We start from the raw sequence: 55,666 nt of genomic DNA on the forward strand, positions 1-55,666 counted from the left end.
CGACGCCGGCTTCGCGCATCGCGGCATCGATGAGATGGTCGAGCATGTCGACATGGGCGCGCGCGGCGATCTCGGGAACCACACCGCCATAGATTGCGTGTTCATCGGTCTGCGAGCGCACGACGTTGGAGAGGATCGTCCCCTTGCCGTCCGAATCACGCGCGACCACGGCCGCGGCGGTTTCGTCGCAGGTGGTTTCGATGCCGAGCACGAGCGTTTGCGAGTCGTTACCCAATCTCAACCCTTTGGTCATTATGTGTGCGGGAAACCGCCTAACACCACGAGGTCGCCAGGTGCAATCACCACGCCGTTGCAGCCCGGCCGATCCGTATTCGACGGGAGCATAGCACATGGCTGTGCTGGTGACCCGTCCCGCTCCCGACAATCAACGCACCGCCGCGGCCTTGCGTGCGCGCGGCTTCGAGGTGCTGCTGGCGCCGATGCTGCGATTCGAGCCGGTCGCGCTGCCGGCCGACGCGGGCCGCGACGTGGCGGGGGTCATCGTGACATCGTCGAACGCGCTGCGCGCGGTCGCGCCGCAATTGCAGAGCTCCGCGCTGTTGCGCCTGCCCCTGTTCGCGGTCGGCGACCAGACCGCCGCGGCGGCGCGCGACGCGGGTTTCACGAACGTGATCTCCGCCGCCGGTGATGCCACGGCGCTGCGCGAGGTGATCGCCAGCAGCCGCCTGGTCAAGGCCAAGGCCAACGTGAAGTCCACCCTGCTCTATCTCGCCGGCGCCGACATCTCGCGCGATCTCGCCGCCGAGCTGGCCGAGCGCGGCTTCGAGGTGATCACGCAGACCGTCTACCGCATGGCACCGGTCGCGGCGCTGCCGCGCGAGGTCTGCGACGCCTTCGCGGCCAACGCGATTCAGGCCGTGCTGCATTATTCGCGGCGAAGTGCCGCGGCGTTCGTGGCGGCGATCCGGGCTGAGGGCGTCGAAATCTCGGCGCTGGCGGTGCCGCATGGCTGCCTGTCGGCCAATATCGCCGAGGTGCTGCGTGATGCCGGGGCGACCCAGGTCACAATCCCAGCGCATCCGGATGAAAACGACATGCTGGAAGGGCTGACCCGTGCGCTGCAGTCGTGAATGGCGTAAGAGGGCCTGCCCAGTCTTGCTTCAGCCAGGGAACCTCCATCATGGTCGATGAACCCGACACCGCTGCACCGGCCTCCGATCCCGGGCGGCCGAAACGGCCGCCGCCGACCATCGATCTCGAGGCGACCTCGCGGGAGGAGCGCCCCGCGGCCAGCGAGAGCGCAGCGGAACATCGGCCGGCGGCGTCGCCGTGGTCGGCGCCGGCCGAGGCCGTCGCCGAGGGATCATCGGGCGCGGCGAGCCAGTCGCATCCGCATGGCGAGCCGGAGACCGAAACCGAGACTGCCGCGCCGGAGGAGACCGTCGCCGCGGCCGAGCCGCCGCGCGCCGACCTGCCGCCGCCTGCGCCACCGCGCCCGGTGTCGCCGTGGATCATCGCGCCGTTCTCCGGCGCGGCGGCCGCAGCCCTGGTCATCGGCGTCGGCTGGATGCTGGGCTGGCCGGCGGTGCAGCCGCCCTCGCCCACCACGCCGCTGTCGACCGCTGTCGACGAGCTCACCACGCGGGTCGCCGGGCTGGAGCAGCGCATCGGCAAGCCGGATACGGCCGTGACCGGCCGCATCGACGCGATCGACAAGGCGATCGCGGGCGTGCGGAGCGACGTCGCCGCATTGCGCAGTCAGAACGACAAGACGGTCGCGGCGCTGAACGACGTCAAGGCGCAGCCGCGCGATGGCGGCGCGTCCGTGCCCGCACCTGCCCCGGTCGATCTGTCCGGCCTCACCGCGCGCATCGACGCGCTGGAGCGCGCCAGCAAGTCCCAGAGCGCGGCGCTGGCCCAGGAGAGCCGCAAGCTGTCCGAGGCAGCCGAGGCGGCCAAGACCACCGACGACGCGCCGCTGCGCCGTGTGATCGCCGCCACCCTGCTCGACGTCGCCGTGCGCCACGGCGATCCCTATGGCCCGGCGCTGTCGACCGCGAAATCGCTGGCGGGAGACGCGGCGGCGCTGCAGCCGCTCGAGACCTTCGCCAAGAGCGGCGTGCCGAGCCAGGCCGCGCTCAGCCGCGAACTGCTCACCATCGTGCCGAAGCTGACGCCGCCCGCGGCGGACGGTACCACCGGAACCTCGATCCTCAGCAAGCTCTCCGCCGGCGCGCAAAGCCTGGTCAAGGTCGAGCGCACCGATGGCGCCGGCACCGATCGCGGCGCTGTCGTCGCGCGGATCACCGCGGCTGCCCTGCGCAACGACGTCGCCGAGGCGCGGCGCGAGCTGAAGGGATTGTCGGCCGAGGATCGCGCGCCGGCCAATGACTGGCTCGCCAAGGCCGATGCGCGCGACGCCGCGCTATCGACCGCCCGCAAATTCGCCGACGACGCGATGACCGCGCTCGCCAAACCCGCGCAATAGGACGCGCAAGGACGCACATGTTCCGGATCGTCATCTTCCTCATCCTGGTCGGGCTCGCGGCGGCGGGCTCGGCCTGGGTCGCCGAGCAGACCGGCGACGTCGTCTTGAACTGGGGCCCCTGGCGGGTCGCGATGACCCTGCCGGTGTTCGTGCTGGCGCTGGGCCTGACCATCGCGGCCTGCGTGCTGGTATGGAACCTGATCAGCGCGCTGCTGCGGGCGCCCGGCCGGATCCGTCACGCGCACCGCAACCGCCGCCATCAGCGCGGCCGCCACGCCATCACCCACGGCCTGCTCGCGATTGGCCATGGCGATTCGACGGCGGCGCGGCAGCATGCCGACATCGCCAAGCGGCTCGCCGGCGACGATCCGCTGACGCTGCTGCTGCATGCGCAGGCGGCGCAGCTCGAAGGCGACCGCGACGGCGCGCAGCGCGCCTTCCGCGCGATGGCCGAGCGCCACGACACCCGCCTGCTAGGCCTGCGCGGCCTGTTCATCGAGGCGCAGCGCGCCGACGACGCCTATTCGGCGGTCATGATCGCCGACGAGGCGCTGCGGCTGGCGCCGAACGCGACCTGGGCCTCGCATGCCGTGCTCGGCTTCCGCTGCGCGCAGGGCGACTGGGACGGCGCGCTGGCAATCCTCGACAGCAACTACACCGCCGGGATGATCGACAAGCCGAGCTATCGCCGCCAGCGCGGCGTGCTGCTGACGGCGCGCGCGCTCGCGCTGGAGACCGAGAACCGCGACGTGTCGCGATCGAGCGCGATGGAGGCGGTGAAGCTGGCGCCGACGCTGGTGCCGGCCGCGGTGCTGGCGGCGAAGTTCGAGAGCGAGGCGCACCAGGTGCGGCGCGCGATGAAGATCATCGAGGCCGCCTGGGCGTCCTGCCCGCATCCGGACCTCGCCGATGCCTATGCCCATGTCAGGCTCGGCGATTCCGCCCGGCAGCGGCTGACGCGGGTGGAGAATCTCGCCGCCCGCACGCCCGGCCACATCGAGGGCGCGCTCGCCGTGGCCCGCGCGGCGATCGACGCCTCCGAGTTCGGCCGCGCCCGCGAGGCGCTGGCGCCGTTCACCGAGGACCCGACCCAGCGCGTCGCCATGCTGATGGCCGAGCTGGAGCGCACCGAGAGCGGCGATGCCGGCAAGGCGCGCGAATGGACCCTGCGCGCGGTGCGCGCCCGCCACGACCCGGCCTGGACCGCGGACGGCTATGTCAGCGAGCGCTGGCAGCCGATCTCGCCGGTCACCGGCCGGATCGACGCGTTCCAATGGCAGACGCCGGTCGCGAACCTGCCGTCGGAGCGCAACAGCGTGATCGAGAGCTCGGCCTTCGCCGAAGCCGTGCTGGCGCCGCCGGCCCGGCCGGTCATCGCCGAGACCCCGGCCGAGCCGCCGCGCGACATCCCCGCCGCGGCGGTGATCGCTCTGGCCGTGCAGGACAATGTCCCGCCGCGGCCGGCCGAGACGGCGGTTGCCGAGACCGCAGTGGACAAGCCTGTCGACGAATCTCTGGACAACGCCCTGGAGAAGCCTGTCGAGAAGCCGGTGGACAACCCTGTTGAAAAGGCTGGGGATGGCCCGTTGATCGAGGCGACGGCCGTCACAGCCGTCGCGGCCGAGCCGGCGCCGCCGTTGCAGGCCGCGGCCCCCGCCGAGACGGACGCGACGGAGCCGGCCGAGGACAGCGAGGCTGCGGAAGCGCCGGCGAAACCGGCGGAGACGGCCGCGACCGCGCCGACGCCGCTGTTCCGGACCCGCAACGACCTTGCCAAGCCGCCGGAGACACCGATCCAGGCGATCGTGCCGATCATGCGGCCGCCGGATGATCCGGGGGTCGAGGATGACGACCAGCCGCGCGACGAGTTCGCCGAGCAGATCGCGCCCAAGGTCCAGGCCGGCGGCTGGCGAGGCTTCTGGTCACGCTTCGGCAGCTAGCCGCGCGGAACTGGCGCGCACGCGGCGCCACGGCCGCCATGAAATCGTCCGGGGCAGCGCCGCCGCCTCCGACTTGTCCTTGCCAACGGGCCACCGGCCCGATATCAGGGGCGCATTCGCGTGGTCCGGTCGTGCCGGACACGCGCCGCTATGGTTCGCCGCAATAGCTCAGCTGGTAGAGCACGTCATTCGTAATGACGGGGTCGGGGGTTCGAGTCCCTCTTGCGGCACCACGTGCGGTACAAATCGTAACAAATAGCCGCGATCAGAAACAGGTACCCCTCAAAAGCGCCTTGTCCGCTGTATGTCTGCATAGGCATCGCAGGCGTGCGATTCGCGTTCGGCGACCTTCTGTACGCACCGCATGAGGAGACCTCGACAGCAGGTCTTGGAGGACTTCACTTCATTGTCTCAGCAGTTGACCGAACTCGCGCGGCTGGTCGAGATCGCCGAACGACCGAGCCGCGACCTGGACCGCTTGATCTGGCAGACCGTCGACCCTGCATCCGCGTCGATCCCCGGTGGCGTGCCGCCGTTCTTTACCGACGATCCTCACGCCTCGAAGCTGCTGCTGCCGGATTCGGCGCTCATGGCCACGTCGAAGCGTGATGGCTCCGGCTTCCTGTCGACCGTCATCATGCAGACAGGCAATGGCCAAGCGACAATCGAGGCGCATCACCGCCATCGTTTTCTCGCCGCCTGCCTTGCGGCGCTGCGCGCCAGGGCAGCCTCGCTGGAGGATCGTGAGCCAGCAGCCGACCCCCATCCGAAACCCCTGATCCGGCGGTGATCTCGGCCCGGTGACCGCCATCGCGCCGCACGTGGCGCAGCTTTCTTGTTTCCAAACCTTTCTGCCGGCATTCCCCGGTTAAGAATTGCTTAACCCAAATCGCGCCATCGTCGGGCGCGAGCCGCGGGGACATTTCCCGCACAGGCGGCGTGTCGGACCCTCGTTTTTCGTGGCGCAGCCGCAAGTAGCCCGAAGGGCGAAGCGTGCCCGGCGTAGCCTCTTGGCGAAGCCGGGCGTTTGAGCCCCCCAAGTCTCACTTGAGTCCGGCTCTCTCTGATCCGATCAACGCTGTCAAACAGCCCGCCGCTCGTCACGGTCTTGCTGACGCCCATGCCGCCGCGATCCCGCGGGTTGATAACCCCGAGCTCTGCTGCAGTTTGGCGTCCTCGTCGATTGAGAGGGCGCAGGGAAGGCCGAGTGCCGACTGGCACCCGCGGCCCCCGTGCGAAGGAAAATGCACGGGGCAGGAACCACAGGCTCAGCCGGAAACAACCCGGCCTTCCCTGCGCAATGGTTTGAACGGCTGCTCCGTGCTCTCCCAGGGGACCGGGCTTGCTTGCCCCCGTCGTCGACATCGTCGCCGACCAAGACACCAGCGTCGGGGTGTCGGGACCACACGGCTTGACCGTCCGCGACACGACGTTCGTCCGCACCTGCATGAGATGCTGCGTCGCCCCGCGGCCACCGCTCCCCGCCGCAACGTCCCGTGACGATCGCGATACGCCCCTCTCAGTGCGGGCGGGATGGCTGGATCAAACCACTGATTTGGGGATCCTGTCAACAAAATTTCTGGTATTCGGAATTCGTGACCTGCACGGTTCACTTGCCCTTCACACCGTCAGTCGTCCCGCCATTAGCTCGACGTGGAGGCTGATCTGGCTGGCGGGCAGGACGGCAAGAAACGTGCAGCGTCACCGTAACCCGACGATTTCGGGTACATTATCGCCGCCCCGCTCACGCGTTTGCTCGCACGGGAAAGTCTGACATCTGGGAACGGCGTTTCGGTATGATCCCGGTCGAGGCTAGCCACCCGTGGAAGGGCGGTTCGTAGGGAGAAGGGGACCATGGATGTTCGAGGGCATGGTGCCCAAACGAGCGGCCTGGCTGCGCAGAATTTTGATTCGTATGTGTGTCAATGGCTAACTGCACTCAATCCAGGAGAAATCCACCAGCCGGTTCAACGTGGTTAGCAGGACCATTTTGCGCTTGCGGCCAACGGAACGGCGAGGGACAAACCTAAATCCCCCCGAGAATCAGCTCTCAAGATTTCAAATGGAGAGCTGTGCCTATGTGTTCACATTCGCTCGAACCGCGGTCCACGCTTAAGAGCGCGGAGGTCTTGATCCTGCCTGGACCTGGCAGTCATCAAACGCTGTCAATCAAAGACGGCGGGCAAATCTGTCCGTGCTTTCCGCTTGCACGCCAAGCAAATCATTTGGCACAAGGGAATCGCCCCCGAGAGGCCAGCTCCAAGAAATATGGAGAGCTGCGCCATGAGTGATCCCGAGCTGAATGTTAAGTTCTGGCCACCCAGCGTCACGGCCAAAGGGGCGAAGGCCATCGAGGCCATCCGCCGTCCCCTCGCATTTGCAGTCTACGCTCGGCCCGTGGTGGCGTTAATTCTCGGGCTGGCCGTCGTGTTAGGCGGGTACGAGATGTCACCATGGCGCTTGCTGAGGTTCTGGTAGGGCGCGTGATAGAGCGGCGACCGGGATGGTGTCAAAGCGGGCGACCTTGCCGAAGCGAGTATTGGAGCGCTTCACTTGAAGGGTGCTGAGCCTTTCATTTTGGCATATCGATCGGACAATGTTTTAAAGATTGCATGAAAGCGTTTCATGCTGTCCGGTGTCAAAACCTTTGCTGGTTCTGATCCAACCAACGACATGAATTCTCGGGCAGGGCGCGTTTTGAAGAACTCTAACCCTACTGCGGCAAATGCCTCCTCGTACCGCTTGACGATACGAGGAATTTTGGCGTTCAGCGCGAGCTTCTTCCCCTTTAATTCCGTCTTGTAAGTGTCTGCTACCAGCTTTTCATAAACAGCCGGTTCTATAAGATCCTCAATATCAGCCTCGGAGGGTTTTGGATCGAACCCCTCCGTTACAAAGAGCACGGCTGTCTCTCTGAGCAGCTTGTTTTTGACGATATCCTTCTGGGTCTCACGGCCGGAGCGATCATCGTCCAGAAGGACAAGAACGTTCAATTCTTCTGACGCCAGCAGAGCGGCCATATAGGAGACTTTCCCAGCACCGCCGGCAGGGGTGATGGTCAGTTCCTCGGGCAGCGCAGGGACGCCCATCGCGGAGCAGTGGTCATTGACGGAAGAGAGTATCCAAAAGTCGGTCACGCCCTCTACGATAAGGTTTGAGTGACCTACGAAAAGTGTTTGAGATAACTGGTAACCTAGAGCCGCTTGTAAGGGGAACAGCGTTTTGGCGTCGCCTGTCGGAACGTTGGTGACCTTAGTTCCGGTCTTTTCGTCGATGTTGACCGTCCTCACAATCTCAATGGCGTCCGGTGGGACCATGAAGGGAGAGTGGGTGGTGTAGATGATCTGGTTTTTGTAGTCCTCACGGAAGTGCTTCAGGAGATGTTCCTGGGATTTTGCGTGCAGGTATAACCCCGGCTCGTCGAGGAGTAGAATGGCTCCTTCGGCATTACCGCCCTGAGTATCGGCTGAAAACGTGATGTAGAAGGCGAAGAACCACCTAAACCCGCGGCTTCGCTCATCTAGATTCACTTCGACGGGATATTGGGCGTTCGGGTCTGAAACCAAAACTGTAACGTGGGGCCCGTCGATATCGATCCGGACCATAAGTTGCCGGTCTTTCCAGAGTCGGCGAATTTCACCGGTCACAAGTGAACTAGCGCGGTTAAGGAGTTGTCCTCTTAATTCGTGGTCGGCGCGTTTTTCGTACAGCTCATTCGGTTTGAACCCCGCGACCTTGGCGAGTTTCTCGAAGTTGTTTTCACTTTCCTTTGTGGACGGATTGTTTCCGCGGGCCTCGACGAAAGCCTGTAAGTCTTGATGTCCAGACAATTCGGGAAAGTCCGCGATGTAGATGAATTGGGGCAGCCAATCCAAAACAAGCTTTCGCGCCTGCTGCCACTTCCCGTCATAACCAGTGATTTCCGCAGCGTGATCCTCGACCTGGGTCAGTAGTCCGTCCTGGGCGTCATCGAGCATAATACCAGCCGCCCCGAGGGTTTTCCTCACAGCGGTCGCCGCTGGGGCAACTGCCGCTGCCCAAGCTTTTGCTTCCGCTGTTGTGTTGGCGGTTTCGAGCGCTGTCCACGCGTTGATACAATGGGTCCTAGGCTCACCCTCAACAGCAAGCCATCTCGGCTCAAGAACCGGCTTCAGGCGTTTCAGGGCGCTCGCGGCTTTCTTGGGGTCGAGGTCTGGCGGCTTCGTCTGCAAATCGGTCCAGAGTTGAGCACCGTATGGGCGGCCCACGGCAACCCTCTTTAGCGGGCCCAGAAGCGGGGTGATCTGCTCAGTTTCTTCCGGCGTGAGTTCCCACCACGTCCACACAACGGGAGTATCGTCCTTGCAGTCTTCTAACCTACGACTCCGTGGAAAGTCCTTTACGGGGTTCAGAGGCTTCATTTTTCCGGGCGGATTAAGCGACGCGAGCGCCAGCAGCAGGTTGGATTTGCCGCTCTCGTTCCGACCTACCAAAGCCGTAAGATCACTAACGTTGATCCAGCCGCTGTCTTCAATTGATCGAAAATTCTGGACCCAAAAACTGCTTAGCTTCATGAAATCCCCCAACAATTCGGCGCAAGGATAGACGTTCACAACTCCCGGAGGAAGTTGGAAAGCGAGAAAACTGGTGGTTCTGAGGAAAAGGCTCAGACGGGTTAGGGGGTTTGTTCTTGATGCTTGACTGCGCCATGGACCGGGCAATGTAGCTACGGCACTCGGCTCAGGCCGAACGCCACATTGCCGTAGGTATGCGGATTATTGCCGACCAGCAGGAGCACATCGCGCGCTTTCGCCGAAGATGCCACGACGTAGCCTTGGCTCAGCAACTTCTTGATACGTTCGATCTAACCCAAAACCATCACCTGGCTCACGGGGCGAATATCCTCGCAAAGTTGGACGCCTGAAAGAAAAAGCCTAGTTACGGGCCTTGTCTTGGCGCTCTAGGGGGGGGACAAAGCGCTGAACCTCTCTACTGTGCAGTGGGCGCTCCTCGGCGCCCCCCCCCCCCCTCGCTCCGTTCACCAGTTAAGAATTGCTTAACCCAAATCGCGCCATCGTCGGGCGCGAGCCGCGGGGAAAGTTCCCGCTCAGGCGGCGTTTCGGACCCGTGTTTTTACGTTCGATATCCGCAATGCCGGCTGCGCTCGGCGTACGTCAACGGCCAGGCCGCAGACGATCAGTAGCAAAGGTCATGGTCGAAACGGAATGCGCGCGGCGTGCGAGGCCTACGCGCGAGACGATTTGACCGGGTAGGCGGCGATGCCCGGCTCCGACGGCCGGCAGGCCGGATCGACGCAACGAGACACAAGGCGACCCGCGACATGAGCACGACAGCCACTGCCCTCGACAATCACAGCCAGTACCAGTCCATCGTCGGCCAGATCCGGACGCTCGCCTACAAATATATCGAGGACAAGGACTACGTCAGCGCGCAGCTCGCCTTCCAGAAGCTGCTTGAGCTCGACCCCAAGGACATCAACGCCCGCTTCATCTATGCCCAGCTGATCGACGACGGCTCGCACAAGAAGCGCGCCGAGGCGCGCGACATGATGCTCGCGATCCTCGACGAGAACCCGCAGATCTTCGAGCAGGCCACCGAGGGCAATCTGCACCTGATCCGCAGCGCCGCCGTGCGCTGCAGCCATGTCGGTCCGTTCAGCCGCTCGATGGAGCTGTTCCGCAAGCTCGCGCCCGCCTCCAACGAGGCGGCGGACTATTTCTCGCTCAGCGAGATCCTGACCCAGGGCAACGAATTCGAGGAAGCGGTCACCGCGCTGGAGAAGGCGATCAAGCTCAACCCCGCCTATGACACGCCGGCCAATCGCGAGACGCTGGAGCTCGCGCGCTCCAATGCCAAGAAGGGCAAGACCAAGGAGGTCAAGGCCCGCGCCAAGGTCGGGCGCTATCCGGAGACGAAGGACTTCCTCGGCGATCTGCAAACGCTGATCACCAACCACATTGCCGTGAATCTCGCGGCAGCGCCAAAGTTTCTCGACAAGAGCACGCGCTTCTTCACCATGGGCTCGTGCTTCGCGCGCAACCTCTCCAAGAGCCTCAATGACAGCGGCTACAACAGCCATCACATGGAGATCTCGGAGTACATCAACACGACCTTCGCCAACCGCGTGTTCGTCGACTGGCTGCGCGGCGCCAAGATCGATCCGGAGATTCGCGAGCGCATCGTCGAGCTGCTGCCGCCGGGATCGAGCCAGGAGAACACGCTCGCCGTCATCAAGCAGGCCGACGTCTTCATCCTGACGCTCGGCGTCGCCGCCGCGTTCTTCGACCGCGAGACCGGCGCCTTCGTGCTCCCCAGGCCGAGCGCGCTCAACTCACGGGCGCTGGCCGAGAAGTACAAGTTCCGCACCGCCAGCGTGCAGGAGAATGTCGACAATGTGCGCTATCTGATCGACTTCGTCAGGAGCGTGCGGCCCGGCATCAAGGTGATCGTCACGGTGTCGCCGGTGCCGCTGCTCACCTCGTTCGAGTATGAATCGGTGGTGCAGGCCGACTGCCTGTCGAAGAGCACGATGCGGCTGGTCGCCCACGAGATCGTCAACAATTCGGAGCTCGAGGACATCTGGTACTGGCCGTCCTTCGAGGTGTTCCGCTGGGGCGGCTCGAATGCCTCCAGCTTCTTCGCCGCCGATGACGGCGCCGCCTGGCACGTGTCGGAAGACAAGGTGTCGGCAACCGTGCGGGCCTTCGTGCAGACCTTCTCGCCGGCCTGAGCACGGTCAGGGAGAGCAATTCAGATCGGCTGCCTCAGGGCAGCCGTTTTTTCCAGAGACGGAAGATCAGGAAGCTGGCCTGGGCATAGCCCGGCGGCGAACTGTCGGGCCCGAACGGGGTCCGCGAATACAGCGAGCTGGAGACCATGAAGCCCCCCACATAGGGCTCCGGCAATCCCGTCAGCACCAGGAAGCAGCGGTGCGTGAGCAGGCCATCCTCGGGCTGGTTGCCGCGGACCAGACGGCAGTCGCCAAGCCCGGTGAAGGGGATGCCGTTGAGCTGGCCTTCGGTGTAGGTGCCGAGCACGGTCGGATCCATCGCCTGGCCAATACACACCCGCATGTCGCCGATGCTCTTGTCGTTGCTGCCGGTCATCCGGCCATCGCTCGCCTGCACGTTCACGCTGTGAATGGACAATTGGTCCTCGAGCGCCGGAGCAAAACCGGTCTTGGTCGGCGCGCAGAAATCCGACGGCACCACCCGCCCACGGCGCACGGAGCGCGCGATGTAGATTTCCTCGACGTCATTCTCGCCCGCCTGGGCGAGGCTGGGATGCTGGACGGCGAGCAGCATGGCGGCCGTTATGAGCAGTGCTGAGATCATTCGGCGCATGCGCCAGCCCTTCCCCCGAATCGACCACTTTCCCTATCGGATTCGGCGAACCTTCTGAACAGCACCAACGAACAGTACATATGCATACGATCATACCTCAACCTTGGGTCGTTCCACGAGGATGGAACACCTCCGCATGGCGGTATTTTGGTAACAAACGCCGATGGTCTGGGATTGCAGTGCGAGCGCCCGCACATGCTGCAATCAACGATGGTCGGATGATCGTCGGGCGCGTCCCTGAGCTCCTCATCGCCCTGAACTGAAGTCGCGGTCATCGACAAAAGGTTCTGAGAAAAGCGGTGTGCCGATCCGCGAGGGCGTGTGGAGCGCCCGCGTGCGATCTGGAATTGTCCCGCCCAGTGTGACAAGCATCACATCGGGGGATCGCCGGGACGTCTAAACCTCCTCGCAGCCAACAAGGGGAGCTTTCACGATGCGCAAGATGATCCTGACCGGTGCCATGGTCCTGATGTCCGCCACCGCCGCCATGGCCGAGGGCACCCGCAGCCTGTCGCTGTCGTCCAGCGACGCCGCCCCGACGCCGCGACCCAGCTATGTGCAGCAGGCCGGCCAAGTCACCGTGACACCCGCACCGGTCCCGGCCGTCGCGACCGTCCCGGCGCAGCCCGCCACCCAAGCGACGGCCGCTGCTGCACCCGCGGCAGCGCCCGCGCCGGCCGCTCCAGCGACCACCGCCGCGACACCGCAGCCGGCGACGGCCACAGCGACCGCGCCTGCGGCGTCGACCAGCTCGGTGCAGAAGCCGCAGAAGTCCCAGCGCTCCGCCCGCAGCAGCAAGCCGCGGACCAGGAGCTGGACGGAGGCCCGCATCGTCCGCGAGTTGCACCGCCACGGCATCTATTGGTGAGCGGACAGCCGAGACCTTCGTTCGGCGTCGAGCCCGGTTGACAGCCGTTCAACCTGAGCTAGCTTTCGGCCCATATTACCGCCATATGGGGAAACATGATGTTCCGAACGGCCCTGCTTGCCACTGCACTTCTTGCGGCGACGACAATTGGCGCCGCCGCCCAGACTGTTGCGCTGACCTTCAACATCCCGGGCCAGCCGCCGGTGAGCCATCCAGCCAAATGGCGGCCCGGCATCACGGTCGAGCAGGCCATGCAGGGCGCCGGGATCAAGTACGTCACCGCCTGGTATCCCGGCCTCGGAAATGCACTCGTGATTGCCGAGGGCACGCCCCTGGTGACCAATGGTGGTCTGGGATCACCGTTCTGGTGGCTGTGCGTCGATGGCAAAGCGCCGAAGCGCGGCGGCAAGGATGTCGGCATGTCCCAGGCGTTGATTCCCTCGGCGCGCTCGACTGTGACCTGGTCCTGGACGATCGAACCGACCTGCAAATAGCCGGCCCGGTTCGCGGCGGCATCGACGGCATCCGCTGCAGGTCGCCAGGCCGATAGAAGGGGCGGCGTGATTTGCAGGCAAACACGCGTGCAACGAAAAAGGCCGGGCAATCGCCCGGCCTTCGCCGTCACTCACTGGCAGCGGGGCATCACTGCTGGACGGTCTGGATCACGCTGGAGATCGGGCGCGCATTGGTCATGGTGGTCGGCAGCTTCGGATCCTGGCCGACCATGGCGTCATATTCCGGCAGCGTGTCGAGCGTGCCCTTCGGCTTCATCGCGACGACCTTGTAGCCGCCGGCCTTGAGCCGCCGCAGCAGGGTCGGCAGCGCCAGCGCCGTGTTCTTCTGGAAGTCGTGCATCAGGATGATGCCCTTGCCCTTCTTGTCGAGCCCGGTCATCACCGTGTTCACGACCTGGTCGGCATCCTTGGAGCGGAAGTCGAAGCTGTCGACGTCGCAGGAGAACATCGCGACGTTGCGGGTGCCGAGATAGGCCACGGCGGACGGACGGTGCTGCAGCTGCGGGAAGCGGAAGAACGGCGCGGGATTGGTGCCGCCAAGCGCGAACTTCACGGCGCTGATGCCCTTCTCCAACTCGTCCTTCGCGGTCTGATCGGTCATCTTCTTGCCGTTGAGATTGACGTGCGACCAGGTGTGCACGCCGACGACGTGACCGGCCGCCTGCACCTGGCGCAGGATCTCCGGATGATAGGTCGCGTGCTTGCCGATGGTGAAGAAGATGCCGGTGGTGCATTCGTCGGCCAGCGCCTTCAGCACGGCCGGCGTGTTGACGGGCCACGGGCCGTCGTCGAAGGTCAGCACAACCTCGCGGTCGGCGAGGAAGTCGAACTGCTTGAAGTGGTCGAGGCCGAAGCCCGGACCGCCTGTCGTGTCGACCACGACGGTGCGGGAGACGCCGAGCGCATCCGGATTGGCGCAGGTCGATTTCGGCAAGCTGGGCGCCGGCGGCGGCGTTGCGGGTCGGGCCGGCACGGTGCCGGTGAACTCGACGTCGGCCTTGGCGGCGAGCCTGGTCGATGATGGGGAGGACGCCGGCTCGGCCGGCTTGATCGATGCGCTCTGCGCGGCGGCTTTCGCGGCGCTCGGCTTCGACACATAGTACCACACACCGGTGATCGCCAACGCCGCGACGACGGTGGCCAGCAGCAAGCCTAACGCATTACGCATGGTTACTCTTCCCGAAAACGCGAGACAGACGGTGGCGGACAAGAACACCGTCCAACCACCTCGATTAGCTTCCATTAGTGCCAACGAAACCTTAACGCGGTGCCAACACGGCCAGGATCGGCCAAGATTTCCAGCAGGATGCCGCCGTGGAATCGGGTGTTCGACGCAGTGACATGTCGCCACGCCCTGCCGAAATGGCCGGGCCGGGTTGCGCAGGCCGATCTGGCGTGACCCGCATCACGGTTGCTAACGCGGCATCCGGCCATGATGAGCGCATCGAAACACGGGGCCCGCAATGACGCGGAGCCAATGGGAGCCAGCCATGACGAAGTCCTTCACTTTGCTGCGCAAGGCCGTTCTGGCCGCCGTCAGCGTCGCCGCCGTCGCAACCTTCACCACCACCGAAAGCTTCGCCTTCAGCGCCGAGGCGCAGCAGATGTGCACCGGCGACGCCTTCCGCCTGTGCAGCAGCGAAATCCCCAACATCCCGGCAGTCACCGCCTGCATGATCAAGAACCGCTCCTCGCTCAGCTCCGGCTGCCGCACCGTGCTCGACAAGGAAGTCTTAAAGCAGCGCAGCGGCAAGATCGCCGAGGTCAGCGACAGCCAGTGATCACGGGCTCTGGCTCCCCTTGCGCGCCCCGGCTGCGGTCGAGGCGCTTGCGAGGCCCGGTTGCGGCCACTAAAAGCGCCGCCGAACCTTCAATGCCGGGAGCGAGGCGTCAGTCATGAACAAAGTCTTGGTGGTCATCCCCTTTCTCCTGCTCGCATCGGCGGCCTCCGCCCAGCAGCAGCCCGGCCAGGATGCCTGCGCCCGCGACGTCTCGCGGCATTGCCGGGCGGTGATGAACAATGGCGACCAGGCCGTGCTCGCCTGCCTCAAGGAGCACCGCGCCAAGCTGTCGAAGGCCTGCGACAAGGTGCTGACCGATCACGGGCAGTGAGTCCTGATTTGGCGTAATCGTTTCGTTCGTCGAGCGGATGGCCGACGTTTTTTTGTCGTCTCCGGAGGCTCGTCATTCCGGGGCAAGGCCGCAGGCCTTGAACCCGGAATCCCGAGATTGTCTTGCACCCTGCTCCTCAGCTTGAGATTCCGGGTTCAATCGTCACCGCGCAGCCGCGCGTTGACGATTGCCCCGGAATGACGCGGAAGCGGTTTGCTTGAGCGAATGAGCCGCTTAAGGCCCGCTCCGCGCTGCGCTCGCCACCGCAGGCGCAGTCTCGGGCGTGCGGTCGATGTCGTCCTTGACGCGCACCGAACCGAACGGCCGCTCCAGCATGCGGCGGATGCGCACCGGGTCTGCCCCGATGTGAAAGTCGATGGCGCGCTTGTGCAGCTCGCGCTCGGCGCGGGTCGAGCGGTTGCGCTGGCGCAGATAGTCGATCCAGGTCGGGCAGTGATAGCGCTCGGTCCAGAGTTCGGGATCGGCGATGTCGCGCGCGATCGACCAGCCATAGGCGCCGTTGCGCTGACGGCTGAGCTGCACGTCCTGCATCAGATCGTGGAAGGCGCGGGCATTGTCCTCGGCGACGCGGTACTCGATCTCGACCACCAGCGGCCCTGAGCGCGGCGTCAGTTCGAGCTGCACCTCGGGATCGGCCAAGGTCTCGCCGTCCTCGTTGCGGGCGCCGATCGGCGGCATCCGCAGCCACAGGCCGAGCAGCGGTGAGGCGATCATCAATCCGCCGGACACCAGCAGCGCGACCTCGACGCCAGCGGCGTCGGTGAGGCGGCCCCACCCCCAGCTGCCGATGGCGATGCCGCCAGAGATCGCCGCCTGGAACGCGGCCAGCGCGCGGCCCGCGACCCAGCGCGGCGCCGACAGCTGCACGCCGATGTTGAACAGCGCGACCGCGAGCATCCACACCGCGCCGGCGACGACGAGCGCTGCGGCCGTGAGCACCGGCTCGGTGCTGAGCGCCACGGCCGCCGTGGTCGCTCCCAAGGTGAGCGCGCACACGCGGATCGCCGCCTCGCCCGACAGCCGCTTCCTGACCTCGCCGATATTGAGCGCGCCGATGACGGCGCCCATGCCGAACGCGCCGAGCATGATGCCGTAGGTCTGCGCACCGCCATGCAGCAGGTCGCGCGCGACCAGCGGCATCAGCGCCGAGATCGAGCCGCCGATGATGCCGGTCACTAGGGTGCGGATCAGCACGATGCGGATCGATGGCGAGTGGATGATGTAGCGAACGCCGGAGACGATGGCGCGGTTGAGCGGCTCGCGCGGCAGTCGGCTCGGCTCGACCACGCGGCGCCACATGAACAGGGCCACCAGCAATGGCAGGTACAGTAGCGCATTGGCCGCGAACGCGGCCACCGCCCCCGCAGCCGCGACCACGACGCCGCCGATCGCCGGGCCAAAGCTGCGCGCGATGTTGTAGCTGATGCCGTTGAGCGCCACGGCCGCCGGCAAGGTTTCCGGCGGCACCTGCTCGCTGACCGAGGATTGCCAGGCCGGCCCCATCAGCGCCATGCCGCTGCCGATCACGAAGCACAGCACGAGCAGGCGCTCGGGCGTGACCATGCCGAGCCAGGCCAGCACGGTCAGAGTCGTCGCGCCGCCGAGGGCCACGAGCAGGGACGCCAGCGCGACGATGCGGCGGTCGTACATGTCGGCGACCGCACCGGCCGGCATCGAAATGAACATGACGGGCAGCATCAGCGCGGTCTGCACCAGCGCCACTTTGTCGGCCGACGACGTCATCTGCGTCATCGCCCAGGCGGCGCCGACGGCCTGGATCAGCAGTCCCAGATTCGACAGCAGGCTCGCCAGCCAGATCCGGCGGAACACCGTGTGCTTCAGCGGTGCGGCGATGCTCTCCGCGGCGAACAGCTCGCGTTTCTGCGGCGCATTCATGCCGGTCCGTCCAGGTCGCCAGATCGCAGGGCAGAAGATCGCATTGAACTATCGCTTGATTCCAGCCGGACGAATGTGATGCCTGCGAAGGTCAGCCGCGTCCAGTGCGCAGACGATCGCATCATGGATCGCGGCCAACCAACACAAGATGAATGAGACAAGGGGAGACCGCCCATGAAACTGACGCGCCGCAACATTCTGCAGGGCATGGGAACCCTGCCCCTGCTCGCCAGCGGCCTGCCGCTCTCCGTCGCCGCACAGACGACGACCGCGCCATCGACCGGCGACATTCCTCCGATCCTGTTCGTCCACGGCAACGGCGATCATGCCGCGCTGTGGCTCACGACCTTGTGGCGGATGGAGTCCAACGGCGTGCCGCGGTCGCGGCTTGCCGCCCTCAACTTCACCGATCCGCTGGCCCGCAACGACGACGCGGTGGCGCAGCCGAACCGGTCGTCCACCGAGGACCAGCGCCGCGAACTGGCCGAGGCCATCAAGGCGCTGAAGGAGCGCACGGGCGCACCGCGCGTCGCGCTGGTGGGCAGCTCGCGCGGCGGCTACGCGATCCGCAACGTCATCAAGACTGGTGGCGGCGCCGACGTCAGCCACGCCGTGCTGTGCGGCACGCCCAATCATGGCGTGTTCGACTGGGAGGACAGTCCCGGCAGCGAGTTCAACGGCCGAGGCCCGTTCCTGCGCGCTCTCAATTCAGGTGACAGCGAGGTTACCCCGGGCACCGCCTTCCTGACCTTGCGCAGCGACGGGCTGGACAAATACGCGCAGGCCGACGGCCGGCTCGTCGGCAAGCCCGGCGTCCCCACCGGGATCACCGCGGAAGGCCCGGCGCTGAAAGGCGCGACCAATCTCGTGCTCGGCGCGCTCGACCATCGCGAGGTCGCGTTCCATCCGCGCGCGTTCCGCGAGATCTACAAATTCATTGCCGGCCGCGAGCCGTCGGTCATCGCGGTCCAGCCAGAGCGCGAGGTGCGGATCAGCGGCCTCGTCACGGGCACGCCGGGCGGCGCGCCGACCAACCGCCCCGTTGCCGGCGCCAGCGTGGAAGTCTACCGCGTCTCAGGCGAGACCGGCGCGCGCAACGGCGAGCCGGTCTATCGCGGCCAGACCGGCGCCGACGGGCGCTGGGGCCCGGCGGAGATCGATCCGACGTCGTTCATCGAGATCGTGCTGACGTCGCCGGGCGCGCCGGTCACACATTTCTACCGCTCGCCATTCCCGCGCTCGTCCGACGTGGTGCATCTGCGCGCCGCGCGGCCGCTCGGCCAGGCCGATGCCGGTGCTGGCGCGATCGTGATCATGTCGCGGCCGCGCGGCTATTTCGGCCTGCCCCGCGACATCGTGCTGCTCGACGGCAAGGAACCGGGCGACGTACAGAAGGGCGTGCCGACCGATGCCACGACCACGTTGCGGCTGCCGGCCGGAGACATCGGGCGCAGCGTCATCGGGCTTTTCAACCAGGAACGCATCGCCGCCCGGCTTTGGCCAGCATCGGAGGGCAGGATTGCGCTGATCGAGCTGACTGATTAGTTGCTGGAGTATGATGGTACGTCACAGGCCCCCCGAGGGGTGCGCTTGCGCGTCCCAGCTCACGCGACGAGCGCGATGACGTGAAAATGTCGCGCTCGTCGGTGCGATAGTTTGGGTCGACGGGCGCTCATGGGAGCGATCTTGTGAGGAGTGAATGAGCACCGCCGAGATCCACTATCTGCCGCAGGCACGGGTGCCGCATTCCCGGGGGCCGCTGATCCCGCCGATGCCGCCACGCGCGCCCGACAGCATGGGCACGCTGCGGCGGGTGCTGATGATGGGCCAGAACGCCATCTCGACCTGGAGCCAGCGCGCCTATGAGGACGAGATCGTCCGCGGCCGCTTCCTCGGCAGCTCCAGCTACATCCTCAACACGCCCGAGACCATCAAGCATGTGCTGGTCGACAATTGGGAGAACTACACGCGCACCGCCGGCGCGATCCGCGTGCTGCAACCGGTGCTCGGCGACGGCCTGCTGATTGCCGAGGGCAAGGCCTGGAAGCATCAGCGCCGCACGCTCGCGCCGGCGTTCACGCCGCGCGCGGTCTCCGGCCTCGTGCCGCACATGGTGGCGGTGACCGACGAGACGGTCGCGCGGCTGCGGCAGCAATGCGGGCAGCCGGTCGATTTGCGCGAGGTCATGCAGCGCATGACGCTCGACATCGCCGGCCGCACGATGTTCTCGTTCGAGATGGGCCGCCACGGCGCCACCTTGCGCGACTTCGTCTATGAGTACGGCATGCGGCTGGCCAGCCCGCATCTCCTGGACATCGTGCTGCCGGTGTCCTGGCCGACCCCGCGCGACTTCGCCCGCCGAAGGTTCCGCAGGCGTTGGACCGATTTCATCGGCATGCTGATGGCCGAGCGCCGCGCCGCCGGAAAGCTGGAGGATGCCCCACCGCGCGACCTGTTCGACCTGATGGGGGCCGCGCGCGATCCCGAAACCGGAGCGGCCTTCACCGACGCGCAACTCGCCGACGAGGTCGCGACCATGATCCTCGCCGGACACGAGACCACTGCGACGGCGCTGTTCTGGGCGCTGTACCTGATCGCCCTCGACCCGACCAATCAGGACAGGCTCGCGCAGGAGGTGCGCGCGGCGGCCGATCTCGGCAGTCCCGAGCAACTGCCGTTCACGCGCGCGGTGATCGACGAGACGCTGCGGCTGTATCCGCCGGCGTTCCTGATCGCCCGCGCCGCCAGCGGACCGGACCGCATTGCGTCGTTTTCGGTCAAGCGCGGCGACGTGGTCCTGATCTCGCCCTGGCTGCTGCACCGGCACGAGAAGCTGTGGGACGCGCCCAATGCCTTCAAGCCGGAGCGCTTCATGCCCGGCGCACCGCCGCTGGAGCGCTTCGCCTACCTGCCGTTCGGGGCCGGTGCGCGGGTGTGCATCGGCGCTCATTTCGCCCTGGTCGAGGCGGTGCTGGCGCTGGCGCGCCTGGTCGGCGCCTTCAGGATCGAGCTGGTCGACCGCGCGCCGGTGATGCCGGTCGGCGTGGTGACGACACAGCCGGACCGCTCGCCACTGTTCCGAATCACGCCGCGGTGAGCGCCGTCATCTGGTATTCCGGTCCATCTTTGACTACCTGATCGGGATGTCCATGACCGCGGCCATGCCGTTTTCCGCCTCCCACGACGCCGCCGACCCGGCCGTGTCGGACGCGATCGCGCGGCTGATCGCGGAAGGGGCCGACCACGAGCTCAACCGCATCAACGTGCTCGACTTCGCGGCCCGAACCGGCCTCGACGAGGAGCGCACGATCTCCGGCTTCATCCGTGCCGCGCGGGCCGGCCTGTTCGACCTGACCTGGAACGTGCTGTGCCCCGGCTGCGGCGGCGTGCTCGACGCGCACGGCACGCTGAAATCACTCCGCTCGGACGAGTATCAATGCGGGCTGTGCGCCTGCGGCTATGAGGCGACCGTCGACCAGCAGGTCGAGGCCGCCTTCACGGTGAGCCCGCGCGTCAGGCGGATCGCCGCGCACGACCCGCATGCGCTGCCGGTCTGGGACTATTTCAAGCAGGTGTTCTGGAGCTCCGGCGTCGAATTCGACGATGCAGCGATGGCGGCGCTGTCGAACGAGGTGGTGATCGACACGCGCGAGCTCGCGGCCGGCGACCACACCACCGTCACGCTGACGCTGCCGCCGCAATTCATCATCCTGTTCGAGCCCGTCACCCACGCCGCGCATTTCATCGACGTGCAGGGCGAGCCGACCGACGAGGTGCAGCAGCTCGCCATCAAATATGAGGGCGGACACAGCGCGGTGCAGACCAGGGTGCTGCGGCCCGGCCCGCTCCAGCTCGCGCTCGACAACAAGGCCCGGGTGCGCACCTTGCCGACCATCATGGTCGCGGCGGATGCGCTGCATCACCTGATCGGCCGCCGCAAGCCGTTCCTCACCGCCAAGCGGATGCTGTCGAACCAGACCTTCCGCGACGTGTTCAAGGCCGACAATCTCAACATCGACCAGCGGCTGAAGATCACCTCGCTGACCTTCCTGTTCACCGACCTCAAGAGCTCGACCGCGCTGTATGAGCGCGTCGGCGATCTCGCCGCCTTCGACCTGGTGCGCGCGCATTTCCGCATCCTGCTCGAGATCATCAATGCCGAGAAGGGCGCGGTGGTGAAGACCATCGGCGACGCCGTCATGGCCACCTTCATCAAGCCGGAGCATGCGCTGGCCGCGGGCCTGCGGATGCGCCACGCGATGCAGCGGCTCAATGCCGAGCGCGGCACCGAGGATCTCGTGGTGAAGATCGGCATCCACGAAGGGCCCTGCCTGGCGGTGATGCTCAACGACCGTCAGGACTATTTCGGACAGACCGTCAACATCGCCGCGCGCGTGCAGAGCCTGTCGACGGCGCAGGAGATCCACATCACCGCACCGGTCATCCAGAGCCCTGGCGTCGCCGACATTCTGAGCACGGCGAACATCGCCCCCATCCAGAAACAGGCGGCGCTGCGCGGGATCGCCGACCGGATGATGGTCTACGAAATACCGTAACGCTTACCGAAATGTCATGCCGCGGCCGGGCCCGGATGGATTGTCCGAGACCGGCGGCGTTTGCATATAACAGGCGTCAGCAGGACGATCCGCGGCCTGCACGCAACATCGAAGGACGCCATGCTCGAAGGATTGCGCCAATTCATCGCCGACGTCGTGTCGCCGCAGGAGACGCCGGCCTTCGACGACAATGGCTACCAGCTCGCCGCGACCGCGCTGCTGATCCACGTAATCTCGCTGGACGGTGAGCCGAGCGCGGCGGAGCAGCGCAAGCTGCACAGCCTGATCGAGCTGCGCTTCGGCCTCGACCATGGCTCCGCCGACCGGCTGATCGCGCAGGCGATGCTGGCCGAGGGCGACGCGGTCGATCTCTACCGGTTCACCAGCGTCATCATGCGCGAGGTCGACGAGGCCGGCCGGCTGCGCATCGTCGAGATGATGTGGGAGCTGGTCTATGCCGACGGCAAGGTGACGGAGTTCGAGGACAATGTGGTCTGGCGCGCCTCGGAGCTGCTCGGCATCTCCACTCCCGACCGCATCGACCTCAAGCACCGGGTGGCCTCCCGACGCGCGGGGAACCCGGCCTGATCCGGCTCCCGCCAAGCGAGTGACCGTCAGATGAACAAACTTTAATTTTGTTCCGGGCAACCTTTGTTCATGTAAACCTATGTGAATCCGATGTTATTGCGTTAACCGGGCGCCGAGCCGGGCTTCGGGCCAGCTTGCATGTTCCGGCCGGGCTATGCTCTCGTCCGCGGCGACCAAGCAAGTTCGGAATGTGATCGAAGAGCAGGGAATCGTGAGTGAACGGGTTACGCTGGTAACGGGCGCCTCGGCCGGAATCGGAACCGAGCTGGCACGCGTGTTCGCGGCCAACGGTCACCGGCTTGCCTTGACCGCCCGGCGCGAGGACCGCCTCGCCGCGCTCGCCCGCGAGATCACCGCCAAGGGCGGACCGGCGCCGCTCGTCATCCCCTGCGATCTCACCTCCCCCAATGCCGGGGCGACCATCGCGGCGGCGCTGACTGACGCCGGCGTCGAGCTCGAATATCTCGTCAACAATGCCGGCTTCGGCTTGTTCGGCAAGGCCGTCCAGCTCGACCGCACCGAGCAGCTCGACATGATCTCGGTGAACGTGCGCGCGCTGACCGAATTGTCGCTGCGCTTCTCCGACCAGCTGATCCGCAACAAGGGCGGCATCCTCAACCTGGGCTCGGTCGCGGGTTTCCTGCCGGGGCCCGGCATGGCCGTCTACTACGCCTCCAAGGCCTATGTGATCTCGTTCACCGAGGCGCTGCGCAAGGAGCTGGCGCCGCATGGCGTGCGGGTCACCGTGCTTTGCCCGGGCCCGGTGCCGTCGGAGTTTCAGGACCGCGCCGGCTTCAAGCCGGGCGTCGATTCGGTGATCCTCAACGTCTCGCCGAAGGCCGTCGCCGAGGCCGGCTATCGCGGGCTGATGGCGGACAAGCGGGTCGTGCTGCCGGGGATCGGCATCAAGATCGTGCCGTTCCTGCTGCGCTGGTTCCCGCGCGGCTTCATCCTCGACGCGGTCGGGCGGCTGCAGCTCAAGCGCAGTTGATTCGCCTGCGCGTGGCGGATCCGACATTCTGCTATGCGATGTCGGTGTTGTCGCCATGGCGGCATTGGCTCTGAAACCGCACCAGATTTTTCGTTCTGCGTTTTCGACGTCGCCAGTGGTCTTCGACTACCGCGAAACGTCGCGCAGATGATTCGTTGCGTCGGCCGAAATGGCCCGTGCTGGCCCGGTGCTTGCTTTCCGAGGTTGACTTGCTCACGCACCGTTAACCTTCGCTTAGCTATGATCGCCAGGTGATGCTCAGGCCAGACCCTTCGCTTTCCTCGAACGGGACCGCCACGGCGGACGTCCGGCCCCTGTCCTCGACGCCGGCCGCGGCGGCTGCGCCGCACCGGCCCGTGCTCATCATCCTGCACCAGGAAACCTCGAGTCCCGGCCGCATCGGCAATGCGCTGCGCGCCCGCGGCTACCGGCTCGACATCCGCCGGCCGCGCTTCGGCGATCCGCTGCCGGACACGCTCGATGGGCATTCCGGTGCCGTGATTTTCGGCGGTCCGATGAGCGCCAACGATCCCGACGATTTCGTCCGGCGCGAGATCGACTGGATCGAGGTGCCGCTGCGCGAGCAGCGCCCGTTCCTCGGCATCTGCCTCGGGGCGCAGATGCTGGCGATGCAGCTCGGCGCCCGGGTGGCGCCGCATCCGCAGGGACGCGCCGAGATCGGCTATTATCCGATCCATCCGACGCGCGCGGGCAAGAAGCTCTGCCCGCATTGGCCCGACCATGTCTACCACTGGCACCGTGAGGGTTTTGACCTGCCCGCCGGCGCCGACCTCCTGGCCGAGGGCGGCGACTTTCCGGTGCAGGCCTATCAATACGAGAACGCCACCGGGCTGCAGTTCCACCCCGACGTCACCTACGCGATGATGTGCCGCTGGACCACGCGCGGCCATGCAAGGCTCGACACGCCCGGCGCCTGCGCGCGCCACCATCATTTCGAGGGTCGCGCGGTGCACGATGCCGCCGAGCGGGTATGGCTGAAGCACTTCCTGGATGGATGGCTGGAACGGCAGCCGGTCGCGGCGATGGCCGAGGCGGCGGAGTAGCGGCTTCAGACGATCGGATTGTGGTGACTGGTGTCAGTCCGGCTTCGCCAAGGGCTACGCCGGACACCACGCTTCGCCCCTCGGGCACTGCGTGGCTGCGCCACGCGTAGCCCGAAGGGCGAAGCGTGGTGGAGCCAGGCGGGATCGAACCGCCGACCTCATCATTGCGAACGATGCGCTCTCCCAGCTGAGCTATGGCCCCAAGTCACGACTTCGGCGGTCCGATGTTTTGGACAGTCCGACGTCTTGGTCACGCGGCCGCGCGAGAGTGGGAAGGCGGCCGGCAGATCGGGCGCCATTTACAGGCGGTGAACTGGTCAAGTCAAGAACGCTCACATCGCCCGTTAGCCTTGACGTCCGGCTTCCCTTGTTTGGGCGGGGGGGAACCGATATCTACCGGACAACCCAGGTCGAATCCGCGACCTCGCCCCCGAGTGGACCCGCATGCGTGCCGTTCTCGACATCGTTCTGATCGTTCTCGACCTCTATGTCTGGCTGCTCATCGCCTCGGCGATCCTGTCGTGGCTGATCGCCTTCAACGTCGTCAACACGCGCAATCAGTTCGTGTCCGCGGTGGCCGAATTCCTCTACCGAATCACCGAGCCGGTGCTGGCCCCGATCCGGCGCATGCTGCCCAATCTGGGCGGCCTCGACATCTCGCCGATCATCCTGATCCTGATCATCATGCTGATCCAGCGCGTGATCACCTACTACATCTACCCCAACGTCTTCTGATCGCTGTCGTCGCGATGGAGCCCTGGCGCACGGCCGCGGGCGGCCTGACCGTCGCGCTGCGGGTCACGCCGCGTGGCGGCCGCGACGCGATCGACGGTGTCGAGACGCTGTCCGACGGCCGCAGCGTGCTGAAGGTCCGGGTGCGCGCGATCGCCGACGGCGGCGAAGCCAACCGCGCCGTGACCGAGCTTCTGGCCAAGGCGATCGGCGTGACCAAGAAGGCGGTGCGAATCACTTCCGGCACGACGGCCCGTCTCAAGCAGGTCGCGATCGACGGAGAGCCGTCCAAGCTGGATCAGGCCTTGCGCGACCTCATCGCAGCCCATAAGCCGACCGGAACATAGTCGAAGCAGACGCAAGACAGGCGAGCCGATGCGTTTCGCGTCGCCGGCGGCGGTCTTCACCCTCCCCTGGAGGGGGAGGGTCGCCTCGCGGAGAGCGAAGCGAAACGTGAGGCGGGGTGGGGTGATCTCTCCACGAGCACCAGTGCGGGCGGAAAGATCACCCCACCCCGCTCGCCCGCTTCGCGCGCGAGCGACCCTCCCCCTCCAGGGGAGGGTGGGAGCTTGCGGCTGGCGTCGTGCGCTGAAGAGACTGTATTGACCGAAGAGGTAGAGCCATGACCGCACGCATCATCGACGGAAAAATCATCGCAGCCGATCTGCGGGCGCAGGTCGCGGGCGAGGTCGAGCGGGTCAAGCGCGACCACGGCCTGACGCCGGGCCTTGCCGTCGTGCTGGTCGGCAACGATCCGGCCTCCGAGGTCTATGTCCGCAGCAAGCACACCCAGACCCAGGCCGCCGGGATGGCGTCGTTCGAGCACAAGCTGCCCGCCGACGTCTCCCAGGCGGAGCTGCTGGCGCTGATCGGCAGGCTCAATCAAGACCCGTCGGTGCATGGCATCCTGGTGCAGCTTCCGCTCCCGAAGGGGCTGGAGACCGAGGTGGTGATCAACGCGATCGATCCGGCCAAGGACGTTGACGGCCTGCACCCGCACAATGCCGGCCGCCTCGCCGGCGGCCAGCCGGCGCTGGCGCCGTGCACGCCGCTCGGCTGCATCATCCTGAGCAAGACGGTCCACGCCTCGCTGGAGGGCATGAACGCGATCGTGATCGGCAGGTCCAATCTGGTCGGGCGTCCGCTGGTGCAGCTGCTGCTGAACGAGAACGCCACGGTGACGATCGCGCATTCGCGCTCGCGCGATCTGCCGGCGCTGACCGCACGGGCCGATCTGGTCTATGCGGCGGTCGGCCGGCCGGAGATGGTGAAGCGCGACTGGATCAAGCCGGGGGCGACCGTGATCGACGTCGGCATCAACCGCATTCCGACCGCCGAGGGAAAGACGAAGCTGGTCGGCGATGTCGCCTATGCCGAGGTCGCCGAGGTGGCCGGCGCGATCACGCCGGTGCCCGGCGGCGTCGGCCAGATGACGGTGGCCTGCCTGCTGGTGAACACGCTGCGCGCGGCCTGCGCGATTGCCGGGCTGCCGAAGCCGGCGGTTTAAGACCCGCCGTCATTCCGGGGCGATGCGGAGCATCGAACTCAGGTGCGCACTTGCGCACCCGAGAATCTCGAGATTCCGGGTTCAGCCGCTGCGCGGCTGCCCCGGAATGACGTCAGTGATTGTTACTTCTTCGCCGCCTTGGCGCGGGCGATTCCTTCGGCGATCAGCTGGTGGGCGTCGTCGGCATTGCCCCAGCGCAACACCTTGACCCATTTGCCGGGCTCGAGGTCCTTGTAGTGCTCGTAGAAGTGCTGGATCTGCTGCAGCGTGATATCAGGCAGGTCCGAATAGCTGCGGACCTTGTCGTAGCGCTGCGTCAGCTTGGACGACGGCACCGCGATGATCTTCTCGTCGCCGCCGGCCTCGTCCTCCATGATCAGCACGCCGACCGGGCGGACGCTCATGACCGCGCCAGGGACGATCGCGCGGGTGTTGGCCACCAGCACGTCGCAGGGGTCGCCGTCATTCGACAGCGTGTGCGGGATGAAGCCGTAATTGCCGGGGTAGCGCATCGCCGTATAGAGGAAGCGGTCGACGAACAGCGTGCCGGCTTCCTTGTCGAGCTCGTACTTGATCGGCTCGCCGCCGACCGGGACCTCGATGACGACATTGACCTCGCGCGGCGGATCTTTCCCGATCGGGATGGCGTCGATGCGCATGGATGCTCCGTGGAACTTGAACGTTTGAGGATTTGACCCTCGCGGGTCAGACGCTCCGGCGATGAGCGCTCGCATTCGCAGTCGCAAAAAAATCGCGGCCGCGCAACTGCTAGCTCAATCCGAAACCTTCAGTTCAATTCGCCGACGCGTTAACGCTTAACGCGTCCAGAGCTTCAATCCGGCCGGACCACAGTTGGTCCAGCTCAGTTGGTCCAAGCGAAGGCGACCTTGTCGAGCGACTTCGGCCCGAAGCGCTCCGACGACCGCGCGACCATGCGGCCGCCCAACGCGCGGTAAAACTCGGTGGCGGGGTCGTTGTCGGACAACGCCCACACCACCATGCTCTTCAGTCCGCTCTGCGCGAGATCGCGCTTGGCGGACTGGAAGAGCCGGCGACCGAACCCCAGCCCCTGAAATTCCGGTCGCAGATAAAGCTCGTAGACTTCGCCGTCGAAGTGCAGGCTGCGGGCGCGATTGCGGCCGTAATTCGCATAGCCCGCGACCTTGTCGTTGAACACCAGCACGCTGACGCGGCTGCCTTTGCGGATTGCGCTGTCCCACCACTGGGGACCGCGCCGATTGATCAGCTTCTCCAGCTCTGCGCCGGGGATGATCCCCTGATAGGCAGAACGCCAAGCTTCATCATGGGCTGACGCCACCGCAGCCGCATCTGCAGCCTTGGCCGGACGGACTTCGATCAGGGTTGTGCTCATGACGGGATCAAAGCAAGTCGGCGGTCCGCCTTCAAGGTGCCACGTTAAAGATCGGTTAACCTGTGGACTTTCGGCATCACAGTGGCGGAAACCTGTGCCGAAAAGGGACAAATTCGCAACATTGTTGGGAGACAGCGGTGTCCTGTCACCGCAGGTTCATAGCACGAACGACAAACAGCGGCTGACGGCGCCGTTGCATCGGTTAGTGTGGCTTGGGCTCAACATCTTCCCGTCAGGCTGACTGGTGCTGCTTCGCTGCGTCTCATGGTTGCTCGCGGTCGCCGTCCTCACAGGATCGAACGCCTGGGCGCAGCGATTCGGACCGGTGTCGGCCGAGGGCGATCCGGCGCGACGGCAGCAATGGCTGGTGCCGTCGACCTCGACCGACATTCCGGCGCACTCCTTGCTGTACCGCCCCGCCGGTGACGGACCGTTTCCATTGGCTCTGATCGCACACGCCTCCACGCAGAACGCGCTACGGCGGGCGCAGATGCCGCAGCCCAACTACACGGCGCTTGCGCGCGAGCTCGTGGCGCGCGGCTATGCGGTGCTGGTGCCGGAGCGTCTCGGGCATGGCCGCACCGGCGGACCTTACGTCGAAGACCAGGGTGAGTGCGCCAATCCGGACTACGAGAAAGCCGGACGCGCGACCGCCGCGCAGATCTTACGCGCGCTCGCCTTCATGCGCGAGCAGCCGTACGTTGCAAGAGGTGGCGCGCTCGTCGTCGGCCACTCGGCCGGCGGCTGGGGCGCGCTGGCGCTCGCAGGTCAGCCTCGGCGCCTCGTCGCGAAGATCGTCGTCTTTGCACCTGGCCGCGGCGGCCACGCTGACGATGTGCCGGGACGCATCTGCGGCGAGCTGCGGCTGCGCGACGCCGCCCGTGCCTTCGGACACAACGCACAGCTCCGGGTCACATGGCTCGTTGCAGCCAATGACAGCTACTTTCCGCCGGCGTTGTCGCGTGAGATCGCCGACGCGTTCGTCTCGGGTGGGGCGCAAGTCGACTTCAAGCTGCTGCCCGCCTTCGGAAACGAAGGCCATTGGCTGGCCGAACAGGACGCCGGTATCATGACCGCCTCGGACGCGCTGGCCTCAGCGCTCGTCCGGCCGCCGGCGCCGCGCCCGGCCAAGTCGGGATCGGCGAACTAACAGGATCATGATGACGCTGTATTTCCTGGTTAAATATCTGCATGTGCTCGGCGCCATCGTGATTCTCGGAACCGGCACGGGGATCGCATTCTTCATGCTGATGGCGCATCTGAGCGGCGAAGCCGCGTTCATCGCACGGACGGCCGGTGTCGTCGTGATCGCGGACATGATCTTCACGCTGTCGGCGGTGCTGCTGCAGCCGGTCACTGGTGGCACCTTGATGTGGCTGTCGTCGACGGCCGTGACGGAGGGTTGGCTGCTCACCTCGCTCGTGCTGTACGCCGTCGCCGGCCTGTTCTGGGTGCCCGTGATCTTCATGCAGATCGAGCTCCGCGACCTCGCGCGCGCCGCCGACAGCCGTGCGCAAGAGCTGCCGCCGCGCTATTTCACCGTCTTCCGCCGCTGGTTCCTGTGCGGCATCCCCGGCTTCGGCTCGGTCATGGCCATTCTCTGGCTGATGATCGCCAAGCCGTACTAACAGGTTTTGCATGATCGCTGCTCCGACCTCGCGCGTCCTCGTGCTCGGCGCTTCCGGGCTGATCGGCCGCTTCGTCACGGATGACTTGCGCCGGCGCGGCTTCACCACAGTCGGCGTCGCGCGGGCATTCTCGGCCTCGCAGCGGGTCTCCCCGCTGGACATCGAGCTGCCGATCATGGCGCTCGATGCCTCCGCCTTGGCGGGCCTCATGCGCGCGCATCAAATCGATGTCGTCGTCAATTGTCTCGGCGTGCTGCAGGATGGTCCCGGCAGCGACACCACGGCCGTGCATCGCGAGTTCGTGGCGCGCCTGCTCGCCGCGATCCCGGCGAGCGGCCGCCGCGTGCGGTTCGTTCATATCTCGATTCCCGGCACGGCGGACGACGATCACACCGCCTTCGCCACCACCAAGCGCGAGGCCGAACGGCTGATCGCGTCTTCAGGCATTCCGCATGCGATCCTGCGCCCGGGCTTCGTGATCGCACCCTCGGCCTATGGCGGCAGTGCGATGCTGCGCGCGCTCGCGGCGTTTCCGATTGATCTGCCGGTCAAGGACGCGGCGACGCCGTTCCAGCCGGTGGCGGTTGCGGATATCGCCGCGACCATCGCCTGGCTCGCCACGCGGCCGATCGATGAGGACGCGACGCAAGCGGTGAGCTGGGATCTGATGCAGCCGGAGCCGGTGACGCTGGGTGACGTGATCGCCGCGTTCCGGCGCAGCTTCGGCACCACGGATTGGCCGCGCCTCGCCGTGCCCGCGCCGCTCGTCGATCTCGGCGCGCTCGCCGGCGACCTCTCCAGCCGGCTGGGCTGGATGCCGCCGATGCGCCGCACGGCCATCGCCGAGCTGCGCCGCGGCGTGCGCGGCGATCCCGCGCCATGGATGGCGGCCACTGGGATCACGCCGGTCAGCCTCAGCGAAGCCGTCGGCGCGCATGGCGCGTCCATTCAGGACAAATGGTTCGCGCGGCTGTTCCTGATCAAGGCACTGATGATCGCGAGCCTCGTGCTGTTCTGGATCGCCTCCGGCAGCATCGCGCTGTTCATCTCGTTCCCGGCGACCACCGCGATCCTGACCACGCGCGGCTGGCCGGAGGGATTTGCGATTCCGTTCGCGGCCATCACCAGCATGATGGACATCTCCGTCGGTATGTTGATCGCATTCCGCAAAACGGCGGCTTTCGGCCTCGTTGCCGGAATCGTCGTCTCGCTCGGCTACATGCTGGGATGCGCGGTGCTGACGCCCGACCTCTGGCTCGAGCCGCTCGGCGCATTGGTGAAGACCGCACCTGCGATCGTGCTGATGCTGGTCGCGCTCTTGATGATGGACAATCGCTGATGACCGACTGGCCCGATGACGATGTGATTCTCTATGACGGCGTCTGCGTGTTCTGCTCGCGCTGGGTCCGGTTCGTGATCGCGCGCGACAGCGCCAAGCGCTTCCGCTTCACGCCGATCCAATCGCCCTATGGCACGAGGCTCGCGCAAGCCTTCGGCATCGATCCGAAGGAGCCGGACACCAACGCGGTCGTGCACGGCGGACGTGCGCATCTGAAATCCGATGCGGCGCTCACCGTGCTCTCCAACCTCCCGGGCTGGGGCTGGACCCGCGCGCTGTTCGCCGTGCCGAAGCCGTTGCGCGACGCGCTCTACAGCGTGGTCGCCCGCAATCGCTACCGCATTTTCGGCAAATACGATTCCTGCTTCGTGCCGGACGCCACGCTGCGCCGGCGCGTCCTGGAGGATTAGGATTGCTGGCGCAAGAGGCGCCAATCAATCGATTGAATCGATCATAATGTCCGATATAATCCGTTGGATCGATTGATTTAAGCATGAAATTCTCTCTTAAACCCCAGGTTTGGAGAGTTTTTTCATGGCTACCCACCCGAACGATCTGACCGCCGATGCGCCCGACATCGCCCAACATCGAGACACGCGCGTCCCCTCACCGTCGCGCCTGGCGCCGTTGCTGCCGGGCCTCGCGCTGTCCGCCGCGATCGCGGCGGGCGCCTTCGGGCTGCGCGAACCGCCGGGCCTAGGCGTGTTCAGCCCGATGATCCTCGCGATCGTGGCCGGCATGGCGCTGCATAATGTGGTCGGCACGCCGGTGCGGGCCAAGCCCGGCGTCGCCTTCGCCATGCGCCGCGTGTTGCGGGTCGCGATCATCCTGCTCGGGCTGCAGCTCACGGCGGCGCAGGTCGTCGAAGTCGGCGCACGCGGATTGTTCGTGATCGCATTGAGCCTGACCGGCACGTTCCTGTTCACGGTGTGGATGGGCCGGCTGCTCGGCGTCGACCGCAAGCTCGCCGAGCTGATCGCGGCGGGGACCTCGATCTGCGGCGCGTCCGCGGTGATCGCGACCAACACCGTGACGCGCGCGCATGACGAGGACGTCGCCTATGCGGTGGCCTGCGTGACCGTGTTCGGCTCGATCGCGATGATCGCCTATCCCCTGCTGCCCGCCCTTCTGCATCTCGATGCCCACGCCTTCGGGCTGTGGAGCGGCGCCTCGATCCATGAGATCGCCCAGGTGGTCGCGGCCGCGTTCCAGGGGGGACAACAAGCCGGCGAGTTCGGCACCATCGCCAAGCTGGCGCGGGTGATGCTGCTGGCGCCCGTCGTGCTCACGCTTGGCCTGCTGGCGACGCGCCGCGCCCGCCATGGCGGACACGGTCACGCCAGCGCGCAACCGCAGCTGCCCTGGTTCGTGCTCGGCTTCATCGCGATGGTCGGTATCAACAGCGTTATAACGGTGCCTGCCGAGGCGAAGACGATCATCGTGACTGCGACGACCTTCCTGCTGTCGATGGCGCTGGCCGCGATGGGGCTGGAGACGGATTTCGCCAAGCTGAAGGCCAAGGGCCTGCGGCCGGCGGCGCTCGGCTTCGCGGCCTTCCTGTTCATCGCGAGCTTCAGCCTCGCTCTGGTGAAGCTGGCGACATAGGAGAGCACGTGACGCTCGAGCAGCTCCGGATCTTCGTTGCGGTCGCCACCCGCGAGCACGTCACCCAGGCGGCGCGCGAGCTCAATTTGACGCAATCGGCGACATCGGCGGCGGTCGCCGCGCTCGAAGCGCGCTACCAGACGAAACTGTTCGATCGTGTCGGCCGCCGCATCGTGCTCACGGCGGCCGGCCGCGCGTTTCTGGTCGAGGCCAAGGCCGTGCTCGCGCGCGCCGCCGCGGCCGAGACCGTGCTCGACGATCTCGCCGGCCTGAAACGCGGTCGGCTGGCGCTGGCGGCGAGCCAGACCATCTCCGGCTATTGGCTGCCGGCTTTCATTCATCGTTTCAACGCCGCGCATCCGGCGATCACGCTGGAGCTGTCGATCGGCAATACCGAGCAGGTGGCGGAGCGGCTGCGCGAGGGCTCGGCCGACCTCGGCTTCGTCGAGGGCGACATCGACGATCCCGTGCTCGCGGCCCAGCCGGTGGCGGACGACGAGATGGTGCTGGTCGGGCCGGTCGATCATCCGCTGTGCCGGGGCGCGTCGGTGAAGGCCGCGGATCTGAAGGCAGCACGCTGGGTGTTGCGCGAGCAGGGCTCTGGCACACGCGCCGTGCTCGAAGCGGCGGTCGGCCGGTTCGGCATTCGCATGGACGAGCTCGATGTCGCGTTCGACCTGCCGTCGAATGAGGCCGTGCGCGGCGCCGTCGAGGCCGGCGCCGGTGTCACGGTGCTGTCACGGCTGGTAGTGATGCGCGCGGTCAAGGCGGGGCTGCTGGCGGTGGCCCATCTCGACCTGCCGAAGCGGCACTTCTACAGCCTGCGGCACAAGGAGCATCACCAGACGCAGGCGGCGCGGGAGTTTCTGCGGATGGTGGGAGAGGTGGTCACTGTTTGAGGCACCGTCATCGCGAGCGTAGCGACGCGATCCAGACTCTCACCACCCGTGCGGTCCTGGATTGCGTCGCTGCGCTCGCAATGACGGCAGAGAGGTCAGTGCCTGCCCAACGACGCAAGCACTTCCTTGGCCGCCCGCTCGCCCGAGTCGCGCGCGCCGTGGGCGGTGGAAAAGAAATCCGGCGGCGTGGCCTCACCGGCGAAGAACAGCCGATTGTCGACCGGTGCGGCCAACACCGCGCGTTTGTCGGCGTGGCCGGGGAGCGCGTGCGAATAGGCGCCGCGCGCGAACGGGTCGGCACCCCAGCGCGACTCGGCCAGCGGACGCAGGCTCTTGCGGACACCGTTGCCGAGCAGGGCTGCGACATCGTCGATCGCCTGCGCAGCCAATGCGCCCTCGCCCGCCGCCTCGATCTCGCGCGCGAAGCTGCCGCCGTAAAACCCTTCGATACAGGGCTGGCCGAAGGGGCGGAGCTGAAAGCTGCCGACGCGCGCGGAGTGGCTGCGGCCGCGCATGCCGGAATCCTTCGGCAGGTGATCCCAGCCGTCGAGCGCCAGCGTCACCTTGTTGTCGAGGCCGAGCGGCAGGCCGGCGGCGGCTTCGACCTTCGCCGGCAGCGCCGGCGTGAAGCGGAGCGCTTCGTCGGCGATGAGATTGGTCGGCACGGTGATGATGACCTTGTCGGCGGTCAGCGTGCCCTGTGAGGTCGTAAGCCGGATGCGCCTGTCGCTGTGATCGATCAGCGTCACCTGGCAGTTCAGCGCGATCGGCAGGCCGGCCCCATAGGCCGAGACCAGCGCGCCATAGCCGCGGCGGATGCGCCAGTTGAGCTCGGTATCCTCATAGGCCTCGAAATCGAGCAGCGACATCTGGTCGAGCTCGCAGCCGTTGAGATAGGTGCAGATCGCATCGATCATGCCGTTCCAGCGATTGCCGGGCTCCAGGCAGATGCTCGCGGGCGCGTCGCGGCCGCTTGCGGCAGCCTCCGCCGTGCGCGTGAAGAAGGCCTCCAGCGCGCCGAGGAAATCGTCGCGCTCGGCACGCGGGAACGCCGCCTCATAGGCCTGGTCGCGCCAGGGCGGACGGGATTTGTCGATGGTGAAAGCGAGCCGCTCGGCGATGGCGACGAAGGAGTTGCGGTCGGCCGAATGCAGCCAGCCGCAGCCGAGGTCAAAGGTGACGTCGGGCGACGCCATGATCGTGTGCGCCCGGCCGCCGATGCGGCCGCGCGCTTCGAGCACGATGAAGGAGACGCCCTTGTCGCGCAGCGCATGCGCGGCGCCGAGGCCGGCCGCGCCGGCGCCGATGATGGCGATGTCGATGGAGGATGGGAGGCTGCTCATGAGGCGGCTGCGGCTCCTACGATGGAGGCCCGGCTATCACCTCACCACTGCTGTCATCACCCGCGAAAGCGGGTGATCCAGTACGCCGAGACGGGCGTGTGACCCCGAGGGGCCGCGGCGTACTGGATGCCCCGCCTGCGCGGGGCATGACGGCGGAGGATGTCGAGACACTGCGCTCGACAAGCGAGGCATGACGAGAGCGGATGTTGCGCCACCACGCCCTGCCCCACTGAAGCGGTCGAGTGGCTTACGCCACCGCTTCCTTCTGCTTCTCGGCGCGCTTGCGCTCGTTCGGATCGAGGTGCTTCTTGCGCAGCCGGATCGACTTCGGGGTGATCTCCACCAGCTCGTCGTCCTCGATATAGGCGAGCGCCTTCTCCAGGGTCATCCGGATCGGCGGCGTCAGGCGGACGGCCTCGTCCTTCGAGGTGGTGCGGATGTTGGTGAGCTGCTTGCCCTTCAGCACGTTGATCTCAAGATCGTTGTCGCGGGTGTGCTCGCCGACGATCATGCCCTTGTAGACCTTCCAGCCGGGCTCGATCATCATCGGGCCGCGGTCCTCCAGCTTGAACATGGCGTAGGCCACGGCCTCGCCCTGGTCGTTCGAGATCAGGACGCCGTTGCGGCGGCCCTGGATCGCGCCCTTGTAGGGCATGTAGTTGTGGAACAGGCGGTTCATGATCGCCGTGCCCTTGGTGTCGGTCATGAGCTCGCCCTGGTAGCCGATCAGGCCGCGGGTCGGGGCGTAGAACACCAGGCGCAGGCGGTTGCCACCTGACGGGCGCATCTCGATCAGCTCGGCCTTGCGCTCGCTCATCTTCTGCACGACGACGCCGGAATGCTCCTCGTCGACGTCGATCACGACTTCCTCGATCGGCTCCAGGGTCTGGCCGGTGGCCGGGTCCTTCTCGAACACGACGCGGGGACGCGACACCGAGAGCTCAAAGCCCTCGCGGCGCATGGTCTCGATCAGGATCGCGAGCTGCAATTCGCCGCGGCCGGACACTTCCATCGCGTCCTTGTCCTGGGACTCGACCACGCGCAGCGCGACGTTGCCCTCGGCCTCGCGCAGCAAGCGGTCGCGGATCAGGCGGCTGGTGACCTTGTCGCCTTCGGTGCCGGCCAGCGGCGAGTTGTTGACGATGAACGACATCGACACCGTCGGCGGATCGATCGGCTGCGCCTGCAGCGGGGTCTCGACCGAAGGATCGCAGAAGGTGTCGGCGACGGTGCCCTTGGTCAGACCCGCGATGGCGACGATGTCGCCGGCCTCGGCGAAGTCGAGCGGCTGGCGCTCGAGGCCGCGGAACGCGAGGATCTTGGTGATGCGGCCGGTCTCGATCAGCTTGCCGTCGCGCGACAGCACCTTGACGGCCTGGTTCGGCTTCACCGAGCCCGACGCGATGCGGCCGGTGATGATGCGGCCGAGATAGTTGTTGGCCTCGATGATGGTGCCGAGCAGCCGGAACGGGCCTTCCTCGACCACCGGCGGCGCCACGTGCTTGAGCACGAGATCGAACAGCGGCTTCATGCCGTCCTCATGCGAGCCGTCGGGCGAGGTCGCCATCCAGCCGTTCTTGCCCGAGCCGTAGAGGATCGGGAAATCGAGCTGCTCGTCGGTGGCGTCGAGCGCGGCGAACAGGTCGAACACCTCGTTGACGACCTCGGTGATGCGGGCGTCCGGGCGGTCGACCTTGTTGATGGCGACGATCGGCTTCAGGCCGAGCTTGAGCGCCTTGCCGACCACGAATTTGGTCTGCGGCATCGGGCCTTCGGCGGCGTCGACCAGCACGATCACGCCGTCGACCATCGACAGGATGCGTTCGACCTCACCGCCGAAATCGGCGTGGCCGGGGGTGTCGACGATGTTGATCTGGGTGTCCTGCCACTGCACCGAGGTGCACTTGGCCAGAATGGTAATGCCGCGCTCGCGCTCCAGGTCGTTGGAATCCATCGCGCGCTCAACCGTGCGCTGGTTCTCGCGATAGGTACCGGACTGCTGCAGGAGCTTGTCGACCAGGGTGGTCTTGCCGTGGTCGACGTGGGCGATGATGGCGATGTTGCGGAGGTTCATGGTCGGTGTCTTCTAAGCTTTCTCAAGAGCCCGTGCTCTGTCCCCGGCGGGGCGCGCGCTTTATGATAGTCGAATCAAGCTGTTAGCTTTGCGACGCGCGCTCGCGAAACTCGTTCGGCGGAAGGGGCCGGCAGCCCCAAATAGGAAACCCGGCCAATCGACCGGGCAGACCTCGCGCGTTGCGGCGCAATATAGGCAGAAAATGCCAAAAAACAATGACTGCTTTCAGGAATGAGGAGCGGATCCGGGCGGGTCGGCCGGGGGATCGACGGACGCTCCGTCCCGCATGCGCTGCCGGGCCGCCCGGAAATAGAGGATTCCGATCACCCCGGCGGGGAGCCCGATCGGCAGCAGGGGAGACTGAAGATGGTTGATCCAATAGAGGCGGCTGAAACCGTACAGGACGGCATACGCGCCGGGAATCAGGAGCAGGAGGCCGGTTGCCAGGACCAGTCCGGCGACACCGGAGGGAATGCTGTCCCAGGTGATCAATGTGATGCCGGCCGCGCCGGCCAGCAAGCCGGCGAGGATCATACTTTGCAACGCCATGTCGCCGTGTTCGGGCGAGCCGAGCGCAGATGAACCGAACAACAGCGAGCAGAGCCCCGGCAAGAGGAGCAACAGTCCGATGAACCCGAGCAGCGCGGTCAGCCCCTCTCGCGCCACCGACGCGACGAAGGTCCGCGGCCTGGGTGGCCGACGGCCGCGGCCGTAGCCGATGAAGCATGCACCGAGCGCCACCGCAGCAAGACCCGCCAGGAAGAACCCGAAATAGCCGCCCATCGTCCATCTCGGCACGAGGGCGAGGTAGATGGCCGCGTACAGCCCCCAAGCCATCAAGCCGAGGCTCCCGACCATGATCAGCGGGGTGAGGCAGCCTTTGCCGCGCGGCCGCTCATCGTCCGGAATGCCGCCGGGCGGGCCCTTCCAGCGCTCCTTCGGCAGCGGCGGGATAGCGCGAGTCTCCGAGCCAGGACGGTCGGGTGAGGTCATCTGACCGGACTCAGCCCCAGCGGCGGCGCACCGCCAGCACGATCATCACCAGTCCCGCGACGGCCATGCCGGCCAGGATCACCCCGGGGCCGAACAGGCCGCCGAACTCATTCCACTCGCGGCGCATCAGCGCCATCACGCAGCCAAACGGAAACATCAGGGCAAGGCCGCCGAGGATCGCTCCGACCGTCGCCGCCAGGCCGGCGGGCTCCCGCGCCCGCCCCACCTCCTCCAGGAAGGGCGACAGCGGCGGACGGCGGTGGAAGGGATCATCATCCATGGCGGCGCGGCATCATCAGGCGAATCGCGGCAAAGACCAGAAACAAGCCGAGCATCACGGCACCGAGCGCAAGCGCGGCAAGCAGGCCCGGGAGATTCCGCTCGATGATCAAGCATAGCAAGCCCGGCGCGAGCAGCACCAGCCCGATCAGCAGCATCAGGATGGACGCCACCGCCGTAAGGCAACCACGCGCAGCCGACGGCGGCGCAGGCGATGTCATGCAGGCCCCCGCCCCCGCCTGACGGCGAGAACGATGAGCACGATGCCGGCGAGCGCAGCGCCGATGAACAGCAGTCCGATCGGATCGACCAGATCATTGCGCGTGATCTGATTGGGGAAGATGACGAGGACGCAGGCCATCGGAAACAGCAGGATCAGGCCGGCAATGATCCCAAGCGCAGCAAGACAACCGGAGCGTTGCTGCTGCGGCGGGAGCTCGGGGGGAAGAATCGGGCGTTCCGTCATGGCGACCACGCTTGAAGCGGCCGAACGACACGGATGGGCGCTTTGCTCATATCGGCCCCTTCCCCATACGCGCGCGGATGCCGTCGATGGCGCCGTTGCGGTAGAACAGGTTGTAGGTGTCGAACGGGATGATCTCGCCGCGCTCGGTGACGAAATGGATGCAGGAACGCTTGACGTTGCCGACGCAGAAATTGAAGCGGTCGAGAAACTGCACGATGGTGACGCGGAAGACGTGCTCATAGCCGAGATTGTCGGGCACCTGCACGGACGGCAGGCAGCAGAGGAATTCGGCGACGCGCTCGCCGGTGTTCAGCGGCCCCGACGACAGCGAGAACAGCTCGACGAATTTGTCGCGCAAGACCGGGTATTTCTCCGGGCTGATCGTGTTCGGCATCACCGACAGCAATTCCTCTTGCGGCACCATCGAGGTCAGCGGCAGCACGGTGGTGCCGTTGCGCAAACCATAGCCGATCGAGATGCTCTCGGGATTGCAGGGCAGCGGGATCATGTCATCATCGCCGAACACGCCGGTCTCCACGACGCGGCGGCGGATTTCCGACAGCATGATGCGGTCGGTGTCCTTGTTGAAATCGGCGTTGCGGCCGGCGTCCTGCACCGGCTGCAACGTCACGCCGCGCACGCATGTCCATTCCAGCGCGTGGCGGACGATGTCGCCGATCTCGTCGTCGTTGACGCCGCGCTTGATGGTCGCGACCAATGTCGTCGAGAGGCCCGCGCGCTCGAGGTTCTCCAGCGCCTGCTGGCGGATGCGGCGCAGATCGGCGCCGCGGATGTTGGTGAGGCCGGCGCGCGACAGCGAGTCGAACTGCAGATAGACCTCGAGCCCGCGCTTGTTCTCCGCGAGCTTCGCCACGAAGTCCGGCTCGCGCGCGATGCGCAGGCCGTTGGTGTTGATCATGACGTGGCGGATGGGCCGTGCGCGCACCGCGGCGAGGATGTCGAAGAACTGGGGATGCAAGGTCGGCTCGCCACCGGAGATCTGCACCAGGTCCGGCTCGCCCTCGCTTTTCACCAGCGCATCGAGCATGCGCTCGACGGTCGCCAGCGGGGTGAAATGCGCGCGCTGCGGCGAGGACTCGGCGAAGCACACCGGGCAGGTCAGGTTGCAGTGATCGGTGATCTCGATGAGCGCCAGGCAGGAATGCTGCTCGTGATCGGGACACAGGCCGCAATCATAGGGGCAGCCATATTCGGTGCGGCGCTGGAAGCTGAGCGGCGTATCGCCCGGCTTGATGAAGGACTTGCAGCGCCGCCAATAGACGGCATCGTCGGAGACCAGGGTCGACTGCACGCCGTGCTGCTTGCAGCGCTTCTCGTACCAGACCTCGTTGTCGAGGATCTGGATCTTGGTCGGCACCAGTTCGAGGCAGGTCTCGCACAGGGATTGCGTCTGCCCCCAGAACACATAGGGGCGAGACTTACGCAGCGGCGCGTTCATGCAGGGCCTTCGGTTGCGGCGCGGTCGACAGCATGACCGCGGCGTAGGCGGCGATCGCGAGCGACAGCAGATGAAACAGGGTGAGCGGGCCGATCACCGGCCCGTAGGGCTTGAGGAATTCCCAGGCGAAGCGCTGCAGGCCGTAGACCAGCAGCGCGAGATAGAAGCCGTTGGCGATGATGGAGCCGCTCCGCCTGAAGACCGCGATGATATAGAGCACCGCGAAGGCCGCCATCGCCAGACTCTCATAAAGCTGCACCGGATGACGCAGAACGCCGTCGCCGAAATCGTGTCCCCAAGGCAGGGACGTCGGCGTACCATAGGTGAAATCATCGAGCCCCGCCACGTAGCAGCCGACACGGCCGACCGCGATGCCGACCGCCAGCGGCAGCGCGAAGCGCGCGCCGGTGCGCAAGATAATGCCGTGCCGCCACTTGTAGAGCTCGACCGCCACGATGCCGCCGGCGAGCGCGCCTTCGACCGAGCGCGCCAGCCCGGCCATGCCGGACAGCCACAGATTCAAGGTCCCGAACAGATAGGCGCCCAGCCCGGCGCCGAACACGAGCGCGGCGACATAGGGCCATTCGGTCGACTGCTTGGGGAAGCTGACGCGCGCCCCTCGCGCGAGCCACCAGCCGGCAGCGGCCGCGCTGAGCCAGGCGGCGACGTCGAAGATCGCATGAAGAACGGCGCCGTCCATGACTCCCATCGTCCGGTTGCATCCGGACTATGGCAAGGTCCCGGCGCCGATGGCAATGACGTGTTCGTCAGGCCGTGGCCGCCTGCTCGGTCGGATAGACGCCGCGCAGGACCTCCTCGAAATGGGTCTTCACCGCCTCGTTGCACAGGCAGGAGCGCTGCTTCAAGGCATCGAAATCCCGCACCATGAAGGCGCCGCGCCTGGTTTCGAGAATGCCCTCGGCGCGGAAGGTCTGGACGACACGGCTGACATAGGAGCGGCCGACGCCGAGCAGGGTCGCGAGTTGCTCATGCGTCAGCGGCACGATCGGCTCGCCATCGGTGCGGTCCATCGCCGCCACGATCCATTTCGCCGTGCGCTGCTCGATCGAGTGGATGGCGTTGCAGGCGGTCGACTGGAACATCTGCGCCAGCATGCAATCGGCATAGCGCGCGAATACGTTGCGCAGCGTCTTCGATTGCAGCTTGGCCGCGGCGAGGCGTGACAGGGGCAAGCGGACGAACGGGCCGCCGAACTTGACGACGATCCGCGTATAGGCCGGCAGGAAACCCTCGCTGACGATGCCGCCGACCGCGCCCTCGCGGCCGACCAGAATGGTCTCGACGTCGCGACCGTCCTCGTTGGGAACCAGGTAGGATGTCAGCGCCGGGCCGCAGGGAAAATGCACGATCTGCACGTCGTCGCCGGGGCGATACAGCAGTTCGCTCGGCGTCGCCTGGTCCTCGACCAGGTAGGGCGCGATCAGGGCATAATCCGGCGGACTCAACCGGCGCAGCAGATTGTTGTAGGGTCGCTCACGCGCAAGTGTCGTCACAGTCTGGGTCGGCATCGAAATCCCCCGCGTTACGCATGTGCGTGATCTGTGCTTCTTGTGTTCACAAGTGCACAGACACAGGAACTCCGATATGATGGCTTCGGTTCCAGGACCCGCCAGCGTGCTTGCGATGAGGCGCCGGCTGCGGGAGCCAGTTTCACCTTGGAACCCGCAGATCACATGACCCGCTCGCAACCCAGCGTGCCCGAGCTCTATCAGCATGTGCTGGTCGTCGAGGACGACCCGATCATTGCGCTCGGCTTGGAAGACACCATCACTGATCTCGGTGTGGCCGAGGTCAGGATCGCGGCGAACGTCGCCACGGCGCTCGCCATGATCGAGGAGCGGGCGCCGGAGTTCGCGCTGCTCGATGTCGGCCTGGTGCGCGAAAAGAGCTTTGCAATCGCCGAGCGTCTCAGCACGCTCGGCATCCCCTTCGCATTTTCGACCGGCTACGGCGCCGACGGCGTGCCCACAGCGTTTTCCGACCGGCCGCGCTTGCCGAAGCCCTGCCCGACCGATGCCCTGGAGGTCGTGCTGCGGCGACGCGATTAGTCGTCGCCGCAGCGAAACGCCGTCAGCCCAGTTTCGGATCGAGCGTGGTCGACCACAGCGCGACGTCGGCGCGGTCGCGCAGGGTCACGGTCATCTGGCCGCTCGCCCCGTCGATCTTGACGTGACCGAAGAACTGCATGCCGGCCGACGGCGGCAGGTTCTGCTTGTCGAGACCGGGCGCCTTGATGAAGCGCACCTCGGGGCCGAAGGTGTTGTCGAGCTCGTTCGGACCGAACGTGCCGGCATGCAGCGGACCCGAGACGAACTCCCAGAACGGCTCGAAGTCCTGGAATTGCGCCTTGTTGGGATCGTAGTAGTGCGCGGCGGCGTAGTGCACGTCGGCCGTCAGCCATACGGTATTCTGGATCGGCGCCGTCTTGATGAAGCGCAGGATCTCGGCGATCTCCAGCTCGCGGCCGCGCGCCGGACCGTCGCCCTGCGCGATCGCCTCGGAGCCCTTTTTGTTGGCCGCGTCATCATAGACGATCAGGCTGAGCGGCATGTCGGAGGCGATCACCTTCCAGGTCGCGCGCGAATTCAGCAGCGCCCGCTTCAGCCAGCGCATCTGCTCCGGCCCGATGAAGTAGGACGACGGGCCATAGCTGTCCTCGAGGTTCGGACCGTTGGCGCCGCGATAGCTGCGCTCGTCGAGCACGAACACATCGAGATGCGGGCCGTAATTGATCGTGCGATACACTCGGCCCGGCTCAACGATGCTCTCGCGCATCGGATACATTTCGTGGAAGGCCCGCGCGGCGCGCGCCGCGAGCAGCTGGATTTTGCGCTCCTTGTAGGCCGCCGGCAGGTCCTTGGAGGCCGACCAGTTGTTGGTCACCTCGTGATCGTCCCATTGCACGAAGATGGGCACCTCGGCATTGAAGGCCCGCACGTTCTCGTCGAGGAAATTGTACTTGTGAGCGGCCCGGAATTCGTCGAGCGTCTCGGCGACCTTGGCCTTCTCCTCCACGGTGAGGTTCTTCCAGACCTTGTTGTCCGGCAGCTTGACTTCGGACTTGATCGGACCATCGGCATAGATGGTGTCGCCGGAATGCAGGAAGAAATCCGGACGATGCTTCTTCATCGTCGCGAAGGTGAACATGCCGCCATCGTCGGGATTGATGCCCCAGCCCTGGCCGGCGACGTCGCCGCCCCAGACGAACGACACGTCGCGCTTGTTGCCTGGCGCGGTGCGGAAGCGGCCGACCACCGGCTCGCTCTCGACGGCGGTGTGGGAGAGGTCGCGGAATTTGACGCGGTAGAAGATGTCCTGGCCGCTCGGCAGATTGTCGATCAGCATCTTGGCGGTGAAGTCGCTCTCCGGCAGCACCGCGATCGGCGGCAGCGCGCGGGCGTCCTTGAACGATTCGGTGGTCGCGACCTCGACCAGCATCTGCGACGGCCGGTCGGCACGCGCCCACACCACGCCGCCGTCCATGCTGACATCGCCGGACTGCACGCCATGGGTGATCTGCGGCCGGTCGGCCGCGCGGCTGAGATAGGGGGTCGCGAGCGTCGTGACGCCGGCGGCAGCGGCCGTCGAGAGGAAGCGGCGGCGCGACAGACGAAGCGACGGCGGGCGGACAAGATGAGCGGTCATGGGAATCTCCTGATCGGCTCGCGCGCGAAAGAGGACGCGCAGCGCCATGGCCGGCAGACCTAGGAAAGATTGATGACGCTGCAATTACACGGCTGGTCGAGACGCACGCGGCAGGCGCGGCGCCGGCTCACGTCCCGGCGGCGCGGAGCTGAGCGCTGGTCCGCTGCAGGTTGGCCGGCATGCTCATCAGGATCAGCTTGCGGTCGGCCACCGCGTTGTGGAACTGCTCGAGCGCGATGTTGAACGCGGTCAGCGCGGCGTGCTCGATCGCGCCGTCCTCGAAGCAGGTCAGCGTGTTGCGCAGGATCTCGTCGGCCTCGGCCTGGAGCTGGTCGAGCTCCTCGGTCGAATCGCTCTTGCGCGCGATCGTGATCATCTCCAGCAGCCGGTCGCGCAGCGAGGTGTTGATGGTGCGCTCGTCGCGCTTGAGATAGCCCGCGAACCAGGCGCCGGCCGAGCCCATCGCAGACAGCGCCATCAAGCTCCACCAGATGTAGTCGCTGTAGCGGTCGAGGAAGGTCTTCTCCTCGCCGTCGACGAATGCGGCGGCACCGGGATGAGCGGGAATCGCGGCGTCCTTGTCGGTGTCGGGCGTTTCGATCTTGGCGGTGAGCGGGAATTCCGACAGCAGCTGCTGGCGGGCCGAGAACAACTGATGCGTAAAGGCCGAGACGGTGGAATCGGCGAGACCCTTGCGGGCAACAATGTGGTGGTTGAAGCTGATCGTCTTGACTTCGTCTTCCGGACGGTCAGGCGAGCCGCCGAACGCGCCCGAGGGAATCTCGGCGGCCTCGTACTCCGGATGGTTCTGCGCGATGGCCTCGGCCGAATCGATCGCCAGGAAGGTCGGCGTGCCGCCGTCCTTGGTGGCGGCCGCGATCGCATCGGCGGTGATCTTGCTGTTGATCGGCCCGGCGGCGAGATAGACGTCCGCCTTCTGGTTACGGACGGCTTCGGCGGCCTCGGTGATCGGGAATTGCACGATCTCGACCTTGCCGGCATCGACGCCATACTGGTGCAGGATCACCTTCAGCAAGTTGGCGTTGGCCGGGGTGCGGCCGATGATGCCGACCTTGTGGCCGGCGAGCTGGGAAATCTTGGTGATCTTGGCGCCGCTCTTGCGGCCCTTGCCCTTGCCGGCCGGCGGCACCCAGAGCACGGCCACGTTCTTGCGCAGGGTGGCGACGGCCTGCGCGTTCTTCGGCACCTCGAGATCGCCGCGCACGATCGCGAGGTCGACCTTGCCGGCAGCCAGCGCCTGCGCACTCTCGCCGGCGCCTTCCGTCGGTACCGGGCGGAGCCGGACATAGGCGTGGTTCTGCGAGAACGCCTGGGTGAGGGCCTGGACGACCTTGAGATCGTCACTGTTCGGCGGACCGACGGCGATCTTGAGCACGACCGGCCGCATGGCAAAATAGTACGCACCCGCCAGAGCGCCGACGATCGCGAGGATCCCGGCGATGACGATGAACACGGCAGGGCGCATCTGGGAGCGCTGTGCTGGCGTGGTCTGGGTGTCTGCCAGGTCCGTTCCTCCGGTCACCTCGAGCCGGGGAACGACGCCAGGGGCGGCTTCGTCCGGCCTCGACCTCCGATAATGCCGAACTGTAGCAAATTTCTTGTCCGCCCGGGGTGACATCTGCGTCATGGTTACCGTGGCACGAGTGCTCGGGCAGACAACCATGGCGAGACGGCGATCCGGCGGCGCTGCTGTGACAAGGCTCTGACGGGGAAGCGGTTTCCAGTCACCGGCCCGAGAGGATCGGGGCGCGTGATCCGGACCGGCGCGATGACCGTAGAGATCCGGACGGATCGATCTGTGCGAGGAAGAGGACGAGAGGAGGACATCAAGATGGCCCAACCACTTTCAGGGGACGCACGCGCCCATGCCTTGCGCGAGCTTTCCGGCTGGTCCGAGCTGAACGGCCGCGACGCCATCACCCGCACCTTCACCTTCAAGGACTTCAACGCGGCATTCGGCTTCATGACGCGGGTCGCATTGATCGCCGAGAAGCAGGACCATCATCCCGAATGGCGCAACGTCTACCGCACGGTCGAGGTGGTGCTTGCCACCCACGACGCCGGAGGCGTGACCGCCCGCGACATCGCGCTTGCCACCGCAATGAACGCGATCGCAAGCGAGATCGGCGACTGACCGAGATCGCTGCCCAGCGACGTCTTGCAGCAGAGGTCGTCATCCCCACATGTCGGCTCGACGGCTGCGCCACCGCGCAGCCTCGGAACCGGAGATCGGACATGGTGTCGGATTCGGCCGACTACAGCGTCGGCTTCGAGCCGGCGGAGCGGCTGGCGCAGGATCGCGAGACGCTTCGCCGTCGTTTCTGGGTGAAGTTCAAGAAGGTCGTCGCGCGGCTCCCGTTCGCCGAGGAGCTGCTCGCGGCCTACTACTGCGCTTTCGACAAGGAGACGCCGCGGCACGTGCAGGTGTCCCTGCTCGGCGCGATCGCCTACTTCGTGCTGCCGTTCGACTTCGTTCCGGACGTGCTGCCGATCCTCGGCTTCACCGACGACGCGGCAGTTCTCGCCACGGCGATCCGCATGGTGACCTCGAACATCACGCCCGATCATCATGCCGCCGCCCGCGCCATGCTCGCGCGACTCGCATCGGACAGGTCCGCGAAAGATTCGGCGGATGACGATCATCGCGACTGAGGGTGGCCACGTCAGGCGGCATGCCCAGGAGACCAAAAGCCCCGCTCGGACATCCGAGCGGGGCTTTTCAGTTCATGCCGACAGAGCCGAGGGGTGCCCGGCGGGCGGTCTCGTCAGCGGCCGCGCGCCTGGGCGCGGGCGCTGCCGGTCTTCTCGGCCTCCCAGGCCTGGTACTGCTTGAACAATGCTTCGCGATCGGCCTCGCTCGGCAGCGCCTTGCCGGCGTTGCTCTGCTTCAGGAAGTCGTCGAACCGATCGCGCTGCGCGCCCTCCATCGCGTGGCTCTCCAGCCATTTGCTGGCGGCGGGCAGGCGCTGCCAGCCGGCGAGCGGCGCCGACAGCGACACTTCCTTCCACTTCGGATGGAAGGGCGGGTTCTGGAACGCCGGGAATTTGGTGAAGAACGCATCGACGAAGGTCGCGAGCTTGCGGTAGCGGTCGGTGTTCGGCGCCCAATTATAGGCGGCAAGCACCGCGGGCACCGCGATCGTATCCACCTTCTCACCCTCGGCGATCAGGTTCGGATAGTCCTTCGCCGTCAGCGTCGCCGGCAGATAGTCGGTCTGCAGCGGGCGGTCGTAGTCGACATTGACGAGGTGGAAGCGGCCGTCGTTCACGAAATTGCTGACCGACTTGTAGGGCTTGCCGCCGACGACGATGACCGCATCGAGCTCGCCGCGCTTCAGCTTCTCCATCGCGATGCGCTGCTCGATATAGGCGAAATTCGCGCGCAGGCCGAGGCGCTCGAACACGGTGAGCGCGGTGACGAAGGTGCCGCCATTGGGCAGGTCGACGCTGACGCGGCGGCCTTCGAGGTCGCGCAAGGTGCGGACCGCGCGCGGCGCGATCACCTGCATCTCCTCATTGTATAGCTTGGTGACGTAGGTGAACTGCCGCTTGATGTCCTTAGCGAACCCCTTGCGCTCGAGATAGTCGAGCGTGTCGGCGCGGACCACGCCGAGATCGACACCCTGCAGGAACAGGATGTCAGCGACGCTCTGCACCGAGCCGCGGCCGACAATTGGCAGCACGCGCAGGCTGTTGCCGTCGTCGAGCAGCGAGGCGAGGTCGGCGCCGAACTGCACATAGGTGCCGCCGATGGTGCCGGTGATGAGCGTCACCGTGTTGGCGTTCAGTGCCTGCTTGGTCTGCACCGAGCCGAACTGAAAGATCGCCTTCAGGCTGTCGCTCACCTTGGCGGGATCGAACTCGCTTTCCTCGGCGTGGGCGGCGAAACCGCACGCCATCATCACTGCGGCCAGGGCCGCTCCAAACAGACGTCGCATGTGTCCCCCTCGGTGAAGGCTGGCACATGATTGCGGGCCGGCACGCGCGCAGCGCCGGACTCTCCCGGCGCGGCCATGAACGGCTCGAAAATCATGCGTGAAACAAAAAAATCAAACGGGACGGCATCACTGCCGTCACGAGCTTCAATTCTGCAGCTGGTCGAGCCGGCGCTGCGCCTCGGCCGAACCGAGCTGGGCGGCGCGGCGGTACCAGTTGCGAGCCGCCGCCGGATCGGCGTTGATGTTGCGGATGTCCTTCGTTCCCAGCACGTGGGGATCGTAGGTCTGCGCCAGCATCAGGGCAGCGGCGGGTTCCTGCGCCTCGGCGGCGCGCTCGAGCAGCAGGCGGGCGGGCGGGATGTCGCCTGCGGCGAGCAGGCTCTTGGCGCGCTTCATGATGCCCGCGAGTTCATCCGGATCGAGCCGGCGGACCTGGGCGGGCGGCGGAGCCGCGGTCACGGCGCCGAGCCCCGGCGCGGTGATCGCCGATCCGGCACCGGGCGACGTGATCGAGGACGGCACCATCGCGGCGGGGGCCGCGGCCGACGGCACCGGAGCCGAGGGCGCCGTCGCAAAGCTCGGCGCGGCCGCGGATGGCGTGGGCTGCGTCACGGCGCGGTTCTGCAGGGCCGTCTGGTAGGCGTTGGCGATGTCGTCGCGTGTCGGCGCCACGGCTGCGGTCTGCACCGGCGTCGCGGCCGCGGCCGGCGGCTCGGGTGGCAACCGGGCCGGCTCGTTCAGCTGCATGTCGCGCGCGGTCAGCTGGGTGTTGGTCGGCTGCGGCGGCGCCGTCGGATCAGGCGTGGCGCCGATCATCGACGCCTTCGCCGAGGCAATCAGATCGCGGGTCGCATCCGATGTGACCAGCGCGAACAGCACGGCCACGCCGGCCGCGGCCACGACCGCAAGCAGGATGCGCGAGGAGATCGACGTCCGGCGTGTCCGGACCGGCCACTGGTCCTCGAACTCCGTGCTCTCGATCTGGTTGCCGCCGTCATATTCCGACAGGAACATCGGCATCGATTCGTCGTTGGGATAGTTGTCCTGAGTCGACCGGCCGAACCGATAGTTCGACGGACGCTCCTGCGGTGGATCGTCAGGGAAGGGCCTGTAGTCGGGGCCGGAAGGAGCCCGCTCGTTGAACCGTCCACGCGTCGTCCGCTCAGCCATGGCCTTCATCCCCATCTCAACTTCACGCAACAAACTTTGAGTCCCAAGCCCGCCAGAAGCTCGAGACACGTCACGATTGCTAGAGGCACCCCACTGCCGACAACTAATTGACTAATTGAATCCGACTAAAAGTGGACGAGAGCCGGCATGATTCTGGAAATATTTTGATCTGATTGTGACGACGCACGTGCGATATCGGGCGGCGGAAAACCCGGAAACATCGAGATTACAACGAGAAAGTCATACTATTAACCTTGCCACAATGTATCGAGGTTGCGTTAACCAAGAAACGCTCGTTTTCGGATTTGCGGCCTGAGGTTGCATCGTGCGCCCGCGAGAATGCGCCTATCGCACGATAGTCCGACAAGTTTGCGCCGTATCGCCGTCACGACGCCGTCCATCACGATCCATCCTTCGCGTAACGGATGAGTGCGGGCGTGCTGCAGACCACATCCGCGAGCCCGGGCCAGGCAGGCCCGAGCCGCAGCATCTCATCCCGTCACGGATGCAGGATCACCTTGCCCATTGCCTGGCGACCGGCCAGCACCTTCAGCGCATCGGCGGTCTGCGCCAGCGGGAACGTGCGGTCGACATGCGACGACAGCTTGCCTTCGGCGGTCCACTGCACGAGCTTCTCGAGATTGGCGCGGTTCTTGGCCGGGTTGAGCCGGGTCCAGGCGCCCCAGAACACGCCGCGAATATCGCAGCCCTTCAGCAGCGCCAGGTTCAGCGGCATCTTCGGAATGTCGCCCGCCGCGAAGCCGATCACCAGGAAGCGGCCTTCCCACGCGATCGAGCGCAGCGCCGCCTCGGCATACGTGCCGCCGACGGGATCGAAGATGATGTCGGCGCCCTTGCCGTCCGTCAGCCGGCGCAGCCCCTCTTTCAGATCCTCCTTCGCATAGTTCAGCGTCAGGCTGGCGCCATGCTGCTTGGCGAACTCCAGCTTCTCGTCGGAGGACGCGCAGGCGATCACCTTGAGGCCCATCAGCTTGCCGAGCTCGCAGGCGGCCAGCCCGGTGCCGCCGGCCGCACCGAGCACGGCGAGCGTTTCGCCAGGCTTCGGGCTGGCGCGGTCTTCGAGCGCATGCAGGGCCGTGCCGTAGATGATGATGATGCCGGCAGCGCGGTCGAAATCGAGGTTGTCCGGAATCTTGACGATCGACGCTTCCGGCAGCGCGATCTTCTGGCGCGCGCCATTATGGCCGCAGGAGGCCACCACGCGATCACCGACCTTCAGCTCGGTCACGCCGTCGCCGACGCTCTCGATCACGCCTGCGACTTCCGCGCCCGGCGAGAACGGGAACGGCGGCTTGATCTGGTACTTACCCTGGATCATCAGAATGTCGAAGAAGTTGAGCGCCGCAGCCTTGATCGCAATCACAGCCTCGCCGGGGCCGGCCACCGGATCGGGCACGTCGGCGAAGACGAGATCGTCGGGCTGGCAGAATTGCGAGCAGAGAATGGCTTTCATGGGCGCTCCTTGTTTCGTTGCTGCCGGCTTGGATCCGGCTTGGGAACGTCATGCCGGATTTGCCGGCGCGCCACAATCCATGATGACGGCATGGGCCGCGGGCCGGCCATCGCGATGCACCGGCTTTGCAAGCGAAGCATTTAGCCGCTATCCATCGCGTTCGAGGTCAGCGATTCCGGGCCATTTTCCAGTCACAATATTGGTGGAACGAAGTCGCGGGGGAACTTAGCACATCATGTTTGGGCGATTGTTGACAGCGCTGGTCGGCGGCGCGCTGCTGGTCGGAGTGCCGAGCCTCGCGGCGGCGCAGGGTTCTGCATCGAAGGCCGGCGCTCCGCAGCCGAAGGCCGCGCCGAAATCGGACGCCAAGCCGGCCGTGCCGAGCATCGGCGGCGCGGAGCCGACATTGATCGGCCAATTCGGTGGCTGGGGCGCCTACACCGCCTTGCCTGGCGGCAAGAAGGTGTGCTTCGCGCTGGCCAAGCCGGCCTCGTCCAAGACCAACCCGCCCAACCGTCCGCGCGATCCCGCCTATGCCTTCGTCTCGACCCGGCCCTCCGAGAAGGTCGTCAACGAGGTGTCGATCATGATCGGCTACGCGCTGAAACCAGGCACCGACGGCTCGCTCGATGTCGGCGGCGCGTCCTATTCGATGTACGCGCAGGGCGACGGGCTCTGGATCAAGAACGCCGCCGAGGAGGAACGCATGGTCGAAGCCATGCGCAAGGCCCCGGAGGCGGTGGTGAAGGGTGTCTCGGCCAAGGGAACCGAGACCACCGACGTGTTCTCGCTGAAGGGCCTCGCCCAGGCGCTCGACCGCATCGCCCAGGATTGCCGGCGCTGAACGGCCGGCTGATACCGCCGGCGGCCAGACCGGTCGCATTTGCCGGCCGAATTGTTATATAGACCCGCTGAACGCCTTCGGCCGCGACGGCCGGGCAGCAATTTGGGCCCATCGACATGGCAACGACTGCCGGGCTGCGCGACACCGCCGCGCCCCTCGAAAAGATTCCGCTCGAAACCTACGTGCCGCCGGCGAAGCCGTCTCTGATCGGCCTGTCGCGTGCCGAGCTCGCGGCGCGGCTCGGCGAGATCGGCGTGCCGGAGCGGCAGCAGAAGATGCGCGTGCAGCAGCTGTGGCATTGGCTGTATTTCCGCGGCGCCAGATCCTTCGACGAGATGACGTCAGTATCCAAGCACACGCGCAACGGACTGGCCGAGCGCTTCACGGTCGATCGTCCCGAGGTCGTGGCCGAGCAGATCTCCAATGACGGGACCCGCAAATGGCTGCTGCGGCTGCCGAGCGGCGACGGCCTGCAGAAGGCCCATGAGGTCGAGTGCGTCTACATCCCCGAGACCGACCGCGGCACGTTGTGCGTCTCCTCGCAGGTCGGCTGCACGCTCAACTGTTCGTTCTGCCACACCGGCACCCAGCGGCTGGTGCGCAACCTCACCGCCGGCGAGATCGTCGGCCAGATCATGGTGGCGCGCGACCGGCTCAACGACTGGGCCGACCGCGAGACGCCGCATGGCAACCGCCTGATCACCAACATCGTCATGATGGGCATGGGCGAGCCGCTGTACAATTTCGATGCGGTGCGCGATGCGCTGCTGATCGTCTCCGACAATGAGGGCATCGGCATTTCCCGCCGCCGCATCACGCTGTCGACGTCCGGCGTGGTGCCGAACATCAAGCGCGCGGGCGAAGAGATCGGCGTGGCCCTGGCCATCTCGCTGCATGCCGTGCGCGACGAGCTGCGCAACGAGCTGGTGCCGCTCAACAGGAAGTATCCGATCGCCGAGCTCTTGCAGGCGTGCCGCGACTATCCCGGCGCCTCGAATGCGCGGCGCATCACCTTCGAATATGTGATGCTCAAGGGCGTCAATGATTCGCTCGACGATGCCAGGCTGCTGGTCAAGCTGTTGAAGGGCATTCCAGCCAAGATCAATCTGATCCCGTTCAATCCGTGGCCGGGCTCGGCCTATGAATGCTCGGACTGGGAGCAGATCGAGAAATTCTCCGAATACGTCTTCAACGCCGGCTATTCCTCGCCGGTGCGCACCCCGCGCGGCCGCGACATCCTCGCCGCCTGCGGCCAGTTGAAGTCGGAGACCGAGAAGCTGTCGGCGAGGGAGCGCCAGGCGCTGCGCGCGATGGCGATGACGGATTGATGATTGTCCGCGCCTGCATCTCCCAGCACCATCGTCATGCCCGGGCTTGACCCGGGCATCCATCCCTCACCGCGAAAAGTTTTTTAGTGATGGATGGCCGGGTCAAGCCCGGCCATGACGAATGAGAGAGAAGCACTTTCATGTCTGACATGAGATTGACGACATGGCGCTGATCGGCCGGCTCATCGTGATTGCGTTCGGCTTCCTGCTCGCAAGCTTCGTCGCGGGGCTTGTCGTCGTCACCGCGATCCTGATCCCGGAATTCTCCGACATCGGCATCGGACCGATCGACCAGAGCGCTTTCCAGGTCGTCATCGGGTTCGGCTTCATCTTCGTGTCGGGCTTTGCGCTGATCCCGGCGCTGCTGATCGCGCTGATCACCGAGGCGTTCTCGATCCGCAGCGTGCTCGCCTATGCGATCGGCGGCGGTCTGGTCGGCGCGGCCTGCTATCTCGGCCTGATCCCGTTCGATCCGGAGACACTGCACTTCGAGGGCATCGTCCGCCGCCAGCTCGAGATCCTGACCGGCGCGGGCATCCTCGGCGGCCTGATCTATTGGCTGATCGCGGGCCGCAATGCCGGCCGCTGGCGCGAGCCGCCGCGATTGGCTCCCCCTCCGCCGCTGCCCTCGGGATCGCCGCGGTGAGCCTTTCCATCGCCATCGGCTTTCGCTAAACCGCGCGCCATGAACCGCAACGGACTCTTCATCGCGTTATCGCTCGCACTCGTCATCGGCGTGCTGTTCGGCGTCTATCCCGAGCTCGACCTCAAGCTCGCCGCGCTGTTCTACGATCCGCACACGCGCAGCTTCCCGCTCAAGCTCGACGGCACCGCCGCCTTCGCGCGCGACGCCGCGATGTGGATCGCCTGGGGGCTCGCGCTGCCCTCGATCATCGCACTGGTCGTGAAGCTGATCCGCCCCGATCGGCCGCTGTTGATCAAGGGCCGCACCATCGCCTTCCTGCTGCTGACGCTGACGCTGTCGGCCGGCGTGCTCACCAACTTCACCTTCAAATCCTATTGGGGCCGCCCGCGTCCGGTGGTCGTGACCGAGTTCGGCGGCGACATGCAGTTCGTGCCGTATTGGGATCCGCGTGGCGGCTGCGGCCGCAACTGCTCGTTCTTCTCCGGCGAGGGCGCCACCGCGTTCTGGACGCTCGCCCCGGCCGCATTGACGCCACCCGCGATCCGCCCCGTCGCCTATGCCGCCGCCGTGCTGTTCGGCCTCGCCACCTCGGTGCTGCGGATGGCGTTCGGCGGCCATTTCTTCACCGACATCGCCGCCGCCGGCCTCGTGACCTTCGTCGTGATCTGGCTGGCGCATGGCTACATCTACCGCTGGCCGTCGACGCGCCTGACCGACGCCGGCGTCGACGCCGCGCTGACCCGCTTCGCCATGCCGGGCTTCCGCCTGATGCGCCGGCTGTTCGGCCGCCGCCGCGAGGCCGATACCAGCCCCGCCGCCTGAGCACGGCCGGCCGAGATTAATCGCGTGCCCCCCGGGGCGAAATCTGCTATCCGCGCCCGAATTTCGGCAACGAAACGGCCATCAACACCGGTTGGACTCCCATGACCACGATCCTCAAAGGCCTGCCTACGGGCGAGAAAGTCGGCATCGCCTTCTCCGGCGGGCTGGACACCAGCGCCGCGCTGCTCTGGATGAAGCAGAAGGGCGCGCGCTGCTTCGCCTACACCGCCAATCTCGGCCAGCCCGACGAGTCCGACTATGACGAGATCCCGCGCAAGGCGATGAGCTTCGGCGCCGAGAAGGCGCGCCTGGTCGATTGCCGCACCCAGCTGGTGCATGAGGGCATCGCCGCGATCCAGTCCGGCGCCTTCCACATCTCGACCGGCGGCATCACCTATTTCAACACCACCCCGCTCGGCCGCGCCGTCACCGGCACCATGCTGGTCGCCGCGATGAAGGAGGACGGCGTCAACATCTGGGGCGACGGCTCGACCTACAAGGGCAACGACATCGAGCGGTTCTACCGCTACGGCCTGCTGACCAATCCGAGCTTGAAGATCTACAAGCCGTGGCTCGACCAGCAGTTCATCGACGAGCTCGGCGGCCGCGCCGAGATGTCGGCGTTCCTCACCGCCAACGGCTTCAATTACAAGATGAGCGCCGAGAAGGCGTATTCGACCGACAGCAATCTGCTCGGCGCGACCCACGAGGCCAAGGATCTCGAGAACCTCAACAGCGGCATCCGCATCGTCAACCCGATCATGGGCGTGCCGTTCTGGCGCGAGGACTGCGCGGTCAAGCCGGAGACGGTCGTCATCCGTTTCGAGGAGGGCCAGCCGGTCGCGCTGAACGGCCAGACCTTCAGCGACGCGGTGGCGCTGTTCCTCGAAGCCAATGCGATCGGTGGCCGTCACGGCCTCGGCATGAGCGACCAGATCGAGAACCGCATCATCGAGGCCAAGAGCCGCGGCATCTACGAGGCGCCGGGCATGGCGCTCTTGCACATCGCCTATGAGCGTCTCGTCACCGGCATCCACAACGAGGATACGATCGAGCAGTACCGCATGAGCGGCATGAAGCTCGGCCGCCTGCTCTACCAGGGCCGCTGGTTCGACTCGCAGGCCCTGATGCTGCGCGAGACCGCGCAGCGCTGGGTCGCCAGCGCCGTCACCGGCGAGGTGACGCTCGAGCTGCGCCGCGGCAACGACTACTCGATCCTCAACACCGAGAGCCCGAACCTGACCTATCAGCCGGAGCGGCTGAGCATGGAGAAGGTCGAGGACGCCGCCTTCACGCCCGCCGACCGCATCGGTCAGCTCACCATGCGCAACCTCGACATCGCCGACACCCGCACCAAGCTGAAGCTCTATTCGGACACCGGCCTGCTGTCGGGATCGGACGGCGCGCAGATCTTCCAGCTCGGGCATGACAAGGGCGACAAGAGCTGAGCGGAGGCGACTCGGCACGAGACGCGCACCACACCCACCGCCGTCGTCCCGGCCTCGAGCCGGGATCCAAAACAACCGGCGGATGCGGTGAGACCCGGCTGGAGCTCCGGCCATCGAAAAACTCGAACGGGTGGCTATGGGTCCCGGCGTTCGCCGGGACGATAGCGAGTTTGTTGGCCAAGGCCGCGCCTCGCCACCACCGTCGTCCCGGCGAACGCCGGGACCCATAACCACCGTCGGATATGGTAAGACCTGGCTGGAGCTCCAGCC

General features: G+C 66.1%; 54 protein-coding genes and 2 tRNA genes (1 of these 56 only partly in view). 34 read left to right on the plus strand and 22 right to left on the minus strand.

Going from position 1 to position 55,666, the window contains the following annotated elements:
- Window positions 1-211, minus strand: partial view of a tRNA (adenosine(37)-N6)-threonylcarbamoyltransferase complex transferase subunit TsaD gene (gene tsaD, locus ACQR1L_RS10325; protein WP_434857860.1) — the start only. Its footprint begins 857 nt before the window's first position; the window shows 211 of its 1,068 coding nt (coding positions 1-211); its start codon is at window positions 209-211; its stop codon lies off the left edge, out of view.
- A gap of 139 nt (window positions 212-350) precedes the next feature.
- Here tsaD and ACQR1L_RS10330 point away from each other — a divergent pair, with 139 nt between their 5' ends.
- From ACQR1L_RS10330 to ACQR1L_RS10355, 6 genes are all read left to right on the plus strand, one after another.
- A complete protein-coding gene (locus ACQR1L_RS10330; RefSeq protein ID WP_434857861.1) occupies window positions 351-1,091 on the plus strand; it encodes a uroporphyrinogen-III synthase in 741 nt (246 codons plus the stop codon).
- 50 nt (window positions 1,092-1,141) lie between these two features.
- Entirely contained in the window at window positions 1,142-2,449 is a 1,308-nt protein-coding gene (locus ACQR1L_RS10335) for a COG4223 family protein (RefSeq protein ID WP_434857862.1), read from the plus strand.
- Between the two features lie 17 nt (window positions 2,450-2,466).
- Window positions 2,467-4,389 (plus strand): heme biosynthesis HemY N-terminal domain-containing protein, encoded by a 1,923-nt coding sequence (locus ACQR1L_RS10340; protein WP_434857863.1) that lies wholly within the window; start codon window positions 2,467-2,469, stop codon window positions 4,387-4,389.
- Between the two features lie 157 nt (window positions 4,390-4,546).
- Window positions 4,547-4,622, plus strand: a tRNA-Thr gene (locus tag ACQR1L_RS10345).
- A gap of 155 nt (window positions 4,623-4,777) precedes the next feature.
- Complete coding sequence (locus ACQR1L_RS10350; RefSeq protein WP_434857864.1) at window positions 4,778-5,179, plus strand: hypothetical protein; 402 nt, start codon at window positions 4,778-4,780, stop codon at window positions 5,177-5,179.
- Between the two features lie 1,493 nt (window positions 5,180-6,672).
- Complete coding sequence (locus ACQR1L_RS10355; protein ID WP_434857865.1) at window positions 6,673-6,867, plus strand: hypothetical protein; 195 nt, start codon at window positions 6,673-6,675, stop codon at window positions 6,865-6,867.
- 71 nt (window positions 6,868-6,938) lie between these two features.
- Here ACQR1L_RS10355 and ACQR1L_RS10360 read toward each other — a convergent pair whose 3' ends face one another.
- The gene (locus tag ACQR1L_RS10360; RefSeq protein WP_434857866.1) at window positions 6,939-8,942 is read right to left on the minus strand and encodes an ATP-dependent nuclease; all 2,004 of its coding nucleotides are present in this window, start codon (window positions 8,940-8,942) and stop codon (window positions 6,939-6,941) included.
- A gap of 767 nt (window positions 8,943-9,709) precedes the next feature.
- Between ACQR1L_RS10360 and ACQR1L_RS10365 the strand changes: the two genes are divergently transcribed.
- On the plus strand, window positions 9,710-11,119 hold the full coding sequence (locus tag ACQR1L_RS10365; RefSeq protein ID WP_434857867.1) for a GSCFA domain-containing protein: 1,410 nt from the start codon (window positions 9,710-9,712) through the stop codon (window positions 11,117-11,119).
- Window positions 11,120-11,153: 34 nt separating this feature from the next.
- On the opposite strand, the gene ACQR1L_RS10370 is transcribed toward ACQR1L_RS10365, so the two are convergent.
- Window positions 11,154-11,723 carry a hypothetical protein gene (locus ACQR1L_RS10370; protein WP_434857868.1) on the minus strand — a complete coding sequence of 190 codons (570 nt, stop codon included), beginning with the start codon at window positions 11,721-11,723 and terminating at the stop codon, window positions 11,154-11,156.
- Between the two features lie 442 nt (window positions 11,724-12,165).
- On the opposite strand from ACQR1L_RS10370, the gene ACQR1L_RS10375 reads away from it, so the two are divergent.
- Together ACQR1L_RS10375 and ACQR1L_RS10380 are read left to right on the plus strand one after the other, a co-directional pair.
- Window positions 12,166-12,600, plus strand: coding sequence for a hypothetical protein (locus ACQR1L_RS10375; protein ID WP_434857869.1), 435 nt, complete (start codon window positions 12,166-12,168; stop codon window positions 12,598-12,600).
- Window positions 12,601-12,698: 98 nt separating this feature from the next.
- Window positions 12,699-13,094 carry a hypothetical protein gene (locus tag ACQR1L_RS10380; protein ID WP_434857870.1) on the plus strand — a complete coding sequence of 132 codons (396 nt, stop codon included), beginning with the start codon at window positions 12,699-12,701 and terminating at the stop codon, window positions 13,092-13,094.
- A 148-nt stretch (window positions 13,095-13,242) separates the two neighbouring features.
- On the opposite strand, the gene ACQR1L_RS10385 is transcribed toward ACQR1L_RS10380, so the two are convergent.
- On the minus strand, window positions 13,243-14,283 hold the full coding sequence (locus ACQR1L_RS10385; RefSeq protein WP_434857871.1) for a polysaccharide deacetylase family protein: 1,041 nt from the start codon (window positions 14,281-14,283) through the stop codon (window positions 13,243-13,245).
- A 322-nt stretch (window positions 14,284-14,605) separates the two neighbouring features.
- Between ACQR1L_RS10385 and ACQR1L_RS10390 the strand changes: the two genes are divergently transcribed.
- Both ACQR1L_RS10390 and ACQR1L_RS10395 read left to right on the plus strand, forming a co-directional pair.
- Window positions 14,606-14,896, plus strand: a complete 291-nt coding sequence (locus ACQR1L_RS10390; RefSeq protein ID WP_434857872.1) for a hypothetical protein — start codon at window positions 14,606-14,608, stop codon at window positions 14,894-14,896.
- Between the two features lie 115 nt (window positions 14,897-15,011).
- Window positions 15,012-15,227: a cysteine rich repeat-containing protein gene (locus ACQR1L_RS10395; protein WP_434857873.1), complete on the plus strand. Its 216-nt coding sequence runs from the start codon at window positions 15,012-15,014 to the stop codon at window positions 15,225-15,227.
- A gap of 234 nt (window positions 15,228-15,461) precedes the next feature.
- Here ACQR1L_RS10395 and ACQR1L_RS10400 read toward each other — a convergent pair whose 3' ends face one another.
- Window positions 15,462-17,144 (minus strand): MFS transporter, encoded by a 1,683-nt coding sequence (locus ACQR1L_RS10400; protein ID WP_434857874.1) that lies wholly within the window; start codon window positions 17,142-17,144, stop codon window positions 15,462-15,464.
- A gap of 174 nt (window positions 17,145-17,318) precedes the next feature.
- On the opposite strand from ACQR1L_RS10400, the gene ACQR1L_RS10405 reads away from it, so the two are divergent.
- The 6 genes from ACQR1L_RS10405 (at window position 17,319) to ACQR1L_RS10430 (ending at window position 24,343) form a co-directional block, all read left to right on the plus strand.
- Entirely contained in the window at window positions 17,319-18,689 is a 1,371-nt protein-coding gene (locus ACQR1L_RS10405; protein WP_434857875.1) for a hydrolase, read from the plus strand.
- Between the two features lie 154 nt (window positions 18,690-18,843).
- Entirely contained in the window at window positions 18,844-20,241 is a 1,398-nt protein-coding gene (locus ACQR1L_RS10410) for a cytochrome P450 (RefSeq protein ID WP_434857876.1), read from the plus strand.
- Between the two features lie 52 nt (window positions 20,242-20,293).
- On the plus strand, window positions 20,294-21,700 hold the full coding sequence (locus tag ACQR1L_RS10415; protein WP_434857877.1) for an adenylate/guanylate cyclase domain-containing protein: 1,407 nt from the start codon (window positions 20,294-20,296) through the stop codon (window positions 21,698-21,700).
- A gap of 120 nt (window positions 21,701-21,820) precedes the next feature.
- Window positions 21,821-22,288 carry a TerB family tellurite resistance protein gene (locus ACQR1L_RS10420; protein WP_434857878.1) on the plus strand — a complete coding sequence of 156 codons (468 nt, stop codon included), beginning with the start codon at window positions 21,821-21,823 and terminating at the stop codon, window positions 22,286-22,288.
- 211 nt (window positions 22,289-22,499) lie between these two features.
- Window positions 22,500-23,279 (plus strand): SDR family NAD(P)-dependent oxidoreductase, encoded by a 780-nt coding sequence (locus ACQR1L_RS10425; RefSeq protein WP_434857879.1) that lies wholly within the window; start codon window positions 22,500-22,502, stop codon window positions 23,277-23,279.
- A gap of 254 nt (window positions 23,280-23,533) precedes the next feature.
- Window positions 23,534-24,343: a glutamine amidotransferase gene (locus ACQR1L_RS10430; protein ID WP_434857880.1), complete on the plus strand. Its 810-nt coding sequence runs from the start codon at window positions 23,534-23,536 to the stop codon at window positions 24,341-24,343.
- 126 nt (window positions 24,344-24,469) lie between these two features.
- On the opposite strand, the gene ACQR1L_RS10435 is transcribed toward ACQR1L_RS10430, so the two are convergent.
- Window positions 24,470-24,545, minus strand: a tRNA-Ala gene (locus ACQR1L_RS10435).
- Between the two features lie 242 nt (window positions 24,546-24,787).
- On the opposite strand from ACQR1L_RS10435, the gene ACQR1L_RS10440 reads away from it, so the two are divergent.
- The 3 genes from ACQR1L_RS10440 to folD all read left to right on the plus strand — a co-directional run bounded on the left by ACQR1L_RS10440 (window position 24,788) and on the right by folD (window position 26,582).
- Window positions 24,788-25,078 (plus strand): YggT family protein, encoded by a 291-nt coding sequence (locus tag ACQR1L_RS10440; protein ID WP_011923523.1) that lies wholly within the window; start codon window positions 24,788-24,790, stop codon window positions 25,076-25,078.
- A gap of 14 nt (window positions 25,079-25,092) precedes the next feature.
- Window positions 25,093-25,422 carry a DUF167 domain-containing protein gene (locus ACQR1L_RS10445; RefSeq protein ID WP_434857881.1) on the plus strand — a complete coding sequence of 110 codons (330 nt, stop codon included), beginning with the start codon at window positions 25,093-25,095 and terminating at the stop codon, window positions 25,420-25,422.
- 275 nt (window positions 25,423-25,697) lie between these two features.
- Window positions 25,698-26,582, plus strand: coding sequence for a bifunctional methylenetetrahydrofolate dehydrogenase/methenyltetrahydrofolate cyclohydrolase FolD (gene folD, locus ACQR1L_RS10450; RefSeq protein WP_434857882.1), 885 nt, complete (start codon window positions 25,698-25,700; stop codon window positions 26,580-26,582).
- A 122-nt stretch (window positions 26,583-26,704) separates the two neighbouring features.
- Here the strand turns inward: folD and ppa are convergent, their stop codons facing one another.
- Both ppa and ACQR1L_RS10460 read right to left on the minus strand, forming a co-directional pair.
- Window positions 26,705-27,241, minus strand: coding sequence for an inorganic diphosphatase (gene ppa, locus ACQR1L_RS10455; protein WP_434857883.1), 537 nt, complete (start codon window positions 27,239-27,241; stop codon window positions 26,705-26,707).
- A 203-nt stretch (window positions 27,242-27,444) separates the two neighbouring features.
- Window positions 27,445-27,954: a GNAT family N-acetyltransferase gene (locus tag ACQR1L_RS10460; RefSeq protein WP_006611902.1), complete on the minus strand. Its 510-nt coding sequence runs from the start codon at window positions 27,952-27,954 to the stop codon at window positions 27,445-27,447.
- A 241-nt stretch (window positions 27,955-28,195) separates the two neighbouring features.
- Here ACQR1L_RS10460 and ACQR1L_RS10465 point away from each other — a divergent pair, with 241 nt between their 5' ends.
- The 6 genes from ACQR1L_RS10465 (at window position 28,196) to ACQR1L_RS10490 (ending at window position 33,425) form a co-directional block, all read left to right on the plus strand.
- Entirely contained in the window at window positions 28,196-29,104 is a 909-nt protein-coding gene (locus tag ACQR1L_RS10465; protein ID WP_434858287.1) for an alpha/beta hydrolase family protein, read from the plus strand.
- A 10-nt stretch (window positions 29,105-29,114) separates the two neighbouring features.
- Window positions 29,115-29,582 (plus strand): DUF2269 family protein, encoded by a 468-nt coding sequence (locus tag ACQR1L_RS10470; protein WP_434858288.1) that lies wholly within the window; start codon window positions 29,115-29,117, stop codon window positions 29,580-29,582.
- A gap of 10 nt (window positions 29,583-29,592) precedes the next feature.
- Window positions 29,593-30,921: an SDR family oxidoreductase gene (locus ACQR1L_RS10475; protein WP_434857884.1), complete on the plus strand. Its 1,329-nt coding sequence runs from the start codon at window positions 29,593-29,595 to the stop codon at window positions 30,919-30,921.
- Complete coding sequence (locus ACQR1L_RS10480) at window positions 30,921-31,331, plus strand: thiol-disulfide oxidoreductase DCC family protein (RefSeq protein ID WP_434857885.1); 411 nt, start codon at window positions 30,921-30,923, stop codon at window positions 31,329-31,331. Before ACQR1L_RS10475 ends, ACQR1L_RS10480 begins: the two co-directional genes overlap by 1 nt.
- 220 nt (window positions 31,332-31,551) lie before the next feature.
- Window positions 31,552-32,526: a YeiH family protein gene (locus ACQR1L_RS10485; protein ID WP_434858289.1), complete on the plus strand. Its 975-nt coding sequence runs from the start codon at window positions 31,552-31,554 to the stop codon at window positions 32,524-32,526.
- An 8-nt stretch (window positions 32,527-32,534) separates the two neighbouring features.
- Window positions 32,535-33,425 (plus strand): LysR substrate-binding domain-containing protein, encoded by an 891-nt coding sequence (locus ACQR1L_RS10490; protein WP_434857886.1) that lies wholly within the window; start codon window positions 32,535-32,537, stop codon window positions 33,423-33,425.
- 95 nt (window positions 33,426-33,520) lie between these two features.
- Here the strand turns inward: ACQR1L_RS10490 and ACQR1L_RS10495 are convergent, their stop codons facing one another.
- The 9 genes from ACQR1L_RS10495 to ACQR1L_RS10535 form a co-directional block, all read right to left on the minus strand.
- Window positions 33,521-34,768 (minus strand): flavin monoamine oxidase family protein, encoded by a 1,248-nt coding sequence (locus ACQR1L_RS10495; protein WP_434857887.1) that lies wholly within the window; start codon window positions 34,766-34,768, stop codon window positions 33,521-33,523.
- A 247-nt stretch (window positions 34,769-35,015) separates the two neighbouring features.
- On the minus strand, window positions 35,016-36,842 hold the full coding sequence (gene typA, locus ACQR1L_RS10500) for a translational GTPase TypA (protein WP_434857888.1): 1,827 nt from the start codon (window positions 36,840-36,842) through the stop codon (window positions 35,016-35,018).
- Window positions 36,843-37,067: 225 nt separating this feature from the next.
- Entirely contained in the window at window positions 37,068-37,835 is a 768-nt protein-coding gene (locus ACQR1L_RS10505) for a hypothetical protein (RefSeq protein ID WP_434857889.1), read from the minus strand.
- Window positions 37,836-37,845: 10 nt separating this feature from the next.
- Window positions 37,846-38,115 carry a hypothetical protein gene (locus tag ACQR1L_RS10510; RefSeq protein WP_434857890.1) on the minus strand — a complete coding sequence of 90 codons (270 nt, stop codon included), beginning with the start codon at window positions 38,113-38,115 and terminating at the stop codon, window positions 37,846-37,848.
- The gene (locus tag ACQR1L_RS10515; protein ID WP_434857891.1) at window positions 38,108-38,272 is read right to left on the minus strand and encodes a hypothetical protein; all 165 of its coding nucleotides are present in this window, start codon (window positions 38,270-38,272) and stop codon (window positions 38,108-38,110) included. The genes ACQR1L_RS10510 and ACQR1L_RS10515 overlap by 8 nt, the downstream gene beginning before the upstream one ends.
- Before the next feature lie 59 nt (window positions 38,273-38,331).
- Entirely contained in the window at window positions 38,332-38,580 is a 249-nt protein-coding gene (locus ACQR1L_RS10520) for a hypothetical protein (RefSeq protein ID WP_434857892.1), read from the minus strand.
- Window positions 38,581-38,626: 46 nt separating this feature from the next.
- A complete protein-coding gene (locus ACQR1L_RS10525) occupies window positions 38,627-40,039 on the minus strand; it encodes a radical SAM protein (protein WP_434857893.1) in 1,413 nt (470 codons plus the stop codon).
- Entirely contained in the window at window positions 40,020-40,739 is a 720-nt protein-coding gene (locus ACQR1L_RS10530) for a prolipoprotein diacylglyceryl transferase (RefSeq protein WP_434857894.1), read from the minus strand. The genes ACQR1L_RS10525 and ACQR1L_RS10530 overlap by 20 nt, the downstream gene beginning before the upstream one ends.
- Before the next feature lie 67 nt (window positions 40,740-40,806).
- Window positions 40,807-41,568: a Crp/Fnr family transcriptional regulator gene (locus tag ACQR1L_RS10535; RefSeq protein WP_434857895.1), complete on the minus strand. Its 762-nt coding sequence runs from the start codon at window positions 41,566-41,568 to the stop codon at window positions 40,807-40,809.
- 165 nt (window positions 41,569-41,733) lie between these two features.
- On the opposite strand from ACQR1L_RS10535, the gene ACQR1L_RS10540 reads away from it, so the two are divergent.
- Window positions 41,734-42,108 (plus strand): response regulator, encoded by a 375-nt coding sequence (locus ACQR1L_RS10540; RefSeq protein WP_434857896.1) that lies wholly within the window; start codon window positions 41,734-41,736, stop codon window positions 42,106-42,108.
- A gap of 22 nt (window positions 42,109-42,130) precedes the next feature.
- Here the strand turns inward: ACQR1L_RS10540 and ACQR1L_RS10545 are convergent, their stop codons facing one another.
- The gene (locus tag ACQR1L_RS10545) at window positions 42,131-43,705 is read right to left on the minus strand and encodes an alkaline phosphatase D family protein (RefSeq protein ID WP_434857897.1); all 1,575 of its coding nucleotides are present in this window, start codon (window positions 43,703-43,705) and stop codon (window positions 42,131-42,133) included.
- 127 nt (window positions 43,706-43,832) lie between these two features.
- Window positions 43,833-45,191 carry a TAXI family TRAP transporter solute-binding subunit gene (locus tag ACQR1L_RS10550; protein ID WP_434857898.1) on the minus strand — a complete coding sequence of 453 codons (1,359 nt, stop codon included), beginning with the start codon at window positions 45,189-45,191 and terminating at the stop codon, window positions 43,833-43,835.
- 366 nt (window positions 45,192-45,557) lie between these two features.
- On the opposite strand from ACQR1L_RS10550, the gene ACQR1L_RS10555 reads away from it, so the two are divergent.
- Both ACQR1L_RS10555 and ACQR1L_RS10560 read left to right on the plus strand, forming a co-directional pair.
- On the plus strand, window positions 45,558-45,860 hold the full coding sequence (locus tag ACQR1L_RS10555) for a 4a-hydroxytetrahydrobiopterin dehydratase (protein WP_434857899.1): 303 nt from the start codon (window positions 45,558-45,560) through the stop codon (window positions 45,858-45,860).
- Window positions 45,861-45,961: 101 nt separating this feature from the next.
- The gene (locus ACQR1L_RS10560) at window positions 45,962-46,378 is read left to right on the plus strand and encodes a YkvA family protein (protein ID WP_434857900.1); all 417 of its coding nucleotides are present in this window, start codon (window positions 45,962-45,964) and stop codon (window positions 46,376-46,378) included.
- Window positions 46,379-46,491: 113 nt separating this feature from the next.
- Here ACQR1L_RS10560 and ACQR1L_RS10565 read toward each other — a convergent pair whose 3' ends face one another.
- From ACQR1L_RS10565 to ACQR1L_RS10575, 3 genes are all read right to left on the minus strand, one after another.
- The gene (locus ACQR1L_RS10565) at window positions 46,492-47,664 is read right to left on the minus strand and encodes a TAXI family TRAP transporter solute-binding subunit (protein ID WP_434857901.1); all 1,173 of its coding nucleotides are present in this window, start codon (window positions 47,662-47,664) and stop codon (window positions 46,492-46,494) included.
- 144 nt (window positions 47,665-47,808) lie between these two features.
- On the minus strand, window positions 47,809-48,834 hold the full coding sequence (locus ACQR1L_RS10570; protein ID WP_434857902.1) for a hypothetical protein: 1,026 nt from the start codon (window positions 48,832-48,834) through the stop codon (window positions 47,809-47,811).
- 499 nt (window positions 48,835-49,333) lie between these two features.
- Window positions 49,334-50,308 (minus strand): NADPH:quinone oxidoreductase family protein, encoded by a 975-nt coding sequence (locus tag ACQR1L_RS10575; protein WP_434857903.1) that lies wholly within the window; start codon window positions 50,306-50,308, stop codon window positions 49,334-49,336.
- Between the two features lie 235 nt (window positions 50,309-50,543).
- Here ACQR1L_RS10575 and ACQR1L_RS10580 point away from each other — a divergent pair, with 235 nt between their 5' ends.
- The 5 genes from ACQR1L_RS10580 (at window position 50,544) to argG (ending at window position 55,396) form a co-directional block, all read left to right on the plus strand.
- A complete protein-coding gene (locus ACQR1L_RS10580) occupies window positions 50,544-51,152 on the plus strand; it encodes an invasion associated locus B family protein (protein WP_434857904.1) in 609 nt (202 codons plus the stop codon).
- 116 nt (window positions 51,153-51,268) lie between these two features.
- Entirely contained in the window at window positions 51,269-52,480 is a 1,212-nt protein-coding gene (gene rlmN / locus ACQR1L_RS10585) for a 23S rRNA (adenine(2503)-C(2))-methyltransferase RlmN (RefSeq protein ID WP_434857905.1), read from the plus strand.
- Between the two features lie 163 nt (window positions 52,481-52,643).
- On the plus strand, window positions 52,644-53,126 hold the full coding sequence (locus ACQR1L_RS10590; protein WP_434857906.1) for a hypothetical protein: 483 nt from the start codon (window positions 52,644-52,646) through the stop codon (window positions 53,124-53,126).
- Window positions 53,127-53,165: 39 nt separating this feature from the next.
- Entirely contained in the window at window positions 53,166-53,948 is a 783-nt protein-coding gene (locus ACQR1L_RS10595) for a phosphatase PAP2 family protein (protein ID WP_434857907.1), read from the plus strand.
- 101 nt (window positions 53,949-54,049) lie between these two features.
- Entirely contained in the window at window positions 54,050-55,396 is a 1,347-nt protein-coding gene (gene argG / locus ACQR1L_RS10600; RefSeq protein WP_434857908.1) for an argininosuccinate synthase, read from the plus strand.
- Window positions 55,397-55,666: the final 270 nt, after the last annotated feature.

It is taken from the genome of Bradyrhizobium sp. HKCCYLR20261, assembly GCF_051168435.1.
Taxonomy (GTDB): Bacteria; Pseudomonadota; Alphaproteobacteria; order Rhizobiales; family Xanthobacteraceae; genus Bradyrhizobium.

Bases quoted from the DNA above. Each gene is read 5' to 3' on its own strand.
- ACQR1L_RS10495 (WP_434857887.1), bottom strand. From the start codon at position 34,768: ATGAGCAGCCTCCCATCCTCCATCGACATCGCCATCATCGGCGCCGGC.
- ACQR1L_RS10545 (WP_434857897.1), bottom strand. From the start codon at position 43,705: ATGACCGCTCATCTTGTCCGCCCGCCGTCGCTTCGTCTGTCGCGCCGC.
- ppa (WP_434857883.1), bottom strand. From the start codon at position 27,241: ATGCGCATCGACGCCATCCCGATCGGGAAAGATCCGCCGCGCGAGGTC.
- ACQR1L_RS10550 (WP_434857898.1), bottom strand. From the start codon at position 45,191: ATGCGCCCTGCCGTGTTCATCGTCATCGCCGGGATCCTCGCGATCGTC.
- ACQR1L_RS10595 (WP_434857907.1), top strand. From the start codon at position 53,166: ATGAACCGCAACGGACTCTTCATCGCGTTATCGCTCGCACTCGTCATC.
- ACQR1L_RS10530 (WP_434857894.1), bottom strand. From the start codon at position 40,739: ATGGACGGCGCCGTTCTTCATGCGATCTTCGACGTCGCCGCCTGGCTC.
- ACQR1L_RS10405 (WP_434857875.1), top strand. From the start codon at position 17,319: ATGAAACTGACGCGCCGCAACATTCTGCAGGGCATGGGAACCCTGCCC.
- ACQR1L_RS10535 (WP_434857895.1), bottom strand. From the start codon at position 41,568: ATGCCGACCCAGACTGTGACGACACTTGCGCGTGAGCGACCCTACAAC.
- ACQR1L_RS10460 (WP_006611902.1), bottom strand. From the start codon at position 27,954: ATGAGCACAACCCTGATCGAAGTCCGTCCGGCCAAGGCTGCAGATGCG.
- ACQR1L_RS10580 (WP_434857904.1), top strand. From the start codon at position 50,544: ATGTTTGGGCGATTGTTGACAGCGCTGGTCGGCGGCGCGCTGCTGGTC.
- ACQR1L_RS10555 (WP_434857899.1), top strand. From the start codon at position 45,558: ATGGCCCAACCACTTTCAGGGGACGCACGCGCCCATGCCTTGCGCGAG.
- ACQR1L_RS10385 (WP_434857871.1), bottom strand. From the start codon at position 14,283: ATGCGTAATGCGTTAGGCTTGCTGCTGGCCACCGTCGTCGCGGCGTTG.
- ACQR1L_RS10560 (WP_434857900.1), top strand. From the start codon at position 45,962: ATGGTGTCGGATTCGGCCGACTACAGCGTCGGCTTCGAGCCGGCGGAG.
- ACQR1L_RS10525 (WP_434857893.1), bottom strand. From the start codon at position 40,039: ATGAACGCGCCGCTGCGTAAGTCTCGCCCCTATGTGTTCTGGGGGCAG.
- folD (WP_434857882.1), top strand. From the start codon at position 25,698: ATGACCGCACGCATCATCGACGGAAAAATCATCGCAGCCGATCTGCGG.
- ACQR1L_RS10420 (WP_434857878.1), top strand. From the start codon at position 21,821: ATGCTCGAAGGATTGCGCCAATTCATCGCCGACGTCGTGTCGCCGCAG.
- ACQR1L_RS10370 (WP_434857868.1), bottom strand. From the start codon at position 11,723: ATGATCTCAGCACTGCTCATAACGGCCGCCATGCTGCTCGCCGTCCAG.
- ACQR1L_RS10475 (WP_434857884.1), top strand. From the start codon at position 29,593: ATGATCGCTGCTCCGACCTCGCGCGTCCTCGTGCTCGGCGCTTCCGGG.
- ACQR1L_RS10510 (WP_434857890.1), bottom strand. From the start codon at position 38,115: ATGGATGATGATCCCTTCCACCGCCGTCCGCCGCTGTCGCCCTTCCTG.
- ACQR1L_RS10335 (WP_434857862.1), top strand. From the start codon at position 1,142: ATGGTCGATGAACCCGACACCGCTGCACCGGCCTCCGATCCCGGGCGG.
- ACQR1L_RS10400 (WP_434857874.1), bottom strand. From the start codon at position 17,144: ATGAATGCGCCGCAGAAACGCGAGCTGTTCGCCGCGGAGAGCATCGCC.
- ACQR1L_RS10590 (WP_434857906.1), top strand. From the start codon at position 52,644: ATGGCGCTGATCGGCCGGCTCATCGTGATTGCGTTCGGCTTCCTGCTC.
- ACQR1L_RS10445 (WP_434857881.1), top strand. From the start codon at position 25,093: ATGGAGCCCTGGCGCACGGCCGCGGGCGGCCTGACCGTCGCGCTGCGG.
- ACQR1L_RS10365 (WP_434857867.1), top strand. From the start codon at position 9,710: ATGAGCACGACAGCCACTGCCCTCGACAATCACAGCCAGTACCAGTCC.
- ACQR1L_RS10565 (WP_434857901.1), bottom strand. From the start codon at position 47,664: ATGCGACGTCTGTTTGGAGCGGCCCTGGCCGCAGTGATGATGGCGTGC.
- ACQR1L_RS10575 (WP_434857903.1), bottom strand. From the start codon at position 50,308: ATGAAAGCCATTCTCTGCTCGCAATTCTGCCAGCCCGACGATCTCGTC.
- ACQR1L_RS10415 (WP_434857877.1), top strand. From the start codon at position 20,294: ATGACCGCGGCCATGCCGTTTTCCGCCTCCCACGACGCCGCCGACCCG.
- ACQR1L_RS10410 (WP_434857876.1), top strand. From the start codon at position 18,844: ATGAGCACCGCCGAGATCCACTATCTGCCGCAGGCACGGGTGCCGCAT.
- ACQR1L_RS10540 (WP_434857896.1), top strand. From the start codon at position 41,734: ATGACCCGCTCGCAACCCAGCGTGCCCGAGCTCTATCAGCATGTGCTG.
- ACQR1L_RS10390 (WP_434857872.1), top strand. From the start codon at position 14,606: ATGACGAAGTCCTTCACTTTGCTGCGCAAGGCCGTTCTGGCCGCCGTC.
- ACQR1L_RS10440 (WP_011923523.1), top strand. From the start codon at position 24,788: ATGCGTGCCGTTCTCGACATCGTTCTGATCGTTCTCGACCTCTATGTC.
- ACQR1L_RS10470 (WP_434858288.1), top strand. From the start codon at position 29,115: ATGACGCTGTATTTCCTGGTTAAATATCTGCATGTGCTCGGCGCCATC.
- ACQR1L_RS10340 (WP_434857863.1), top strand. From the start codon at position 2,467: ATGTTCCGGATCGTCATCTTCCTCATCCTGGTCGGGCTCGCGGCGGCG.
- rlmN (WP_434857905.1), top strand. From the start codon at position 51,269: ATGGCAACGACTGCCGGGCTGCGCGACACCGCCGCGCCCCTCGAAAAG.
- ACQR1L_RS10520 (WP_434857892.1), bottom strand. From the start codon at position 38,580: ATGACGGAACGCCCGATTCTTCCCCCCGAGCTCCCGCCGCAGCAGCAA.
- ACQR1L_RS10330 (WP_434857861.1), top strand. From the start codon at position 351: ATGGCTGTGCTGGTGACCCGTCCCGCTCCCGACAATCAACGCACCGCC.
- ACQR1L_RS10375 (WP_434857869.1), top strand. From the start codon at position 12,166: ATGCGCAAGATGATCCTGACCGGTGCCATGGTCCTGATGTCCGCCACC.
- ACQR1L_RS10515 (WP_434857891.1), bottom strand. From the start codon at position 38,272: ATGCTGCTGATCGGGCTGGTGCTGCTCGCGCCGGGCTTGCTATGCTTG.
- ACQR1L_RS10505 (WP_434857889.1), bottom strand. From the start codon at position 37,835: ATGACCTCACCCGACCGTCCTGGCTCGGAGACTCGCGCTATCCCGCCG.
- ACQR1L_RS10380 (WP_434857870.1), top strand. From the start codon at position 12,699: ATGTTCCGAACGGCCCTGCTTGCCACTGCACTTCTTGCGGCGACGACA.
- ACQR1L_RS10570 (WP_434857902.1), bottom strand. From the start codon at position 48,834: ATGGCTGAGCGGACGACGCGTGGACGGTTCAACGAGCGGGCTCCTTCC.
- argG (WP_434857908.1), top strand. From the start codon at position 54,050: ATGACCACGATCCTCAAAGGCCTGCCTACGGGCGAGAAAGTCGGCATC.
- typA (WP_434857888.1), bottom strand. From the start codon at position 36,842: ATGAACCTCCGCAACATCGCCATCATCGCCCACGTCGACCACGGCAAG.
- ACQR1L_RS10360 (WP_434857866.1), bottom strand. From the start codon at position 8,942: ATGAAGCTAAGCAGTTTTTGGGTCCAGAATTTTCGATCAATTGAAGAC.
- ACQR1L_RS10395 (WP_434857873.1), top strand. From the start codon at position 15,012: ATGAACAAAGTCTTGGTGGTCATCCCCTTTCTCCTGCTCGCATCGGCG.
- ACQR1L_RS10480 (WP_434857885.1), top strand. From the start codon at position 30,921: ATGACCGACTGGCCCGATGACGATGTGATTCTCTATGACGGCGTCTGC.
- ACQR1L_RS10430 (WP_434857880.1), top strand. From the start codon at position 23,534: ATGCTCAGGCCAGACCCTTCGCTTTCCTCGAACGGGACCGCCACGGCG.
- ACQR1L_RS10355 (WP_434857865.1), top strand. From the start codon at position 6,673: ATGAGTGATCCCGAGCTGAATGTTAAGTTCTGGCCACCCAGCGTCACG.